The sequence below is a fragment of the Scytonema sp. PCC 10023 genome, from assembly GCF_963920835.1.
Taxonomy (GTDB): domain Bacteria; phylum Cyanobacteriota; class Cyanobacteriia; order Cyanobacteriales; family Nostocaceae; genus Kalymmatonema.
Genome location: NZ_CAWUDP010000062.1, coordinates 1 through 57,671 on the forward strand (window position 1 = coordinate 1; position 57,671 = coordinate 57,671).

At 43.1% G+C, this 57,671-nt stretch carries 44 protein-coding genes and 8 pseudogenes (1 of these 52 running past the window's edge); 18 read left to right on the plus strand and 34 right to left on the minus strand.

What is annotated here, in order from left to right; translation table 11 throughout:
* Nucleotides 1–259 precede the first annotated feature (259 nt).
* Entirely contained in the window at nt 260–514 is a 255-nt protein-coding gene (locus ACM0OZ_RS30680) for a hypothetical protein (protein ID WP_414586620.1), read from the plus strand.
* 106 nt (nt 515–620) lie between these two features.
* Here ACM0OZ_RS30680 and ilvD read toward each other — a convergent pair whose 3' ends face one another.
* The 5 genes from ilvD to ACM0OZ_RS30705 all read right to left on the minus strand — a co-directional run bounded on the left by ilvD (nt 621) and on the right by ACM0OZ_RS30705 (nt 6,202).
* Nucleotides 621–2,306: a dihydroxy-acid dehydratase gene (gene ilvD, locus ACM0OZ_RS30685; protein ID WP_414586621.1), complete on the minus strand. Its 1,686-nt coding sequence runs from the start codon at nt 2,304–2,306 to the stop codon at nt 621–623.
* 121 nt (nt 2,307–2,427) lie between these two features.
* Nucleotides 2,428–2,847, minus strand: a complete 420-nt coding sequence (locus ACM0OZ_RS30690) for a pentapeptide repeat-containing protein (protein ID WP_414586670.1) — start codon at nt 2,845–2,847, stop codon at nt 2,428–2,430.
* A gap of 812 nt (nt 2,848–3,659) precedes the next feature.
* The gene (locus ACM0OZ_RS30695) at nt 3,660–4,532 is read right to left on the minus strand and encodes a hypothetical protein (RefSeq protein WP_414586622.1); all 873 of its coding nucleotides are present in this window, start codon (nt 4,530–4,532) and stop codon (nt 3,660–3,662) included.
* Nucleotides 4,533–4,560: 28 nt separating this feature from the next.
* Complete coding sequence (locus tag ACM0OZ_RS30700) at nt 4,561–5,382, minus strand: PIG-L deacetylase family protein (RefSeq protein ID WP_414586623.1); 822 nt, start codon at nt 5,380–5,382, stop codon at nt 4,561–4,563.
* Between the two features lie 199 nt (nt 5,383–5,581).
* The gene (locus tag ACM0OZ_RS30705) at nt 5,582–6,202 is read right to left on the minus strand and encodes a TenA family protein (RefSeq protein WP_414586624.1); all 621 of its coding nucleotides are present in this window, start codon (nt 6,200–6,202) and stop codon (nt 5,582–5,584) included.
* 40 nt (nt 6,203–6,242) lie between these two features.
* On the opposite strand from ACM0OZ_RS30705, the pseudogene ACM0OZ_RS30710 reads away from it, so the two are divergent.
* Nucleotides 6,243–6,407 (plus strand): annotated as a pseudogene (locus tag ACM0OZ_RS30710) (tyrosine-type recombinase/integrase); the annotation flags it as partial.
* Between the two features lie 39 nt (nt 6,408–6,446).
* On the opposite strand, the gene ACM0OZ_RS30715 reads toward ACM0OZ_RS30710, so the two are convergent.
* From ACM0OZ_RS30715 to ACM0OZ_RS30735, 5 genes are all read right to left on the minus strand, one after another.
* Nucleotides 6,447–10,589, minus strand: coding sequence for an eIF2A-related protein (locus tag ACM0OZ_RS30715; RefSeq protein WP_414586625.1), 4,143 nt, complete (start codon nt 10,587–10,589; stop codon nt 6,447–6,449).
* Between the two features lie 317 nt (nt 10,590–10,906).
* Complete coding sequence (locus ACM0OZ_RS30720) at nt 10,907–11,677, minus strand: pentapeptide repeat-containing protein (RefSeq protein ID WP_414586626.1); 771 nt, start codon at nt 11,675–11,677, stop codon at nt 10,907–10,909.
* 110 nt (nt 11,678–11,787) lie between these two features.
* The gene (locus ACM0OZ_RS30725) at nt 11,788–11,934 is read right to left on the minus strand and encodes a hypothetical protein (RefSeq protein ID WP_414586627.1); all 147 of its coding nucleotides are present in this window, start codon (nt 11,932–11,934) and stop codon (nt 11,788–11,790) included.
* Nucleotides 11,935–12,100: 166 nt separating this feature from the next.
* Complete coding sequence (locus ACM0OZ_RS30730; protein ID WP_414586628.1) at nt 12,101–12,712, minus strand: pentapeptide repeat-containing protein; 612 nt, start codon at nt 12,710–12,712, stop codon at nt 12,101–12,103.
* Nucleotides 12,713–13,056: 344 nt separating this feature from the next.
* Nucleotides 13,057–16,194: an MFS transporter gene (locus ACM0OZ_RS30735; RefSeq protein WP_414586629.1), complete on the minus strand. Its 3,138-nt coding sequence runs from the start codon at nt 16,192–16,194 to the stop codon at nt 13,057–13,059.
* Nucleotides 16,195–17,005: 811 nt separating this feature from the next.
* On the opposite strand from ACM0OZ_RS30735, the pseudogene ACM0OZ_RS30740 reads away from it, so the two are divergent.
* From ACM0OZ_RS30740 to ACM0OZ_RS30755, 4 genes and pseudogenes are all read left to right on the plus strand, one after another.
* Nucleotides 17,006–18,562: pseudogene (locus tag ACM0OZ_RS30740) on the plus strand (general stress protein); the annotation flags it as partial.
* A 1,488-nt stretch (nt 18,563–20,050) separates the two neighbouring features.
* Nucleotides 20,051–20,545, plus strand: a complete 495-nt coding sequence (locus ACM0OZ_RS30745; RefSeq protein WP_414586630.1) for a BON domain-containing protein — start codon at nt 20,051–20,053, stop codon at nt 20,543–20,545.
* Between the two features lie 37 nt (nt 20,546–20,582).
* Entirely contained in the window at nt 20,583–21,017 is a 435-nt protein-coding gene (locus tag ACM0OZ_RS30750; RefSeq protein ID WP_414586631.1) for a CAAD domain-containing protein, read from the plus strand.
* A 461-nt stretch (nt 21,018–21,478) separates the two neighbouring features.
* Nucleotides 21,479–21,901, plus strand: coding sequence for a hypothetical protein (locus ACM0OZ_RS30755; RefSeq protein ID WP_414586632.1), 423 nt, complete (start codon nt 21,479–21,481; stop codon nt 21,899–21,901).
* Between the two features lie 77 nt (nt 21,902–21,978).
* Here the strand turns inward: ACM0OZ_RS30755 and ACM0OZ_RS30760 are convergent.
* Nucleotides 21,979–23,308: pseudogene (locus tag ACM0OZ_RS30760) on the minus strand (RNA-guided endonuclease InsQ/TnpB family protein).
* Nucleotides 23,309–23,369: 61 nt separating this feature from the next.
* On the opposite strand from ACM0OZ_RS30760, the gene ACM0OZ_RS30765 reads away from it, so the two are divergent.
* Nucleotides 23,370–23,588, plus strand: coding sequence for a hypothetical protein (locus tag ACM0OZ_RS30765; RefSeq protein ID WP_414586633.1), 219 nt, complete (start codon nt 23,370–23,372; stop codon nt 23,586–23,588).
* 220 nt (nt 23,589–23,808) lie between these two features.
* On the opposite strand, the gene ACM0OZ_RS30770 is transcribed toward ACM0OZ_RS30765, so the two are convergent.
* The 8 genes and pseudogenes from ACM0OZ_RS30770 to ACM0OZ_RS30805 all read right to left on the minus strand — a co-directional run bounded on the left by ACM0OZ_RS30770 (nt 23,809) and on the right by ACM0OZ_RS30805 (nt 32,207).
* The gene (locus tag ACM0OZ_RS30770; RefSeq protein ID WP_414586634.1) at nt 23,809–24,219 is read right to left on the minus strand and encodes a hypothetical protein; all 411 of its coding nucleotides are present in this window, start codon (nt 24,217–24,219) and stop codon (nt 23,809–23,811) included.
* 25 nt (nt 24,220–24,244) lie between these two features.
* On the minus strand, nt 24,245–25,111 hold the full coding sequence (locus ACM0OZ_RS30775) for a GUN4 domain-containing protein (RefSeq protein ID WP_414586635.1): 867 nt from the start codon (nt 25,109–25,111) through the stop codon (nt 24,245–24,247).
* 210 nt (nt 25,112–25,321) lie between these two features.
* Nucleotides 25,322–25,591: a hypothetical protein gene (locus ACM0OZ_RS30780; RefSeq protein WP_414586636.1), complete on the minus strand. Its 270-nt coding sequence runs from the start codon at nt 25,589–25,591 to the stop codon at nt 25,322–25,324.
* A gap of 224 nt (nt 25,592–25,815) precedes the next feature.
* A pseudogene (locus ACM0OZ_RS30785) lies at nt 25,816–26,928 on the minus strand (ATP-binding cassette domain-containing protein); the annotation flags it as partial.
* A 211-nt stretch (nt 26,929–27,139) separates the two neighbouring features.
* Nucleotides 27,140–28,213 (minus strand): annotated as a pseudogene (locus tag ACM0OZ_RS30790) (ABC transporter transmembrane domain-containing protein); the annotation flags it as partial.
* A gap of 487 nt (nt 28,214–28,700) precedes the next feature.
* Nucleotides 28,701–29,879 (minus strand): 2-isopropylmalate synthase, encoded by a 1,179-nt coding sequence (locus ACM0OZ_RS30795; RefSeq protein WP_414586637.1) that lies wholly within the window; start codon nt 29,877–29,879, stop codon nt 28,701–28,703.
* A 371-nt stretch (nt 29,880–30,250) separates the two neighbouring features.
* Nucleotides 30,251–31,402 (minus strand): annotated as a pseudogene (locus ACM0OZ_RS30800) (AMP-binding protein); the annotation flags it as partial.
* 658 nt (nt 31,403–32,060) lie between these two features.
* Nucleotides 32,061–32,207 (minus strand): hypothetical protein, encoded by a 147-nt coding sequence (locus ACM0OZ_RS30805; protein WP_414586638.1) that lies wholly within the window; start codon nt 32,205–32,207, stop codon nt 32,061–32,063.
* A gap of 569 nt (nt 32,208–32,776) precedes the next feature.
* Here ACM0OZ_RS30805 and ACM0OZ_RS30810 point away from each other — a divergent pair.
* Together ACM0OZ_RS30810 and ACM0OZ_RS30815 are read left to right on the plus strand one after the other, a co-directional pair.
* Nucleotides 32,777–33,142, plus strand: a complete 366-nt coding sequence (locus ACM0OZ_RS30810; RefSeq protein ID WP_414582669.1) for a hypothetical protein — start codon at nt 32,777–32,779, stop codon at nt 33,140–33,142.
* Between the two features lie 281 nt (nt 33,143–33,423).
* A complete protein-coding gene (locus ACM0OZ_RS30815) occupies nt 33,424–33,603 on the plus strand; it encodes a hypothetical protein (RefSeq protein ID WP_414586639.1) in 180 nt (59 codons plus the stop codon).
* A gap of 785 nt (nt 33,604–34,388) precedes the next feature.
* Here ACM0OZ_RS30815 and ACM0OZ_RS30820 read toward each other — a convergent pair.
* The 3 genes from ACM0OZ_RS30820 to ACM0OZ_RS30830 form a co-directional block, all read right to left on the minus strand.
* Complete coding sequence (locus tag ACM0OZ_RS30820) at nt 34,389–34,529, minus strand: hypothetical protein (protein WP_414586640.1); 141 nt, start codon at nt 34,527–34,529, stop codon at nt 34,389–34,391.
* A gap of 404 nt (nt 34,530–34,933) precedes the next feature.
* On the minus strand, nt 34,934–35,974 hold the full coding sequence (gene speB, locus ACM0OZ_RS30825; RefSeq protein ID WP_414586641.1) for an agmatinase SpeB: 1,041 nt from the start codon (nt 35,972–35,974) through the stop codon (nt 34,934–34,936).
* Between the two features lie 314 nt (nt 35,975–36,288).
* A complete protein-coding gene (locus ACM0OZ_RS30830) occupies nt 36,289–38,907 on the minus strand; it encodes an AAA family ATPase (protein WP_414586642.1) in 2,619 nt (872 codons plus the stop codon).
* Nucleotides 38,908–39,000: 93 nt separating this feature from the next.
* On the opposite strand from ACM0OZ_RS30830, the gene ACM0OZ_RS30835 reads away from it, so the two are divergent.
* From ACM0OZ_RS30835 to ACM0OZ_RS30845, 3 genes are all read left to right on the plus strand, one after another.
* The gene (locus ACM0OZ_RS30835; RefSeq protein WP_332987897.1) at nt 39,001–39,264 is read left to right on the plus strand and encodes a hypothetical protein; all 264 of its coding nucleotides are present in this window, start codon (nt 39,001–39,003) and stop codon (nt 39,262–39,264) included.
* The gene (locus tag ACM0OZ_RS30840) at nt 39,265–39,729 is read left to right on the plus strand and encodes a type II toxin-antitoxin system VapC family toxin (RefSeq protein ID WP_414586643.1); all 465 of its coding nucleotides are present in this window, start codon (nt 39,265–39,267) and stop codon (nt 39,727–39,729) included. It begins immediately after the preceding gene.
* A 230-nt stretch (nt 39,730–39,959) separates the two neighbouring features.
* On the plus strand, nt 39,960–40,139 hold the full coding sequence (locus ACM0OZ_RS30845; protein WP_414586644.1) for a hypothetical protein: 180 nt from the start codon (nt 39,960–39,962) through the stop codon (nt 40,137–40,139).
* A gap of 281 nt (nt 40,140–40,420) precedes the next feature.
* Here the strand turns inward: ACM0OZ_RS30845 and ACM0OZ_RS30850 are convergent, their stop codons facing one another.
* The 3 genes from ACM0OZ_RS30850 to ACM0OZ_RS30860 form a co-directional block, all read right to left on the minus strand.
* Nucleotides 40,421–42,133 (minus strand): pseudouridine synthase, encoded by a 1,713-nt coding sequence (locus ACM0OZ_RS30850; protein WP_414586645.1) that lies wholly within the window; start codon nt 42,131–42,133, stop codon nt 40,421–40,423.
* Between the two features lie 150 nt (nt 42,134–42,283).
* Entirely contained in the window at nt 42,284–43,627 is a 1,344-nt protein-coding gene (locus ACM0OZ_RS30855; RefSeq protein WP_414586646.1) for a TMEM143 family protein, read from the minus strand.
* Nucleotides 43,628–43,817: 190 nt separating this feature from the next.
* Nucleotides 43,818–43,979 (minus strand): hypothetical protein, encoded by a 162-nt coding sequence (locus ACM0OZ_RS30860; protein WP_414586647.1) that lies wholly within the window; start codon nt 43,977–43,979, stop codon nt 43,818–43,820.
* Here ACM0OZ_RS30860 and ACM0OZ_RS30865 point away from each other — a divergent pair.
* Nucleotides 43,974–45,137 (plus strand): tetratricopeptide repeat protein, encoded by a 1,164-nt coding sequence (locus ACM0OZ_RS30865; protein WP_414586648.1) that lies wholly within the window; start codon nt 43,974–43,976, stop codon nt 45,135–45,137. The genes ACM0OZ_RS30860 and ACM0OZ_RS30865 overlap by 6 nt on opposite strands.
* A 310-nt stretch (nt 45,138–45,447) precedes the next feature.
* Here the strand turns inward: ACM0OZ_RS30865 and ACM0OZ_RS30870 are convergent, their stop codons facing one another.
* The 4 genes from ACM0OZ_RS30870 to ACM0OZ_RS30885 form a co-directional block, all read right to left on the minus strand.
* The gene (locus tag ACM0OZ_RS30870; protein ID WP_414586649.1) at nt 45,448–46,287 is read right to left on the minus strand and encodes a nickel/cobalt transporter; all 840 of its coding nucleotides are present in this window, start codon (nt 46,285–46,287) and stop codon (nt 45,448–45,450) included.
* A complete protein-coding gene (locus tag ACM0OZ_RS30875) occupies nt 46,284–46,718 on the minus strand; it encodes a DUF6640 family protein (RefSeq protein WP_414586650.1) in 435 nt (144 codons plus the stop codon). Before ACM0OZ_RS30875 ends, ACM0OZ_RS30870 begins: the two co-directional genes overlap by 4 nt.
* 412 nt (nt 46,719–47,130) lie before the next feature.
* Nucleotides 47,131–47,976: a helix-turn-helix domain-containing protein gene (locus tag ACM0OZ_RS30880; protein ID WP_414586651.1), complete on the minus strand. Its 846-nt coding sequence runs from the start codon at nt 47,974–47,976 to the stop codon at nt 47,131–47,133.
* A gap of 12 nt (nt 47,977–47,988) precedes the next feature.
* Complete coding sequence (locus ACM0OZ_RS30885) at nt 47,989–48,426, minus strand: DUF29 domain-containing protein (protein WP_414586652.1); 438 nt, start codon at nt 48,424–48,426, stop codon at nt 47,989–47,991.
* 225 nt (nt 48,427–48,651) lie between these two features.
* On the opposite strand from ACM0OZ_RS30885, the gene ACM0OZ_RS30890 reads away from it, so the two are divergent.
* Entirely contained in the window at nt 48,652–49,455 is an 804-nt protein-coding gene (locus ACM0OZ_RS30890; protein WP_414586653.1) for a DUF4886 domain-containing protein, read from the plus strand.
* 18 nt (nt 49,456–49,473) lie between these two features.
* Here the strand turns inward: ACM0OZ_RS30890 and ACM0OZ_RS30895 are convergent, their stop codons facing one another.
* From ACM0OZ_RS30895 to ACM0OZ_RS30905, 3 genes are read right to left on the minus strand one after another with little or no spacing between them, the layout of a single operon-like run.
* Nucleotides 49,474–50,175, minus strand: coding sequence for a carbonic anhydrase (locus ACM0OZ_RS30895; protein WP_414586654.1), 702 nt, complete (start codon nt 50,173–50,175; stop codon nt 49,474–49,476).
* 28 nt (nt 50,176–50,203) lie between these two features.
* The gene (locus ACM0OZ_RS30900) at nt 50,204–50,515 is read right to left on the minus strand and encodes a P-II family nitrogen regulator (protein WP_414586655.1); all 312 of its coding nucleotides are present in this window, start codon (nt 50,513–50,515) and stop codon (nt 50,204–50,206) included.
* Between the two features lie 4 nt (nt 50,516–50,519).
* On the minus strand, nt 50,520–51,494 hold the full coding sequence (locus ACM0OZ_RS30905) for a sodium-dependent bicarbonate transport family permease (RefSeq protein WP_414586656.1): 975 nt from the start codon (nt 51,492–51,494) through the stop codon (nt 50,520–50,522).
* 94 nt (nt 51,495–51,588) lie between these two features.
* Here ACM0OZ_RS30905 and ACM0OZ_RS30910 point away from each other — a divergent pair.
* Both ACM0OZ_RS30910 and ACM0OZ_RS30915 read left to right on the plus strand, forming a co-directional pair.
* Nucleotides 51,589–51,875, plus strand: a pseudogene (locus ACM0OZ_RS30910) (hypothetical protein); the annotation flags it as partial.
* Nucleotides 51,876–52,326: 451 nt separating this feature from the next.
* Nucleotides 52,327–52,785 (plus strand): annotated as a pseudogene (locus ACM0OZ_RS30915) (tRNA-dihydrouridine synthase); the annotation flags it as partial.
* A 97-nt stretch (nt 52,786–52,882) separates the two neighbouring features.
* Here ACM0OZ_RS30915 and ACM0OZ_RS30920 read toward each other — a convergent pair.
* Nucleotides 52,883–54,139, minus strand: coding sequence for a glycoside hydrolase family 10 protein (locus ACM0OZ_RS30920; RefSeq protein ID WP_414586657.1), 1,257 nt, complete (start codon nt 54,137–54,139; stop codon nt 52,883–52,885).
* Between the two features lie 511 nt (nt 54,140–54,650).
* Between ACM0OZ_RS30920 and ACM0OZ_RS30925 the strand changes: the two genes are divergently transcribed.
* Entirely contained in the window at nt 54,651–55,766 is a 1,116-nt protein-coding gene (locus ACM0OZ_RS30925; RefSeq protein WP_414586658.1) for an RRXRR domain-containing protein, read from the plus strand.
* A gap of 108 nt (nt 55,767–55,874) precedes the next feature.
* Nucleotides 55,875–56,852, plus strand: coding sequence for an aldo/keto reductase (locus tag ACM0OZ_RS30930; RefSeq protein ID WP_414586659.1), 978 nt, complete (start codon nt 55,875–55,877; stop codon nt 56,850–56,852).
* 715 nt (nt 56,853–57,567) lie between these two features.
* Here the strand turns inward: ACM0OZ_RS30930 and ACM0OZ_RS30935 are convergent.
* A protein-coding gene (locus ACM0OZ_RS30935; RefSeq protein ID WP_414586660.1) for a cytochrome P450 crosses the window boundary here: on the minus strand, nt 57,568–57,671 show its 3' end. It continues 1,126 nt past the right edge of the window; 104 of the gene's 1,230 nt are visible here — the last part of the coding sequence; the start codon falls outside the window, past its right edge — the gene reads right to left on this strand; its stop codon occupies nt 57,568–57,570.

Here is a 57,671-nt window from a genome sequence, read left to right on the forward strand (position 1 = left end):
GGTGTGACTCCTCCTGGTGGTGTGACTCCTCCTGGTGGTGTGACTCCTCCTGGTGGTGTGCAGCCGATACCGGAGCCATCGACGTTAACGCCTCTTTTGTTGTTGGCAATGCTCATGCCTGTACTTGGCTACAAAAAGTGGCGCATGCAGACAAAAGGTTAAGTCAGCGACTTGCTGGAGTGCACTATTCAGCAACGAAGGAACAAAACGCTCACCCAGCATCGCATTTTCGTCCTTTTATAAATAGGGGATTTAGCAAGTGACTGAACAACGTAATGACTCATGTCCCAATAGCGTGACGGGAAATGATTACCTAGCTGGGATTGTACTGTCTGCATGCATAAATGCCATAGCGCCGCTAATTCGGAATGCCATAGCGCCGTTAATTGCGACCATAGCGCAGCTAGTTCAGAAAAAAATCAAACAGCTACTCCCTGGTTCTAGTCCGCCACCTAAAAATCCTACGCACTCAAGTCGAAACCAACAAGATTCTTCCAATGATAGAGAAAGCTAGGAGCTTTAATTAAGTGAGGTTGAGTGCCTTTTGTTTGCAAGCCGCTACAGTTAAAAGACGCTCAGGCGTACTTTGCGCCTTTGCGTCTTTGCGCGAGATTTATTAATTAAAATAAATCCAAATCCGTTACTGCACCAAGACTGCTAGAAGATACCAACTTGCTATATTTTGCTAGCACACCCGTAGTATAACGGGGTGGACGTGGTTGCCAATTGGCACGACGACTGGCTAACTCTTCATCAGATATATCTAAATGCAGTGAACGAGCATGGGCATCAATCGTGATCGTATCGCCTTCTTCGACTAGGGCGATCGCACCGCCAACTGCGGCTTCTGGTGCAACGTGACCCACTACCATGCCGTAAGTACCGCCTGAAAAGCGCCCATCGGTAATCAGTCCCACACAATCACCCAAACCAGCACCAATAATTGCCGAAGTGGGAGCTAGCATTTCTCGCATACCAGGACCACCTTTTGGTCCTTCGTACCGGATGACGATGACATCCCCTGGGTAAATTTTCTTTGCCAGAATTGCATCTAAGCAGGCTTCCTCAGCTTCAAAAACCCGTGCTGGACCAGTGATTTTGGGTATTTTTATCCCAGTAATTTTAGCGACAGCCCCCTCTGCCGCCAAGTTACCTCTAAGGATGGCTAAGTGTCCTTGTTGATACAGCGGGTTATTCCAAGGACGAATGACATCTTGATTTGCTGATGGTTCTTCTGGGACATCAGCTAACACTTCGGCTACTGTTTGCCCGGTGATGGTTAGGCAGTCGTCGTGTAATAAATTATGTACCAGTAGCATTTTCATGACTTGAGGAATGCCGCCAGCTTTGTGCAAGTCTGTGGCTACATACCGACCGCTGGGTTTTAAATCGCACAAAACGGGAACGCGGGCGCGGATGGTTTCAAAGTCGTTCAGGGTAAGTTCTATACCAGCGGTATGGGCGATCGCCAGTAGATGCAGCACTGCATTTGTCGAACCACCCACCGCCATGATCACAGAAATAGCATTTTCTAGGGATTTGCGAGTGATAATTTGGCTGGGCAAGATTTGTTGGCGAATGGCTTCCAGCAAGAAAAAGGCAGATTTTTCAGTACTTTCGGCTTTTTCTTCATCTTCTGCTGCCATTGTCGAGGAATAAGGTAAACTCATTCCCATTGCTTCAATAGCACTAGACATCGTGTTTGCTGTGTACATCCCACCGCAGGAACCAGCGCCTGGGCAAGCATGACGCTCGACTTCTAGAAGTTCATTTTCGTCTATTTTCCCAGCACTGTATTGACCGACAGCTTCAAAAGAACTGACAACAGTTAAGTCGCGTCCGTTGTAGTTTCCGGGTTTAATTGTACCGCCGTAAACAAAGATAGCGGGGATGTTCATCCGAGCAATGGCAATCAACGCCCCTGGCATATTCTTATCACAACCGCCAATAGCAAGAACACCGTCCATACTTTGCCCAGTGCAGGCGGTTTCTATTGAGTCAGCAATGACTTCGCGCGAGACCAAGGAATATTTCATCCCTTCGGTTCCCATGGAAATGCCGTCGCTAATAGTAATTGTGCCGAACATTTGCGGCATTCCCCCAGCATTTCTGATGCCAATTTCTGCTCTTTGCGCCAGTTTATTGATCCCCATATTGCAGGGGGTAATAGTACTGTAACCATTGGCAATACCAACAATTGCCTTAGTGAAATCCTCATCTCTAAAACCAACAGCACGCAGCATTGCCCGGTTAGGCGATCGCTGCACTCCTTGTGTTACAACTTGGCTTCTTAAATTCTCTGACATTTTGATAATTTCCTTGTGCCGTCATCTCTCTTTTGGCACATTTGCTCTGTGATTATCTCAAAATACCAGATACTCTACAGCTCATTTTCATGTATTGGCACAAACAGTGCAGCTACCGTAGCTAACCGTTGATTGTACCATCTGGCATAATTGCGCCCTGCAACAGAGTACCCATCATGTATGCCCCATACAGATTAGCTCCCTGTAGATTTGCAGCAGTAAAATCTGCGTCTATCAAGTCTGCCATTTTCAGTTCTGCCCCATCAAGTATGGCTCCTGTGAGCTTTGCTTCAAAAAGATTTGCCCCACTAAGATTGGCTCCTGTCAGGTTGGCTCCTGTCAGGTTAGCTCTCACTAAAGATGCTTCTGTCAAGTCCACCCCAACCAAGTTTGCTTTACTCAAATCAACTTCACTCAGGGAAGCTCCTTTTAAAGTTGCTCCACTGAGATTAACTCCATTTAGGTAACTACCTATAAGGTTTACGCCCTTGAAATTTCTTTGTCCTGCCTGATAGCGTTTCAAAAAATCATCCACGTTCATTGCACTAGTTAACAACACCTGTTGGTTCATTGCCCTATTTAATAACTCCTCTTGTAATGTCTCTCAGAGAACAGACTTTAATAAGTTGATAGTGTTACCATGCCACCTTATGACAAATTATGTCATTATCTTTAAACAAATTATCATTATGGCAATCCAAACTCAGTCATTAATGAACAAGTCATCAATGATAGTTTGTTAAGGCGTAAGCACTACCACAAACTTAAGTTGTATATAGTGCTGACTGTTACAACACTCAGCACTCATTGTTCAAAACTGTTTTGATGATAACAAAACTCATTTTCTTAACCCGTCATTGGCTTACCTTACTTTTCACGGTATCTGGAAAACCTGTCTCTAAATCTCTCTCCACCTCTCCCTAACCCTACCCTAAAAGGTTTGGGAAGAGGAGCAGCTTTTATTACTGAGAGAGACGCAAGAATTTTGGGTTGTAGAGACGCGCCATGGCGCGTCTGTACATTTGTGATTAGATTTTTTGTGGACTTTTCCACATGACGTGAAAAGTCAGATTGGCTTACGGGCAAGTAGAAAGATTTATAGCAATACGAACGCACATTTATGTGAAAGTGCCTGTGCGAAACGCATAAATTGAGTTTTTCAGATCCCCGACTTCTTAAAGAAGTAGGGGATCTTGTTTTTTTACAAATCATTTATGACTCAATACGGTTCAGTTAAGGTTAATGTGTAAAAAATAACGTGGTGTAGAGACGCGCCATGGCGCGTCTCTACATTGTGTTCTTGATAAGAGTTCTGATCTTATCTGAACCGTATTGATTTATGACTGCTAGATTTTACTCATAGGTCAATGAATTAGTCACAATCTTTAATCGTAATAACCTGTAAAAAAACTTGATATTTTCACCGATTTTAGAGACAACTTTTTCCAAAATAGAGCGTTTGGGATATGCAATTCTTGCGTGTTCTTCAAAATAGATCGACATTTCATCCATGCTTGACTGACCCTTTTGAATTTTAAATCTCTCGATTTTTTCATTGAAAAATGAAAGACTTGGCATTTGCCCCCATCTAATAGGAAAACCAGCTTGATACGCAGCTAAACCTATTGCGTTGCCTTCTCCGTCGTAAAGTCCATTTCGTTCAAAATAGTTGGCAAGCATCTCCCATAGGCGCAAGAATTGGATTTCTTTACCAGAGTCTTTAGTGATAGCAAATAAATACTCTTGCACAAATTGAATATTTTTCCATTCTGCATCCAGATTTAATTTTTGTATGGCTGATTTAACGATTTTAAATTCTCTACAATATTTTGCTTCAGCAGTCCCTGCAATAACTTTGGCAAATTTTATCGGCAGATTGAAACAAGCTCTTGCTGTTATTCCTGGTTCGTTAAGCCATTGTATATCTTCTGACACTGGTGCTAATATTCGCATATCTGCATCAAGGAAGATACATGAATCAAACAACGATAGAGCTTGAGCGATGACAAATCTTTTATCGTGGTAACACTTCACTCCATGCTGTTGATGCTTAAATGCTAAAACTTGCGAGAAGTTACTAAATTCGTTAGGATTATCAGTTAAAATCACAAAAGAAGTGTGAGGTGCATATTTATCTATATCTTTTGCTAGAAGTGAAGCAAGAGCGCGATATTTGTTACCTAACGCTAAAGTACAGAAACAGACTTTCTTTTCTTGGTTACTCATAGTTGTTTCTTCATTTACATTACAATCATCAATCTGTTTTGAAAAAAACCTCATGAGGTAAGAAAAACCGCCAAAGGAAATTCGCTGGAAGCACTGTGTCAGTGGATTCAGCATCTATAGGTAAATATTGGGAACGATAAGTTTTAATTGCTTGCTCCTTCTTGGATTGCACCTTGTGTATACCTAATTGATATGCTCCTGTCAATTCCTCCAGCTTGAGATCGCGAAACACTAAAGACTCCCAAAGCAACCAGATAGCATACTGCCACAAATCTACCTTAATTCCAGCGAGGGCGATCGCCTTCGTCACAAGTTGATAAGTCGTCTCATGATCTGGACTTCGATCCTTGCTGTGAGTGACGTACACCTCTTGCGGCTGGAAATCACCCAGCAATTGTGCCATTTCTTCAATAGTTTGCTGTTGTTCAGCTTCCGTCATTTTATGCAGTGCGCCATCGCATTTATTGAGAAAGTGAACATCTTTTGACTCAACGCCTAAAATGTTCAAAGCTGTCAGTGCTTCTTGTTTGCGAATTTGAACAATGTCCTCACGGGTTATCTTGCTATTACCTTTATGAGAACCCCCTCCATCCGTGACAAAAACAACGTTAACAGGTACAGCTTGTTCTCGCTTAAGGGCAATGATTCCACCACAGCCCAACGTTTCATCATCTTGATGAGGAGCAAACACAAGTGCCGATTTCTGGCTCAAATCTAACCTTTTACTACCTGCATACAAAAGCCAATAAAACTGTAGTTTAATCCCAAGCGATCGCAATTTGTAATTAAGCAACCACCATTTGTTGTGCAGACCGGTCTTTAAGCGACGAATAAGATAACTCGCGTTCATAATGCAATAATATCGTTGAAAAGTTTTTATGTATGAGCTACTGAAGAAAACACACACAGGTTGTGCTTATAAGTGCTTATACAGCGCTTTCCTGTAAGGTGGGCATTGCTCACCAATAATATCTCAAATGCTCATCACGCAAGCTTTTAAAGGCAATGCCCACCCAAAGATTTGTGGTCTAATCATTTGAAAGGCGCTGTTAATATTCCCATGCAGCCTGAAAAAAGTCTCGCTCACATAGCATGGGATAGCGATAAGTTGAGTGTACCAACGCCGTACTACTAGTGTAACCGTCAACCAAATCTTCTAATTGTTGCGTTAGTGGTTGAAAATCTGCGCCACTGTAAGTCCGAATCCAATCCGCATACTGATGATTGGGAATCCCATTTCGAGCCAACTGTTCACCCAAAAAGGCATACAGACGCATACAAGGGGACATAGCCGCAGCAGTTAAACCCACATCTCCACCCCAAGCAGTTGCCAACAAAAAGTCGGTATAACGACGGGTTGTGACTCCAGGTTCTACAGAATGCAAACTGACTCCCCACTTTGCTGCATAACCTTCATGTAGCTTCAGTTCTTGTAAAACTCCATCAGCCAACGAGTGAAAGGTTGTAAATACAGAGAAATCTGGTGCTTTCGCTGCAGCTATACTGTAAGCACGGGCAAAGGCTTCCAAGAAAAAAGCATCTTGCCCAACATAATAGGCAAATTTTTGCTGTTTGAGAGTACCGTCACCTATACCTTGGACAAAAGGATGCTCAAGACAAGCTTGTGCTATATCTTGATTTGCTTCCCATAATTCCTTCGAGATAGCCATGAGTTGTGAGTTGTGAGTTGTCAATAAAATACCACTATTCACTCACAGCTTCAGACGGACGGCATTAACTCAGATGTGTAGCGCTGGCATTCCGTTACGGCATATTCAGGAAATCAGCGGTCACAACGACTTGGGAACTTTGCAGCGGTATTTGGAAGTGACCCCGGAGCAAAGAAAAAGGGCTGTTTCAGTCATTGGGTTTTAGCCCTTCCTAATTCGCGTGGTATCTGCTAAATTAACGAATTTACCTGCGAGTGCTGATGCCATCGCAAAGGTGACGGTCATCGTTACTTAGGTTAACACTAGGGTTATTTAGATAGTCATGCAACCAAGTGCAACCTTGTACCAGTAGGTTATCTAAATTCAAATCCCACAAGCGTACTGTGTTGTCATAACTACCAGAAGCAATGGTCTTGCCATCCGGGCTGAATGCTACGCTACTGACTGTTTTGGTATGACCATTAAGGGTTTGGAGTGGTTGCCCATTGAGATTCCACAAGCGTACTGTATTGTCAGAACTACCAGAGGCAATGGTCTTGCCATCCCGGGTGAAAGCTACGCTCATGACAGGTTCGGTATGGCCATTGAGGGTTTGGAGTGGTTGCCCGTTGAGATTCCACAAGCGTACTGTATTGTCAGCACTAGCAGTGGCAATGGTCTTGCCATCCGGGCTGAAAGCTATGCTTGTGACAGGTCCGGTATGACCATTGTTCGCTTCGCGTTCCGAAGGAAGGGTTTGCAGTGGTTGTCCATTGAGATTCCACAAGCGTACCGTCTTGTCATGACTACCAGAGGCAATTGTCTTGCCATCCGGGCTGAAAGCTACTTCACTGACTTCTTCGGTATGACCTTTGAGGGTTTGGAGTGGTTGCCCGTTGAGATTCCACAACCATACTGTATAGTCATCACTACCAGAGGCAATGGTCTTGCCATCCGGGCTGAAAGCTATGCTTGTGACAGGTCCGGTATGACCATTGTTCGCTTCGCGTTCCGAAGGAAGGGTTTGCAGTGGTTGTCCATTGAGATTCCACAACCGTACTGTATAGTCATCACTACCAGAGGCAATTGTCTTGCCATCCGGGCTGAAAGCTACGCTTCTGACTGCTGAAGTATGACCATTAAGGGTTTGCAGCGGTTGTCCATTGAGATTCCACAAGCGTACCGTCTTGTCAGAACTACCAGAGGCAATCGTCTTGCCATCCGGGCTGAAAGCTACGCTTCTGACTGCTGAAGTATGACCATTAGGGGTTTGCAGCGGTTGTCCATTGAGATTCCACAAGCGTACCGTCTTGTCATAACTACCAGAGGCAATGGTCTTGCCATCCGGGCTAAATGCTACGCTTCTGACTGCTGAAGTATGACCTTTGAGGGTTTGCAGTGGTTGCCCGTTGACATTCCACAAGCGTACCGTCTTGTCTAAACTAGCAGAGGCAATAGTCTTGCCGTTCGGGCTAAATGCTACGCTTGTGACTGCTGAGGCAACCATCTTGCCATTCGGGCTAAATACTACGTTTGTAAGTCCTGAGGTATGACCATTAAGGGTGTGGAGTGGTTGCCCGTTGACATTCCACAAGCGTACTGTATTGTCAGAACTACCAGAGGCAATCGTCTTGCCATCCCGGCTGAAAGCTACGCTTGTGACTACAGAGGTATGACCATTGAGGGTGTGGAGTGGTTGCCCGTTGACATTCCACAAGCGTACCGTCTTGTCAGCACTAGCAGAGGCAATTGTCTTGCCATCCGGGCTGAAACCTACGCTCCAGACTATATCGGTATGACCTTTAAAGGTTTTGAGTGGTTGCCCATTGACATTCCACAAGCGTACCGTCTTGTCATAACTACCAGAAGCAATTGTCTTGCCATCCGGGCTGAAAGCTATGCTCATGACAGGTTCGGTATGGCTATTGAGGGTGTGGAGTGGTTGCCCGTTGAGATTCCACAAGCGTACCGTCTTGTCAGCACTAGCAGTGGCAATCGTCTTGCCATCCGGGCTGAAAGCTACGCTCATGACAGGTTCGGTATGGCCATTGAGGGTTTTGAGTGGTTGCCCGTTGAGATTCCACAAGCGTACCGTCTTGTCAACACTAGCAGTGGCAATCGTCTTGCCATCCGGGCTGAAAGCTATGCTAGTGACTACATCGGTATGACCTTCTAAGCGATTGTGCTCTGTTACCCTATAAACTGCTTGTCGCAATGCAGCTTCAACTATGGGTATATTAGCTTTTCGCTTGTGTAGCGCAACTCCTACTCGTAAACTTTCTATTAGGGCATCAAAATCTCGATTTTGATTAAAGAGTGCATCTGAATACCGACCGATAGCTTCACTCTGCGCTAACTGAGTTTTTTCTGCCTGCTGCCATTGCCAAAAAGCAAATCCAGATAGACTCAAAGCACCAACTAAACCAGCGATTAGCGCATTTCTGCTACGTCGCCGTCTGCGCTCCTGTTCCTCCTGCTCCCTATCTCGCTGTTGGACGCTAGCACCAATAAAATCTCGCTCCTGTTGAGTCATTTCCTCAGCACGCTTGTGCAACCAATCTTCTGCCACACCCAACGGCACACCTCGCAGCAATGCCCCTAAGTCATGGTTGCTATTCTTCCATTCAAGCATTGCCACCTTTAACCGTTCCTGCCAAACGCGAAACTGACGGTTGGCATTCATCCACTCTCGCAAAGTCAGCCATTCGCGGATCAGGGCTTCATGGACAACCTCCACCGTATCTTCCCCGGACTTATCATTGCGTCCGGTTACGACCAAACGGGCTGTGTATCCTGCTAAATAACTTACCAATCCCCAGTTCTCATCTCCAACTTCTGCACGGGTTGCGATCCGGCGAGTATCCTCTGTTCCTTCCCCTGGACGCACTAATTGCACAAAAATCCGCTGTGCTTGTTTTTGCTGTGTTGGGTTGAGTTGTTGATAAATTTGCTCGGCGTGATTGGCTAAAGCTTTTTTTACACCTCCAATCTCATCATAAGCTTGGTGAGTTAATAAGCGCCTTTGCTGCAATGACCACAGTCGGGTGAGGGCAAATTCTAGCAATGGTAAATTACCAGGTTCAGTGCCAACATCATCTAATATCCGTTGTGTCAATTGTGCTTCTAATTGCACTTCCAGCTTTTGGGCTGGTTGCTCAATTGCTCTTTGCAGTTCCTCCCGGTTCATTGAACTCAGTAGCTGAGGTGTAAACTGTTGCAATACATCCCGGACAGGACGATAGCCAAGGACAAAACCATAGAAATCAGCCCGTAAAGTGAAAACCAATGTTAAGTTGTTCTGATCAATTGCTTCTAACAAGAAGTCAGCAAAGCGCTTAATCTCTTCCTTATCCTGGCAGAGGGTGTAAAGCTCTTCAAACTGGTCTGCAAACAGCAACAAACGTTTCCCAGAGTGGCGTTCTACAAGCCGAGACATCACCGTAGGTAAAGTGATTTTCCCCTGCTGCATATCTGCTGCTAATCCCACTGCCTCTCGCAGTTGTGCTGTTTCCCCAGCCTCGGGTTCTAATTGACGCACTAAAGCAGAAGCTAGCTGATAAAATGGTTGGTTCCCAGGACGGAACGATTCAATCAGCCAGTTTCCTTTCATGCGTAACTGAGGAATCAGCCCCGCATACACTACAGAAGATTTCCCACTGCCACTAGGACCAATCACTGCGACTAAGGGCTGTTTGTTAACCGCTTCGACCAAACCATTAACAAACGTTTCTCGTCCAAAAAAGAATGCTGCATCAACTTCCGCAAATGCAGCTAATCCTTGATAGGGATTGGGAGGAAGAATGTCTACGGATGGCTGGATGGGAATTATACTAAGAAGGTCTTTTTTCAAAAGAACCGGAGTTTGCTGCTCTAAAAAACTGACCATTTGAGAGCAGCCTAATTCATAAGCAAACTCCATCTGCTCTCCAGCGGCTATTGCATCATAAAATGCCACTGAAAATGCTACAGCTGCTTTATCCCCTACCGCCCGATTCATGCCAATCACGTAATTGACGTATTGGCTAATCGCTTGTGCTTGCACCTCACTGTAGCAAGCATTGAGAAGTACGCACTCAACTCCCTTTGTGGCAAATAGCTTGAACATACTTGCCAATGCATCTGCTTTGACAAAAGCTAACTGCTCGGTTTCATCTTCCAAGACAATCCCATCTTCTCCCGCACCATGTCCGCTGAAGTGAACAATCTGCGGCTGATAATCTAAGATAGCTCGATAAAAATCACGCTTACGTACTGCCCACTTCTGCTCTAACTTGAACTGCTCACGCTTATTGGCTCGTCGCAATCCTTCATCAATTTCCCGCACCTCTTCGTCCAATCGCAACCTTGAGGTGCTTGTAGGATTGGCTGCCAGAATCAAAATAGTTTTGACACGTGGGCTGTTATTCATAAAAAACCACTGTGTGCTGATGCCAGCTTACACTTTGACTCGCGTTAATAAAATATAGTCGCAGAAAAATTTGAGCCGAAGCACAGCTTTTACTTCTTTATATAGATATAGATGAAATCAAAATTGACTTATGCACTTAAACAAACGCAATAAAGCGTAACAGGATTGCACCTCACTGGTTGACCATATCCTCATTTTGCCACCACACCCCCACAATCCTTCCCACTGCGTTAAATTTTGTCACCTTCTCTCTACTGATTTCAATTTCTTATCAATGAAAAACCCTGATTTCAGCGTAGAAATCAGGGTTTGAAACTCTAAAACGGTAAAAACTGAAGCAACAAAGAGCCAACACTACCGACAAAATCAATCAAATCAGGTTTGGCAGGTTTTACCGTCGTTTCGTAGGGTGTTTGCAGTTCTTTGATAAAAGCCTGTGCTGTTTGCATTCCACTGCTATTGCTTTGGGATGTAAACAGTTTTTCAGCAACTTGGGCGTCTTGGAATGCACCTTGTCGGTCAAATATTTGGTAACGAGCGACACCACGAGCTAAGTAAGCACCTGCATAATCAGGTTTGATGACAATAGCTTGATTGAAATAATCAATTGCTTGCTGTTGGTTGCCTTTTTGTGCTTCAGCAACACCCCAAGCATAAAATTCTTCATGTGTAGCAATTTGCGATGGTATACCTATTGCTCCTTGCAAGTTAACACCATTGAGAGTCGCACCATTCAATTGAGCGTTAACTAAATAGGTATTTCTCAAATCAGCACCCTCCAGATTTGCCTGATTGAGATTAGCACCGCTGAGGTTAGCACCAAATAAACCAGTACCGCTCAAGTTTGCACCCCTCAAATCTGCGCCACTTAAGTTGGCGCGGCTGAGGTTAGCACCTGCAAGATTGGCTCCGCTTAAATCGGCTCCTAATAAATCAGCCATCACCAAACCAGCCCCAGTTAAGTCACAATTTTGACATTGTTTGCTTGCCAGTAACTGTCTGATGTGTTGAGGATTTGCGGCTTGTGCAGTCTGGTTCAGGCTGATCAGAGTTAAAAATGCGGCTGTGGCGAAAATTTGGCTTTTCATAATTGGTGTCGCAATATCTTGCCCTGAAAACTCAACGTTTGAGTACACAAAAATATAAGTTTATATTTTTTTTATTTTTTAGCCGTATGCGTACCGTTATGAGGTATGATTCAGTTATGCTGTTGAGTTAATGTGAAAGTAGGCAAGGTTTGCGTGGTGTTTTCTCTAGCTGTATGGGCTGAGGAAAACCAGTTGAGTTCTGTAAATAAGCTTAAGGTAAATGTTAGAGTAGCAGCTAATAATAGTTTTTCCAGCATAGGTCATTCCCCCACAACCGCCTAGTCATTAATCAGTATTTATAATCTCGGTATAAATATGATTTATCTGTACTCCCAAGCTAAGAGATAAACGAATTTGGGGAAAGTGACTTTCATCTAGCTTTTTGGTGACGCTCATCACATATACAGCTTCCGTGCGCTTTAGCTACCTAAAATCAACTCCCTTGGGCATAATTGCGCCATTGAGGTTTGCACCTTCTAGAACAGTACTTCTCAAAATCGCTCCCTCAAGGTTAGCATCATCAAGATTGGCACCCCTTAAGTCGGCACTAGTTAGATTAGCATTGTTGATATTAGCATTTTTCAGATTTGCACCACCCAGATTAGCATTGCTCAAATTAACACCACTCAAATTAGCATTTTTCAGATTTGCACCACTGAGGATAGCGCCGCTTAAATCAACACCGCTCAAGTCAGTATTGGCAAGATTCGCACCGCCTAAATTGGCGTTACGCAGCTTCATTCCCCGTAAGTCCTTTCCTTTCCAATTAACGCCACCGAGGTTTTTTCCAGGTTCTTGCTGTTCTTGAATTGGTACGACTGCTGTGTCTTCTGGTGGCGCAACTAATGTATCTACAGGGACTTCTGTAATGTCTGGCGCGTTTACTGTTTGGTTTGGTGCTTGCTGGTTTGGTGCTGCAACTGGTGTTTGTACAGTTTTGAGCGCCATGTAAATTCCAACTCCAGCCAAAAGCGTTGCTCCAGTTAGTACAGCAGAGAGCGTGAAAAGTAAAGTTTGGCGCTTGGACTGATACATTTGTGCTGCCTCAGTAGTTGGGATTTCGAGTTTTGCTTATTACAACACTTATTCTATGATTAGACCACAAATCTTTGGGTAGCATTGCTCATAAAAGCCTATGTAATGGACATTTGAGATATTGGTGAGCAATGCCCACCTTACAGGAAACCACTGTAAATAAACTTCTTGTAAAAGTCAATTTTATAAAAATAAACCACAGATGGACACAGATAAACACAGATGATTTATCTGTGTCCATCTGTGTTTATCGGTGGTTCTAAATACTAAATCTGGATTTTTGCCAGATTCCTATAAATTGCGGCAGAGGTTGGTGTCCACCTTTGAAAAAACGGGGTTTCTTATCACCCCAGGAAATTGATCCCCGCGACAGCTACTGCTCCCCCGATCGCACTTGCAGCAAGCGAAGTCAACGCAGTCCCAAATAGCCACCAAGCAGCACCTGCAACGGCTTTTTTGGCTTCAATACCTTGCTTTTTCGCTTGTTCCTGGACAGCAGAGAGGCGTTTTTGAACTTCTTGCTGGATGCGTTCAGCACGATGCAGCACGCTATCCCGCGCTGCTTCGATTTGGTTGACGATGCGGTTTGCATCTTCCTCAGAAATATCCTCACGCGAACTCAAGAGAGCAACTAGAGTACCACGATCGAATTGACTGAGGCGATCGCGCAACGCTTCAAATCCTGCTTGTGGATCGTCAAACACTTTAGCAAAGTCTTGCTGAATGGCTTCATAGTTGAGTTCTGGACGATTCAGCGAGTTGAGATAATTGCGAATTCTGGCAAAAACCCCATCGATGACTGATGTCACTCTTTGCTGAATCTGCTGGAATTGTTCAACTATCGAGTGGCGAGCAGATTCAATTTGGTCTACAATCCGATTTGCCTCTTCTTCTGAGATATCCTCACGTTGAGATAGCAAAGCGACAAGTGTAGAACGGTCGAATTTCGAGATGCGATCGCCTAAACTTCCAATTCCGGCGCGTGGATCTTGGAGCAGCAATTGCAAATCGCGCTTGATACTTTCTGGATTGAGTTCTTCTTTATTGGTGTTACGCAGGTAATCTTCCAGATTTGCTTCAAAGTCCAGAACTTGTTTTGTAGCGCGGTTTGCCAAGCGTCTTGGCGCTCCTACTATACTACGAATTGCTTCTTGTACCTGATCAATGATTTTGTTAACTTGCTCTTCGCTCAAATCTCCTCGTTGACTCAACAGTTTAACCAAAGTTTCGCGATCTACACCCGAGAGGCGATCGCGTAGTGCTAAAGCACCCTCCTTGGGGTTATCGAGTAATTTTGCCAAATCTTGCTGGATACCTTCTGGGTTGAGTTCTTCCAGGTTGGTATTACGCAGATATTCAGCGATCGCACTGATAGTTTGCTCGTATTGCTCTTTTGCTGTATCCGCTACTTTTCGCGGTGCTTGCAAGACGTTATCGCGTACCGCTTCCAACTGGTCGATAATTTGGTTGACTTGCTCCTCGCTCAAATCTTGACGCCCAGAGAGTAATTTGACTAACGTATCGCGGTCAAATTGCGATAGGCGAGTACGCAACAGGCGAATTCCTACTTCCGGTTCTTCTAGCAGAAGTCTAAAATCACGCTTGATACCTTCAGGATTGAGTTCTTCTTTATTGGTATTGCGCAGATATTCTTCTACTCTTTGGCGCAGTTCATCAGCTTTTGCTGTTGCTTGTTCTTGCAGTTCTCTGGCTCGATTTAAAACATTGTCGCGAGCGTGTTCGACTTGACTAACAATATTATTAGCTTCCTCTTCGCTGATATCTTCACGCTGCTGCAGCAACTGTACAAAGGTATCGCGGTCAAATACCTTAAAGCGCTGCGTTAAATCTTCAAAACCAGCCTCTGGATCATCTACCAGCTTAGCAAACTCTTGCTCAATAGCTTCAGGGTTGAGTTCTTCTTTCCCAGTTGAACGCAGATAATTTTCAACGCGACTGCGGAGGTTTTGTGATTTTTCTCGTGCTTCCGCTTGCTGCACAGTTTCTAAAACTTCGGTACGCACACTCTCAAGTTGAGAAGCAATTTCTTTGACCCTCGCTTCACTGATGTCACCCCGTTGCGTTAGCAATTGACCAAAATACTCTTGGTTGAGTTCTTCCAATTCCCGTCTAACGGTGGCGGGGTTTGCATTTGGATCGTAGATGACATCTTTGAATTCATCTTTGAGCGTGATGCGGTTCAAATGCCAAGGGAAAGAATTCTGGATGTAATCTTCTACATCTGCCTTGATAGTATTATCATCGCCTTGCGCCGGAATTGTTTGGGCTACTGTGTCAATTGTTTGCTCTCTGAGATTTTGCAGTTGTTCTGTAATTTTATCGATGTCTACTTGCTGAACTTTACCTTGTAGCTTTTGCAGTTGACCTGTCAGTTTTTCAAAATCGACATCCGACAAATTTACCCTGTTTAGCACTGCTGGCGCAACGGCGCTCAAGCCATATCTAATTGCTTGCTTCATCACGCCATTGCTTTCTTTGCCATTACCTCCTCCGACTGTCACCAATTCTTGCAGTCGTTCACCTAATTGATCTGAATTTAGTTCTTCAGGAGTTGCAGACTTGAGCAAATTAATGACTTGTTCCGTGGGATTTTCGCGACTCAACGATTGTTGCCAAGCGGCTTCAAGTTGGTCAGCAATGCGATTGACATCTTCTTTGGAAAAATCTGTGCGACTGCTGATAATATCAACAAACGTCTGGCGATTAATATTTTTCAGCAAGTCACTATCGGCGATCGAACTCAAATCTGCATCTTTGAGAAGGTTATCAAATTGACCACGAATTTCTTTTAAATCCAGTTTTGGTAATGGTAGAGAAGCCAAAGAACTTTGTAGCGTATTTCTAAGACTATCAGCATCCAAACCTGAGGTCAGTTCTCGACGGACTGCGGCTGTAATTTCCTCAGCGGTAGAAACGACTTGTTTTCTCGCAGCACTAGCACCAATGGCACCTGTTGCAGTACCCATCAGTCCTTGAAAGCCAGAAGTAGCAGTGCTGACGACAGTACCAATTAAGGAACCTACCGCAGATGAACCCAGCCACACTAGCAACGAGAAGTAGGTAGACCAAATGACGACACCAATAATCGCCCCTAGAAATGCACTCTCAATTAAGCTCAGTTTCACCGCTAGAAAACAAGCGATAAATAATGCAATACTAGCTGTTACTAGCGCCCACAAACCAACTGTGCCTTCAACTTTACGAATCGTACCACCCAAGGTTTCTGAGTCATTATCCGGATATGAATCAGTTCCCAAAGATGAAATTCCTACGGCAACTGAGAAATTTGTAAATAGTAATTGGAAGGCAAATGCCATTAAGACACCTGCAAGTAATGCCACAAAAATTTTTGGACCAGAAAAGAGAACGGATGCTTCTTCTGGAGTGACAATTGCCTGAGCCAATGTCAATGGTGCTAATTCAATTTGTGACCAACACTGATTTAAAATATTTGGAATCATCAGCTTTTCCTCGCTCTAGCTTAAGTCAATAGACTGGCACAAATAACGTTAACTAGTGGGGGTATAAAAATGTAGATGAACCTTTGAATTAATTTTTCTTACACCTGTACAAGCGCAATGCATAACACTCCTACACCCTTGAACCTAGTCAAAACAGTTATGTCTATTTGCACCTAGTTACATATCACCTTAGCTAGCAGCGGCTTTGGTTTCCACTTTCTTAAGTGATATACTCCTTTACCAAAAGTATGAAATTAACATATTAAATTTTCTATATTTTTATTAAAGTTCTCCAAAATACATTTTATTTTATTCCTGAGCAAATATTGAAATATTGTTAACACTTCAAGGTAGCAAGGTTTAATAACGACAACAATTCCTTATCGTGAAAAATAGAAGTATTTTTTAATAAGTATTTTTACTTAATAAAAATTTATAATTAACATCTATAGCAATCGTCCGCACATTCGTAAAAAATCATCTTATTCAGATACCCGACTTCTTAAAGAAGTCGGGTATCTTGTTTTTTCACAAATCATTTAGAACTGCTATATATTGCCTCAATAAATTGTTGATAATTCAATTAATAACGATGCATAAAAAAAGTCAAATATCAAGTTATAACATGACAGTTTCATTTTTGAAAATTAAAAAGCACTAAAATTAACATTCAATTTTTCTAATCCTAACGGTAGATGCCAAAGTTACCCCAGTAGATTGATGTAAAGTCTCATCAAAATATGTATATATAAGATTAATGGCTTCCCTAAAAATTACTGAATAACTAATTTTACTATTGAGGTAACAAAGCATGGTTATAGGTGTACATAATAAGCGTGCTGTCGGTGTCTTTTCTCATCGTCGAGATGCAGAAAACGCGCTGTATGAGTTGAGAAATTCCGGCTTTCCAATAGATAGAGTATCTGTCATTAAGCGGGATGCAGACCGCAATGATGATATTGCAGGTGCTGAGGTACGGGAAAATGTTGGTAATAAAGCTGATGAGGGTGCTACAGTCGGGGCAGTTTCCGGCGGTGTTTTGGGCGGATTGACAGGCTTGTTGGTCGGTCTTGGCACTTTAGCGATTCCAGGAATTGGTCCAATTATGCTAGCTGGAGCAACTGCGACTGCTTTGGCGACAACTGTTGCTGGAGCCGGTATTGGTGCTGCTGCTGGGAGTTTACTTGGTGCATTGATTGGTTTGGGAATTCCTGAAGAAAGAGCCAGAGTTTACAACGAACGAGTCGAGCGCGGAGACTATTTAGTCATCATAGATGGTACAGACGCGGAAATTGCCAGAGCAGAAGAGATTTTAAGACGGCAAGGAATTGAAGAGTTTGAAGTTTTTAACCGACCTGGTGTTACAACTGGAACAGCGGATTACCTCCCCCCAACAGCTTTAGGTACTGGCGTTCCTAAGACAGGTTTTGGAGCAAGCAAACATGCAGTTGGTTACTTTCCTCATCTGCGTGATGCTGAATCTGCAGTTAACAGTTTGCGAACTGCGGGCTTTCCTTTGAGCCAAATTTCCTTATTTCACAGGGAGCGCCCCCACCGGGAACCCTTTGCAGGAGTTACTGTAAGCGATCGCTTTGACCCCATCAGATTGGGACTCCCAGATGCTCGTGCTCGCTTCTACAATGACCGACTCAATCATGGGGACTATGTAGTTGTTGTCAGCGGTACAGACGATGATATCCACCGCGCTGCTGGAATTCTCAGTAGACATGGAATTCAAGATTGGGAGATTTATGACCCAACTGTAGTAAGTTCTACCCATACGGGAGTTGGTACACCTGTGCAAATGAAACGAGCGATCGGTGTGTTTCCTCACCGCCGAGATGCAGAAGCAGCGCTGACGGATCTGCGAAATGCAGGTTTCCCATTAAGCCAAGTATCCTTGATAGCCAAAGACGCAGGCGGTACTCACAACATCGCCGGAGGTGGAGTGAATATCAATCCGGATGCAGCTAAGGGCAATAAAGCCGATGACGGTGCAAAAGCAGGCGCTGCAACAGGTGGTGCATTAGGCGGTTTAGGAGGCTTGTTAGTTGGGCTTGGTGCTTTAGCAATTCCTGGAGTGGGTCCTGTGATTGCGGGTGGCGCAGCAGCCACTGCTTTGGCTACAACTCTTGCTGGTGGTGCGATTGGTGCAGCAGCTGGTGGTTTGGCTGGCGGACTTGTTGGTTTGGGAATTCCAGAAAACCGGGCAAAAGTTTATAGCGATCGCATCAACAGAGGCGACTACTTGGTGATCGTTGATGGTACCGAAGATGAAGTTCGCCGTGCGGAAGCAATTCTCAAACGTCATGGAATTCAAGAGTTTGATATCTTTGACGCCGCCGATACACATGGTGTTCATCACTCAGGTGTTCATTCTGGAGTTGGTACACCTGTGCAAACAAGGAAACGAGCGATCGGTGTGTTTCCTCACCGCCGAGATGCAGAAGCAGCACTGATTGATCTGCGAGATGCAGGTTTCCCATTAAGCCAAGTATCGTTGATAGCCAAAGACACAAACGGTACTCACAACATCGCTGGTACTGGAGTGAATATCAATCCGGATGCAGCTAAAGGCAATAAAGCCGATGATGGTGCAAAAGCTGGCGCAGCGACAGGTGGTGCATTAGGCGGTTTAGGAGGCTTGTTAGTTGGGCTGGGCGCTTTAGCCATTCCTGGAGTTGGTCCTGTGATTGCGGGTGGTGCAGCAGCTACCGCTTTGGCTACAGCGCTTGCTGGTGGTGCGATTGGTGCAGCAGCTGGTGGTTTGGCTGGGGGACTTGTTGGTTTGGGAATACCAGAAAACCGAGCAAAAGTTTATAGCGATCGCATCAACAGAGGCGACTACTTGGTGATCGTTGATGGTACCGAAGATGAAGTTCGCCGTGCGGAAGCAATTCTCAAACGTCATGGAATTCAAGAGTTTGATATCTTTGACGCCGCCGATACACATGGTGTTCATCACTCAGGTGTTCATTCTGGAGTTGGTACACCTGTGCAAACAAGGAAACGAGCGATCGGTGTGTTTCCTCACCGCCGAGATGCAGAAGCAGCACTGATTGATCTGCGAGATGCAGGTTTCCCATTAAGCCAAGTATCGTTGATAGCCAAAGACACAAACGGTACTCACAACATCGCTGGTACTGGAGTGAATATCAATCCGGATGCAGCTAAGGGTAACAAAGCCGACGAAGGTGCAAAAGCTGGCGCTGCGACAGGTGGTGCATTAGGCGGTTTAGGAGGCTTGTTAGTTGGGCTGGGCGCATTAGCGATTCCTGGAGTTGGTCCGATACTTGCAGGTGGCGCAGTCGCAACCGCTTTGACTACAGCCCTTGCCGGTGGTGCGATTGGTGCGGCGGCTGGTGGTTTGGCTGGCGGACTTGTTGGTTTGGGAATACCAGAAAACCGGGCAAAAGTTTATAGCGATCGCATCAACAGAGGCGACTACTTGGTGATCGTTGATGGTACCGAAGATGAAGTTCGCCGTGCGGAACCGATTCTCAAACGCCACGGAATTCAAGAGTTTGACATCTTTGACGCCGCCGACACACATGGTGTTCATCACCCAGATCATGACCGAGGTGTTCGTCATCAAACACCAGTTGTGAATACGACTCCCAACGAAATACCAGTTGTGCATACCACTTCCAACGAAACACCAGTTGTGCATACCACTTCCACGAATTACTCGTCAGGGTATGACGAAAACGATCCAGCGGTGATCATTGTTGACCGTCGCGACGAAACTATTTAGTAGTTAGTAGTGAGTCGCTGATAGTGGATACATTAACGGCTCACTACTAAAAAACTAACAATGAATTCATGACTAATAACTATTGACAAAGGACTGATAAAAATGAAAAAGCTAACTCCCTTCTTAATGACTTGCGTTTTGCTTTTTGGTGCTACTGCTTGTCAAGAACCTGCAAAAACTAGTGCGGATGCACCCGAAACGGTAGCAACTCCAGTGTCACAAGCACCATCTCCAGAGGCTACGCAAGCTGCTCTCAAAGATGGTCAGAGCGAACTTCGCAGAAGACAACTAAATGAAGACATTCGTGCTCGCGAACAGCGGAATAATGCATTTAATGATGGTAAGGCTACTAACAGAAACCCAGACAACTTAGCAAGTGAAGTTCGCTCCAAGTTAGAGGCTAACATCCCCAACGGTCATTTAGCAGTTGAGGCTTCAGAGAATGGCGCAGTAACCGTATCGGGAACTGTGACTAACAAGGATCAGCTAGCTAAGATTGAACCTTTAGCTAAGCAAATCAAAGGCGTTAAAACTGTAGTTAATAAAGCAACAGTTGCCCAGTCAAAAACTCAAGGAACTGGCAATCAAGCCCAGTAGTCAAACTGTTGTTATTGTAAAAAAAAACAGGAAAACTATGGAAGCCAACGTACAGCAATCGGAAGTCGCCGATACCACCTCTAACAATGCTATAGCAGCACTAGAAGGTTCAGCAATTGGAACTCAACCACTTCTACCCCCTGCTACTAAACCTAATACAAAATTGCAGCAAATTGGTACACAAACCTCAGAATTTTTAGCCAATTTACCTGATAGCATACTTAGGTTTTTCATTAGATATAATCAGCAGATTATTACTGTAGCCTTAATTTTTGCCGCAATTCTTGCACTCAAGATACTTGTGGCAGTTCTGGATGCAATCAATGATATTCCGCTGGTATATCCAACCTTTGAGTTGATTGGAATTGCTTACACAACCTGGTTTGTTTTTCGTTATCTCATTAAAGCTTCAACTCGGCAAGAATTAGTCGCCCAAATTCAGTCTATTACAAACGACATCGCTGGTAGTTAAATGCGGCAAGTTTCTAAATATCCGAAGAGCGCTTATTGTATAATGAGACCAGAAATCGTAAGGTGTTCCTCGCTTGTAAAATCCTACGTGATGGATATTTGAGATATTGGTGAATTCCCCGTTATAGGAACTACTTACCCGGAGGGTGAGCAAGGAACACCCGAAAAAGACAGCTTTAAGTCAAATAAGTGAACCAAAAAGCTTGTTGTTTTGCCATGAATGCTTAGTTGGGTATTTGCGGTCAAGTAGAAGTTAATTTTTCTATTTGACCGTTTTAATAATTGTGTAAATACCCTTAAGAATTAGAAAAATATAAAAAATTCTTATAAATATATCTCAAGATAGAGAAAATAGTTTGTCTATTAAGTTAAATCACTTCTTAAGGTAGTTTATTCTTCATTCTTAAAAGCATAATCTGAATCTTGAAGAAGTTTGAGAGATTTTTTAAAAGGACATAAATTATGACAAATGCAAATGAGCAATTTAAGAAAAACCAAGGAGTAGATTCATCTGATCGCGTTGCAGATGATAATTACGATAGAGGAATTGTACCTGCCGAAACTGCTGCTCGTCGAGAAAGAGAAGGAGACCTTTTCAAAACAACGCCTACAGAACAGAGAGAGGCAAACGCAATTACTGATGACCAGACCCATCCAGGTGACAGTATCCGTACAACAGACGGCTACACAGTTGACAAAGAAGGTTTGTTAAATAACTACGCTGTTGAACCGGAAATGTACTACGAAACACCGGGTGATGCGCGACAAGAAGCAGCAGAAGACAAAGCACAGCGTACTGAAGAACTCATAGAAGTGAATGAGGATCAAGAAGGTCAACTGACAATGGACGATGACAAACGGGGTAGAGGACCAGGAATTGTTTAATTTTGCTGCTTCAACTAATTGAGGCAGGAGTTCCCCACTTTGACACTCCCACGGCTATAAGCCGTGGGATTCTAGGCTCAACGTCGGAACTTGCTCAAGCAGGTTTGCACCCTTCGGGTTCGCCAGTTCCCTAGGTCGGGAGACCCTCCTTCAGGACTGGTCTCACCAACATGAGTAGCGGTTCCAACTCCCAAGCGCGTTTCTTGGTTTCCGTTTAGAAACCAAGATCCCCCATGCCCTGAGGTAGCAATTTTTTCTTTGCCTTTACGAAGTATGTTGATTGCGGCGGCGTAGTCACGTTGTAGAACACAACCACATTTGCAGGTGTGCGTCCTGGTTGACAAAGACTTTTTGACCATCGTGCCGCAATCTGGACACTGCTGTGAGGTGTAGTGAGGTTCCACAGCAAGTGCCACTTTCCCATACTTAGTCGCAAAGTATTCTAGATAGCACCGAAATTGTCTCCATCCAGCATCATTAATGCTCTTTGCCAAATGGTGATTACGCACCATATTTTTGACCTGCAAGTTTAGCCTGCGGCACGCCGCTGAGTCCCAAGGGGACACGCTGCGCGAACGCGTCTACGTAAACCACTAAGTCGTTAGACCGGATGACGTGACGCGCTCTCAATTTGGCGTGTTCGGTACGTTGTCTACTTATCTTCAGGTGTTTGCGTGCGTATCGGTTTCGAGCCTTCTTTTTACCGTTCTTGCCTTTCTGCTTTTTGTAGATTCTGCGTTGAGCGTGCTTGATTTGTTTCTCAGCTTTACGCAAGAAACGAGGATTTGGCTCATGATGTCCGTTTGAATCGGTGTAGAAATGTTCTAAGCCAAAATCCAAGCCAATTTGTTGACCCGTTGGCTGAACATCTTCTTTGCACTCAACATCAATGCAAAATTGCACATAAAACCCATCCGCGCGGCGGACAATCCGAACTCGTTTAATGGACTTAACAGGATAGGTATGGATATCCCACTTACCCATTAACTTAAGTTCTCCAATCCCCTTTTTATCAGTGAAAGTGATTCTACGCTTAGTGGAATGCAGTGACCATCCACTAGTTTTGTACTCAACAGAACGGTTGTCATGTTGAAAACGTGGATATCCCTTCCTCCCAGGCTTATTCTTTTTGCAGTTGTCGTAAAACCGAGAAATAGCAAACCATGCTCTTTCAGCAGCAGCCTGTACTGCCATTGAGTTTAAAGCAGCAACAGCAACAAAGGGGAAATCAGCGCGTAGTACTGTAGAGTATCGGCTAAGGGCTGCATTATTGATATTGTCTTCTCTAGAAGAGTCCATCCAATATCTAATACACTTATTTCTAACAAACTGAGTAGTTTTGATAGCCTCCTCAATTGCTTGATATTGTGTCTTGCTCCCTTTAGCTTTGTACTCTAGAACCAACACGCTTGACTCACCTCCTTGTTATTTGCTAAGTTACTAAGAGTATACATATTGGTTCTATGTAATGTCAACAGGAAAAGGCAAGAAAAGAATAAAGAATGTACCAGTTCTTCATGAAGAACCTAAAAAGCAGCGCGGTATCCTCTTAACAGATACCGCATGGTATTCAGTATTAGAACTAGCTGCAATAAATAAAATTAGTGCTAGCGAATATGTGGAGGAATTAATTAGAAAACATTGTGTCACTGCACCTAAAGGTGCAGCGCATTCATCCCACACCTGAAGGACGTGTATGGGTTCCTGAGTCACCCATACACTTGTGGGCTTTCTGCTTTCAATGCTGTAAAATATTTGATACTTCTCAAACATCCTCTTAATGAACACTAATCAACCGGACTTGATATGACAAGGATTTGAGCAGATGCCCCTAATGACAGCTTCCGTTTCATTACCCCGTATTGGATGAGAGAAGCGATTTTACAAGCTCTACTAGTTTGCAATTATTATTTTATTTTTGTGCCAATAATTGATTGATCTTTATCCATTATTCTAAATTTAGAGCTATTAATGTCAATGACTTGATACTTTTCTGTTAGAAATATAGAACCTAAAGTAGCTATCATATCTGCAATAGAAATATTAAAAGCTAGCGGTATCCTCAAATTTAAAAAGGATTTTGGAACAGTTTTAAGATTTAAATACAGTGTTCTTTCAGTTATGTACCATACACCAGTAAATTTATTACCTGTTATAAGTTCCTTAGGTTTAGAGAAAATAAATGTTTGAATTCTGGTTTGCTCATAAGTCATATCATCTTTAAATTGAATAGTTATTTTTTCTGAAGACGTATCATAACGCCATTTTCCAAAAAGTAAAATTTCTATTTCTATGTCAGAAAGATTACTATTACTCATGTCTATCCTCAAGTTAGCTTTGACTTTACTTTTCGTTATTATTAAGAAATGTGCGATTAACGCATAGGAAAGTTTCGTTACAAATTTTTACACGAGAAAAGAATAAGTGCATCTGCCAAACTAACCAAGATCCCACCCGCCAGGCTCCCATTGAAAGGTGTTCTGCAGATGATGGGGATAAGTCAAAGGTATCTTGATCATAGTGCAACCATTGCGCCGGTAGATGTCCTATCGGTGTTGTAGGGGATAATTCAAAAGTGAGTTGATCATAATGTAACCAGTTTCCCTGTTTTCGCCAACCAAGGCGATCGCCCAGTCTCTTTTCTGTTTCATAGTCTACTTGACTACCCATTTCACTCCAAATACTTTGCTGAACACTGAAGCCGAAATAACCATGACTGTATTCTTCCCACAGTTGATTAATGGTCTGGAGGTCTTTACAAGAAAAGTTATCAATATCTTCCTTATAAACTTCATTCCAATAGCTCTTACCTATGACTTTTAGCATTAATTTAGTGGTTTCGATGTCAGCTTCTTTCCACTTATGCTGGGCGAGGAGTTCCCGCAGTTTGGTATAATCTATCTTATTTTTATTTTTAACTTCTTTTGTTAAAGTAGCATCGTCAGTAGCATCGTCATGAGTCAGTCTGATTAATCCGGTTTCTTGAACAGCAGGGAGAGGCGTTATAGAGACAAAATTTGTTTCTGCTATCCCTATCTCTTTTCTTTGCTCGGCAAGTTGCTTGGAGATATAGTTAGATATTGAGTCAATCTCTTTGTTTAAAGAAAAGGGATTATTGGCTAAGTCAAAATTATGGATTTGCCAATCTAATAATTTACATTGAATCAAAGCATCTTTTAATCTTTCTTTCTTTTCATAACTTGATACCATAAAATCTAGAAAAGTTTCAGAAACCCCGTCAGTTTCTTTGGGAATTAATAAATTTGACTGAAATTTAAAAATATTATCCGCTAAATTTTTAATTTCTCCGACAGTTGAGTAAAAATCCTCATCTACTTTTACTACTTCATCTATTAACGATTGAAACGGATTAAAGTAATCGTGTAAATATTTTTCAAAATTGATTGCAGTTTCTGCTATTTATACTATTTCTTGACGAACTTTATGGGCTTTTCTTTGATATTCGTAAATTTCTTGAAAAACTTTCTCCTGACTAATTTCTTCTTTTCGCTTAATTATTCCCCAAAGCTGATGATACCGAACGCCTTCTTTAATTAATCTTCGACGTTCTTTAATTTTTTTTTGAACAGCTTTTAATCTGGTATTTTTTAGAACAGGTAATTTGTAGGTTCGTTCATAAATCGTAATCTTTTTGTAAGTAACTAGTTGTCTGTGCTGTTTAGTAAGCATGACCTGATTCTAAAAAAGGTTCTGTTGCAAAAATTTGGAATTCATTTCTAAGCTTGAAATTCAACATGATTATCATCAATTTTACTTCTAATACCATTTCACGTTAATCGCGATACATTTAAATTCTGTAAAGACGCGCCATGGCGCGTCTCTACATTACCGATTTGTATCATCCTTTTCGTAAAATTGTATAACAGATTGCTAAGAGTTTTTGCAACACAACCTTAAACTCTCACCCATTTCAACACCTTGGAATTTTTATTATAGCGGTAGGTCACGCCATCCTTAGTTGTGATGGACTTGCCAAGGCTTGCCTTGCTTCTGATGGTGTTAATGGGAACGCCTGTTAATCTCTGCATTTCCTTATGAGAAAGCCCTGCACCTGCACTTGTTTCTGGTTGACTTAGAGATTGGTTCTGTGGTGAAACATCTATTGTAATTTGGGGGTTTTCGGGAGGATTAGTTTCTGTTACTTCTATAATTTGAGGGTTTTGCGGAGGATTAGTGGCTTGGACTTCTGTAATTTGGGGGTTTTGCGGAGGATTATTGGCTTGGATTTCTGTAATTTGGGAATTTTCCGGAGGATTAGTGGTTTGGATTTCTGTAATTTGAGAGTTTTCGGAAGGATTAGTCGTAATTTCTTCTACTTTTTGAAGGCGATAATCCTCCACAGTCAGAAGTTGCCAAGCGGAATATTGTGATAGTTCCAGAACCCATTGATGATAATTAAACAAACTTTCTCGATGTCCAACACTGATAAAAGTTGTTTGAGTTGATTGCAATTGTTCATATAAATTGCCTTCATTTGTCAAATCTAAAGCACTGGTTGCTTCATCTAAAATAGTAAAGCTGGGATGAGTAATCAACAATCGTGCAAAAGCCAAGCGTTGTTGTTCTCCCAGCGATAATATATTCTCCCAAGGGACTTCTGTATCAAAGCCATCCACGCGGGTAAGCAAGTTTTGTAGGTTAACTTGTTGCAAAACTTCTTCGAGTTCTGCATCACTCATTTGACGAGTTGTATGAGGATAGAGTAACTGTTCGCGCAATGTTCCCAAGATGATGTAAGGACGTTGGGGCAAAAACAACATGGATTCTAGGGGAGGACGCACCAGACGACCAGTTCCTGCATTCCATAAACCAGCGATCGCTCTCAACAGAGAACTTTTTCCTCGTCCACTTGGTCCAACAATCAATAAACCTTCTCCTGGTTGAACAACGAGTGATAAGTCTTCGACGATGACCTGTTCATAGTTTGGCGTTTGTAAGGTGACATTCTCAAAAGCCAGACGGTTTTCTTCTATTGTTTTGATGATACTTACGTTCTCTGGCTGTTGCTTAAAACAGTGAACAGTGAACAGTGAACAAGTACCAGCCGCACCCATCAATCTTCTTGAGGGGATTTGTATAAGTCCGCCGTATTTCTCGTACTACGTATCTCGTTTGGACATCTTTCTATGTACTTCCATGTTTAAAAACAGGGGCTTGTACCAATTAATAGTGAACAGTAACTGGTAACTGATAACTGATAACTGATAACTGATAACTGGTCACAGCTTTCAACGCACCCGACAACTCAGCTAAACGCTCAACATAACTGGAAAATCGTCCTGAAGTTGCAAATTCTCTAATTAATTCTGCCATAGCAGTGGCAAACAGATTACAAGCTAAACTGGCTTGGGCAATTTCTCCAAAATCAATTTCACCTCTAATCTGTAAAGGTCCGAATACTATAAATGGAAATATTTGGATAACAGCCTGATATCCTCTGTTAAAAATATCCTGAGTTATCTCCCAATTAATCTTGCGTTTAGCACTTTTGATAATATTATTAAATCTTCGTTGAATTATATTTCATTCTTGTTTTTCTCCCTGAAAAAAAGCTATTGATTCAGCATGATTCCGAACGTGAGTTAGGCTGTAAGTATAGTCGGCTTCAAATTCGAGTTCTTCTTGCTTAATCTTATTCAATTATTGAGCCAAGTAAACAGCAATTAAATTGCCTATTATGGTATAACCAACCAATGCAATTGCAATCCATTGGGAAAGAGACCAGAGAATTATTAAAAAAGTGGTTATTTCCAGCACTTTTTCTAGAAAAGTAGCCGAAAAAGTGAGAGCATTTCTGGTAAGGGGTTCGATTTCTTGAGATATCCGTTGATCTGGGTTATCAACATCGGATTTAAAGTTGATTTTATAATAAGCACGATTGCTCAAATATTTTTCTAAAATAGAATTATTTAGCCATTGGTACCAATCAAGAGCAATTTGCTTTCTAACAAATTTAGAAAATCCTACTAAAAGCGTTACGAAGACAAGGGCAACACCGTAAACCAATAACGTATCAACAAATTTGGTCAAATCCTTTTCTTCAGTGATAATATCGAGCAAATAGCGGTTAACGAAGCTATTAAACGCTGTTACTGCTACGAGCGCGACGATTAATAATATCAGGAGAATGAGCATTGCCCATGAACGAATCACATCTGAAAATGCTCTTCCTTGTGCCTCTGTTGGATACCAGTAAGACCCTGTGAGCGCTCTGACATTCTCCCAAAATTGATTAAAACCCGGAGAAGAATCATTCGTTGAATTTTTATCAAGAAAAGTTGTAGATTGCATATCTTAAATATTCGTTTAGCTTCTTAAGGCTGACTGATGGATTGTAAGAATTCAGTACGCAGGAATCAGAAGTCATCCTTTAGAAAAAATTCAGTATGATTGGTATACTTATATCTTGCAAGAGTTGCAACAGTGAGGAGGCGAAGCCTCTAAACCCTCGTTACCAGGTTGAACCTGGTAACGAGATATTAGAGCCTCTGGCTCTTGTTGAGAATGGTGCAAGATCTGAGCCTTTAACTAGCGGCGTACCGCAAGTGAAATATGAAAGAAACACATTTTACTTCAATCTTTAAAAGCCTTACTGTACAAGCATTCTAGAATGTGTTTCTTAGGAGTATATTGATTTATCACATGTTCTCCTGATTCTTTAACTATCCTGAATCCTGTAAGCGTAAGCGCACGCGGAGGCGTTAAGGTAGCGTCTGCGGAGGAGATACAAAACAGCGTGTCGTAGGGCATATTCTGAGTTCTCAATTTTTACGATGGATTATTCAAAGACACCATTTTCCCATAGCTCTAACACCTCGTTGGCTGTAAAATAGCGTTCTTGTTCAGCAGCAAGAGATTTGATAATGAAGCGCATTTTCTCGTATTGCTCTTTGGGTTGAGGATTTTGCAGTTGCTTTTCAAATAGATATTGGAAATTACTGACTCCACTCCATTTGCCAAATATAACGTCTACCGTATTATAAGGAAATACTGCATAGCTTTTGGGATCACAAAATAAAGAATTGACATGGATACCTGATTCATGGCGTTGAGCAGTTTGAGAGTAAGGGGGAGCGGGACGAATACCCAGTTGCTCAATGTAATTAGTCACGGCGGCGATCGCATCATAGTTAATCCCCTTGACTTCAATTCCGAAGCGGACTCGCAACCCATTTAACACCTGCTCAACGGCAACATTTCCGGCTCGTTCACCAATTCCGCTAAAAGTACCCGATACTAAAGTCGCTCCGGCTATGACGGATTGGAGAGTATTTTCCAGAGCCAAGCCCATGTCATTGTGGTAGTGTACCCCGAAAGCAACCCCTGTTGTACATTGGAGCAGGTCGTTAATCCAGATATAGCTCTTTTCTGGACTGAGAACTCCGACTGTATCACAGAGCATAAAGTGTTCGACATAAGGGCTGCATGAGCGGATACATTCCACTAAAAAGCCAAAATCAGCTCTTGAGGCATCCTCGGCGGCGAAGTCTACGATGAGTCCAGCAACCGTAGTGGCATAGCGCAAATTTTCGACAATCACATCAATAGCGTTTTGGCGAATTCTCTCGATTACTTTTGTTGGAATATCGTCATCAATGGTTTTTCCTTTAAACTCGTTCAACAAACGGATCTGAGGATCTCTGAGAAACAGCAGGCGAGCAGAAAGACCGTAGAAAAGTATGATGCGCTTAACTCCGTACATTTTGGCTTGATCGATGTACTGCTTTCCCATCAAAGTAGAAGCAGTGATCAGACTATCCAATCCCTCTGATACTAATGATTTGACTAGCTCTTCTTCTTGCTCACACACACGGGGCATGATGGCTAGTCTATCTACTCCCGTTTGGGCAATTAGATGGGCTAGTTTTTGTTTAGTTGGGTAAGAGAAGAAAATGCCTGCTTGTTGTTCTCCATCCCGCAGGGTTTCATCAGAAATTTTGATAGGAAGAGTTTCCATTGTTTTACACCAATTCAAAATTCACGCATTCATCTCTGTACAGCATTAAGACAGTTAGAATGATGCACCTTTGATGATATGGTCAATGATTGTGGGCGATGCTGTAAAGCAGCGCTATGCGATGGGCAAAGCCCCGCCAAGGGCGATCGCCTTTTTAATGCTTTTTAATAATTGATAAGTAGATAGGTAGAAATAAACCGAGCTATGTTAAGGAATGTAAAACCCTCTAAAACCCTGGCTGCTACTGAGTCAGGGAGTGCGCTCAGTCCGTCTCTTCCTGGAGTTTCCAGTCCATACACTGGTCGCTCAGTTCCTAAATTTCTGGCTAAATCTCGAAAATAGAAGCCGTGTCCGTTTGCGCCAGGAAGACAAAGAAGATTTGCTTGAGGGAATTTCTTAAGACATACCCTTAAGTCAAATGGATATCCGACTTGCTTAAAGATTTCTTTGGTGTAATATGCGGGAAGTTCAGCAAATTTAGGATTGCATAATATTTCATCTGGGAGAGTAACAGCAGCCATCTTAGTCACACTTCTTTCAGGAATCATCAAACCATCAGGCTTGAGAAGTCTTCTAGCGTTATTAATAATTACTGCTGCTCCTTCAGAGCCACCAATTGCTCCCACAATTTCTGAAACGCAGACATCAGCAAGTTCATGGATATCAACTAAAGTTGCATCGCCATGAATAACTGTGATTTTGTCTGCTAAACCTAATTTTTCAATACAAGCTATTGCTTTGCGGCAGGTTTCTTTGTCTCTTTCAATTGCATAAATTTTCTTAGCACCCCCTTGGGCACAAAATCTAGACAAAATAGCATCTTTACCTGTGCCAATTTCAACGACTATTTTATCTTTGACCAATTGATTAATGGCGGCTTTATAGCTATCGTTGCGCCGATGGTCATTGGTCATAGCATAATACAGTAATTCGTCATAGACATAGTATTCAGCTACAGATGGCCATAGTTCTACTTTGTCTGTTGATAAATTTTCTGCTACTTGGGATGATTCGAGGTTTTTCTGTTCTGGTACAACATAAGCTACTAAACGTTTATTATCCGGTTGGTCTTCTCGTGCGACTACTACTGCTTTCTGCACTCCAGGTTGCTGGGACAACACATTTTCAACTTCTCCGAGTTCTATGCGATAGCCGCGAATTTTGACCTGATGATCGATACGACCGAGAAACTCGATGCTACCGTCATTCAAGTAGCGTGCTAAATCTCCTGTTTTGTAAAGCCGGGAATGTGACTCATTGCTAAAGGGATTGGGAATAAATTTCTGTTGTGTCAATTCTGGGCGGTTGAGATAGCCTCTTGCCAATCCAACACCACCGATGTGCAACTCTCCTGGCACACCAATCGGAACTGGTTGCAAATTTTCGTCTAAGATGTAAACTTGCGTATTGGCGATCGCCTTACCAATAGATATTTTCTCGTCTTCAAGGGTGCATTTTGCAATCGTGGCACAGACACTAGCTTCTGTCGGTCCGTAAGCGTTGAAGAAGTTTCTGCCAATAGACCTTGTTGTTGACTGAAGGTTTTAACAGCAGTGCTTAATTCCGGGGTGAGAGAGTAGAAATAGCGATCGCCAGTGAAACAGTACCAATGTACGCGCTTATACCATCTGTCGCATTCTTTTTTCAAATTCAGTAGACCGAAAACTTCTGCGATCGCTCTATGATTGATACCTGTGAATCTGATTATTGCCTAAAAAACTGTATTTTTTAATACGCTTTGTGAAAAACTCGTTGAGAGCTATTACATAAGTAAAATTAATCAATTAGCCAAAAAGGTAAGGGTTGCTTTCGCACCAGAACATAGTTCTAGTGATGTGTCCTGTAATTTTTGTAAAGTATTGGGGTGAAGAAGCAAATTTTTGATTGAGAGGATTATTTAGTTTGGTTATGAATGTAACGGAGCCAGTTCTAACTGATAGTAAAACGTTAAACGAAGTAGTTAACTGTTTAACAGAACATATTCCAATTCAGACTCAAGGTCAGTGTGACGGGGTCTTACACGAAAAAATTTGGGCAGCCTTTGTAAGATTTATTTGTGTTCCAAGACGAGTACCCGTAGTAATAAGGCTGCCCAAATTTTTAGGGGACAAATGCGTGAACAACAGAATATTTTTGAAATTTTAATTCGGGCAGCCACACAAAGGGATAGCATTGAAAACACTACCAAAGTCCTAAAAAATGTTCCGACAAGCAACGATATTCGTTACCATTTATAGAAATATACAGACATAAATTCTCTAGAATCCGACTTAAATGCTGCACTTCAAAGCCGCTTACCAGACGGAATTCGACAAGGTAAACATTCATATTGCTATCGATTTTAACTTAATTCCTTATTATGGTGAACCATCAGCATTAGAATCACCATTTATTTATAGAAGTCAAGCTAAAAGTGGTGACGCATTGTCCCCGAAAAATCAGCCAGCCTTAATAAACCCTTCGTTATGCGTTCTCGTTAGTCTAGTCAACCAAAAAGGCTGGCTGATTTTTTACGTGTAAGACCTCGTACTTTTTCTTTTTACGCCTACGCACTTTCATTGTAATTAAGAAAAATAAACGAGTCACTTTAGCTATCAAAGCTGTTCAACAAAAAAATACCTTAGTTGCAATTCTTACCTATCTTTTAGCACTAATTGAGCCTTTGAATCTGAGAATTGAGCGATTGTATTTAGATCGAGAATTTTTTTGTGTGCCAGTAATCAGATGGTTGCAATGTCTCGATATCCCCTTTGAAATGCCAGCTATTATTCGAGGTAAATCGGGAGGTACTAGACAATTAATTAGAGGTCGGCGTAGTTACAAAACTACTTACACTTTAAACAGCGATAAATATGGTTCAGTAACTTTTCAAGTATGGATAGTTTGTACATATAAAAATGGTAAAATACGCGCGCCGGGAATTTTTTGTTTATGCTGTTTATAAAGTTAAGTTAACTTTGCAGCTTATACATGATGACTATCGCCTCCGTTTTGGGATTGAAAGCAGCTATCGAATGAAAAACCAGTGCCGGATAAAAACTACTATTAAAAATCCCACTATTAGGCTTCTCTTTGTAGCTTTAGCTTTTTTACTTATTAATATATGGATTGATCTAGTGTGGCATTATCTGAGCCGATTAAAAAGAAGCACTAGACAGGTTTTTTCTCATCTATTTACTCTTAAACAGATGCTTGAGTTTTTACGTCAAGCAGTAGACCGCAACTATGGCGTAGCCTGCGAAGTTTGTTTACCATCTGGCTGATTTTGGTTGATTTTCGGGGCTTATTTATAAGTGAATCTTATTATTCATGCCTCACAATCACCTTTTGTACATTTCTCAAAAAACGGTATCATACACTACTATTTTTTAGCGATTGCGCTCTGCGCAGTGCCAAAGGCAATCGCAGAAGTTTTCGGTCTACTGACAGGAATTACCTGAGTGTAGGTATATACGGTTTTCCGTTGTTTGTTGTTTCTTGTCACTTGACTTCCGTTTTTAACATTGGTAAGTATTGTTATATCAATATATATAGACTAAGGTCAATGCCTTTTCAGAAAAATCACAAAAAAGGTTTCGTATCTGACGAGCCATTAGAACGTAGAGCGTTACAAATCAACCTCAAACCAGGGTTGAGAGAAAGAATTATGAATATACCCGACTGGAAACAGAAGCTAAGGGAAAAGCTAGAATCTTGGCTAACCGAGTGGGAGAATCAGGAATAATTAGATTTACATAAGCTTAACGTGAATAGTTAAATCGCGATCGCGATTCGGGGCAGTGGCTTGGGTCAATCGCTATCAGGTCGATTGCTACTCACGCGCCTCCCATCACCCTCGCATCGCTTTCTGTGCAGTAAGCTTTCCGGAATGCTAAGCCAATGGCTCTGGCACAAATACTGTTTGCTGAAAGCTTAACTCTATATTTACCAACCGTTTACTAACACGGTGTATTTTACTTTTATGGAGGGGAAAAGCTTTGCCATCGCACCTGCTGCGATAGCAAGCGCGGTTTTCTATAAGAAAGCACCCGCAAAACCAAGGAGTATCTACCCCCTTCATTACCAGGTCGTCAGGGTTTCGTCTACCTTTCTTCATCCAGAATATCCTAGTACTTGTCATTCTTCATGTGAAGAATTTATTTAAAATGACTAAAAGAATATTGATACACCGAATATGTTTGCCCACATATGCCGCTATATCCAATGTTTGCAACCGTTGAAGGTGATATCTAAGAATTAACCCCAGTTCACCCGGGGTTAACTTTTACTCAATTTTTTGGCGAGATTCCCTATTCCCCAACGGTCAGTAGGGTGGTTATATGACAAGAGAAAACGTTCAATAAGCCCCAGATTGACTGGGGTTTTCTTATGAAAGGATAAATAATAGCAGTCGTCTGTCACTTTGTCTACGAAACGCTGCTACAAAGAAACCACTAAAATACCCAGGCTTCGCCAGACTCAGTCGCCTCAACTGCACGGAAAAATTTAACAGTTACCAGTTACCAGTTATCAAGTACCCGCAGTATCAGTTTTATCGTTGGGGGAAACACCACACCAATTGGACCGTTCGTCGTCAGACGTGCCGTAGGCATAAGCGTTGGTGGCGGGTTTAAATCCCCTACCATACGCACTGCGTAGGTAGCTGTTCACTGTTCACTGTTTTAATGCTTTTGCATGAAATCGTCACCCCTTCTCAAGAGCCCAGACGCTGCGCGCGTGCCTTCACCCGGTGGGATCTTACGCGCTTGACGGAGCCTGCGCTTTGCGCTTACGCTTAATTCATAAGGTACGGCATTCGCTCGTTCAAAATTAGGAAGGAGAGGCTTGGGGTGAGGTAAAGCAGGAATTATAAGTAATTAAGCGGACATGATATCATTTCGTGAACGCACATCAAGCAGAAGACGCAACTTATATTTATAAATGGATTAGACATCTCCAGAAATGAATTGTGCGTTGTCTACAACCCTTGTACCAGACGTGCCATGGCACGTCTGGTACATTGTTTTTTGGAGAGGTCTATTGTATTTACTTGTATCATGCTCTTGAATCAAGAATTATCCTTGCTGAGATAAATCCATGAAATTTGCCAGTTTATAAACAATCCGCGCACCGACATTGCCATCCCACTCGGCATCACCAACTTCGCAGACATCAAAGCCAATAATTTTTCTACCACTATTCACCAACTCACGGAACAGACAAAAAGCTTGCTCTAATTCCAGCCCACCAGGAACAGGAGTCCCTGTACTTTGACAGAATTTTGGATCAAGACCATCAACATCAAAGCTAATATAAACGTACTCAGGCAAATGAGCGATAATTTCTCGGCATAAATCAATCCAAGTTGTTCCCGAGTACAGCTTTTGTTTAATTGCTGGGTCGTAATAAGCAACAATTCGACCGTTTGATTGGTCAATCATTTGCACTTCATCATGAGAAATATCACGCAACGCTACCTGCACTAACTTGGAAATTTGCGGTAGCTTCATCGCATTAAACATAATGGACGCATGGGAAAATTCAAATCCCTCATAGGCATCGCGCAAATCTGCGTGTGCATCAATATGCAAAATGCCGTAGCTTGCGTATTTAGCTGCTAATGCTTGATAGTAACCTAAAGGTGAACTGTGATCCCCACCAATAACTGCGACTCGCTTACCATTGTTAATTGCTTGCTGACACTGTTCAAACAGCCATTGATTCACCTGTTGACAAGCTTGATTAATTTCTATCAGGACAGGTGTTAAATCTGGTGTTTCTGTGAGTGCTTGACCTTGTTCTAGTCGTTTGATAATTTTTGCCGCTAGAGCGCGATAGTATTTGTTCTTCTCTAAAATATCCTGGGGAATTTCCACCATGAAAATTCCTTGTTTCCATCCGTCAGGATGATCGAAATCGAACAAATCCAGTTGCGGCGAAGCATCCAAAACCCGCTGTGGTCCGTTGGCGGTTCCTGCGCCATAGGAAACAGTAACTTCCCACGGTACACCAAAGACAATTAGGTTTGCAGACTCGTAATCGAACGGCAAACCCAAGAGGTTGCCATTAATTTGACCTACGCCGCTGGGATTATAGTCTTGGAGTTGATTACTCATAGATCATCTTCTGGATTTACGTGGGTAGACAGCACGCCGCCTGGTGGATACCAGCATTGTAGTCGCGCAGGTTATGCTGTGGCTGCAAATTGCGCTGCTTTATTTTAATCAAAATTTCTTCACTTATGCATAGGTGGCAATTACGCCTTGTGGTAATTTATTTTGTGGTAGTTGCGCCATTTTTTTGTTGCATTCCCATTTCGCGGACACTATTGACCATCGCTTTGCTAATCCGGAGTTCCAATCGTTATTTATAAATCAAATAGGATTACTATAGCTCTTAGATGTTCTTGCAGAATAAGAATTTCTTAACGCTAACTAGTCTTTTTTTTCTTGGAACTTATAGGATTATTAATAATTTCGGTGGCTTTTTTTTCCGAAGTAGGAGGTGCTTTCTCATCAACCTCATATGATTGTTCATCTACAGCAGGTTCATTTACTACATCTTCCTCAAGAGTCTCCTCTTGAGTGGCTAAAAGCCCTGCATACTTAATTCTCTCCAATCCCATCTGAAATCCGGTATAGTCAGAAATTGTTTTCGTCATGTCAATGTCCAATTTATAGTCACGGCGCAAATTTTGAAGTGAACTCTTAATTGCCTCAATTTCTAAAAGTGACTCGTTTTCCAGATTGTCATCCAGAATACTCTCAATCTCATCAAGAAGAATAACAGCATCTTCGCGTTTTGCTGAAATAGTATGAAGTGAAATAAAAGTCTTCTTTAAGCGCTCTATTTTCTGTGAAAGTCTTTCTTGCGTTAGTTTCTGTTGTGCGCGACGCTGCATACTATTCAGCTTTATGAATAAAGTTTTAAAGTTTGATTCAAATGTTTTAAGCGCCTTATTTTGGCTATTATCAAGTATTTGCAGTTGATACGACCACTCATTTACTGTTCTAATAATATTTCGAGCAAAGCCAACTTTTGCAATACGAAAATCTTTATCAGGAAATTCTTTCAGGCTTGCTTCTATCGCATTAAAAATAGTGTTATTCATAATTTTACTTAAAACCATTTCTTCTGTTAAAAATTCAATTTTATTCTCGGCTATCTTGAAGATTTCCTGTAAATAAAACTTTGCTGCTTGTATACAAATAGGCAAAGGAATTAGATCTTCTATCTCAAGTTTTTCAGTTACATTCTCAGATATTAAACTAAGCTCTTCTCTCAAATCACCAATTTGGAAAATAAACTGCTTCTTCAGCAAAGGTCTTCTATGCTGACCACCTTTACCCAGCAGTTGCTTCTTAGCGTCATTTCCACTATCATCGCTGTCTAATAAGACAATTACTGCTGGTTGTTCAATATCACGTCCACGGGCTAGATAAACTAAGTAAGGAATGTGAGAAGCTGAACCTGAAGGCACGATAGTAATTTGATTTAGATCCAAAGTTTCTATATTGGCTGCACCGCTTGCTCGAAGATATGTTGCTGCTCCTGCAATAAGTATCTGATCAGCCATACCTTCAACCATTAAATTACAATTACCTATAAAAGCTGTTTCACCAGCATAGACACCAATCGAAGATCTTAGAGGTTCATAGTGATTTTTAGCAACATCCTTAACTACGCGGGTTCCTTCATCCTCATTTCCCTTCTGCAAAACACGAATACGTTCCGCATGATTCTTGTCAATTAAGAAGGGAGAATGCGTCACATAAACTACCTGAATTGGACGAGTTAAATGTGAACCTAATTCAGGACTAGCAAACAAATCGAAGACTTTGAGTAAATCCTGTTGAGCTTGACTTGAGAGATAGGCATCTGGCTCATCCATTAGAAGAATCTCAGATTTATATTTGTGTGGCTCATGTGAACGATACTGAATGTAGTAGCTAAGAAAATACTTCAATCCAACGCTTCTTTCATCAAATGAATATTCTGTTCCTGTTCTATCAGTTATAGTGAAGACTAAATCATAATCCCTTGCCATAATCTTTAAGGAGAAGTTACGATCTTGAACCCAGTAACTAGGAAAGTTTAAACTAGTAGATAACTGACGATTAATTTTCTCAATAATGCCGTTTGCATATCCTTGCATCCCATTCTTCACTGCTTCAGCTAGATCAATGAGAGCATCAACATCGACTTGAGCAATTTTACAAATTAATTTATAAGCCAACTCAAATTCTTTCTCTCGTTTCTTCTTTTCTTTGTCGCTGAAACTAGCCTCCTCAAGGGCTGAAATAATAGACTTAATTGTCTGAGCAGCATCGGTATCCATTTCACCCCAAGGCTGACGCACTTTAGTAAATAACTCTGGCTTATCACTAAAATCATCAAGTGCGTCTATGATCTTGCCTCTTTGTTCTCGATCAAGAAGTTCAAACCTTCTACTGTCTGGATGATTTTTCTGACCTAGTTGAACTAATTTTTTAATTGGTACACTAGCTGGGAGAGCAACATCAGACTCTATTTTAAGTGTTGTGGGTAAAAGATTCTCTAACTTCTCACGTTGTCTTTCTTCAATTTTATAAGGTCTATAATCTCCCTTCTCAGGTAAATATACTGTTAGCTTATCTACATTGTTCCGAAATACTAAGAATCTATCAAAAACAACATGATTTGGAATTCCAGCAATTATTTTCAAATTTTCCTCTTCATCTTTAGACAGATTAGACCACTCTGAACCAAAATCAGGATACTTCAACTCATTCTGTTTAACAGTAAAAAAGTGCGAATAGCGACAAAAATCACTGCGCTCGATACTTTTACCAGATATGGCTTTTTCAATAGCACTTAACAAATGAGACTTGCCAGACTCATTTGCACCGACAATAGTCGTAATTTTTTGATCAATAGGAACTTCAATATAAGGGTAAAAAGCATTACCTACCTTTTCCCAAGGCTTTGGTTTAACCCTATCATCATTCTTTCTCAGAAAGTCATCGTTGAATGACTTATAAAAACGGGTGAAGACTGTTTTGAGATGCATAAGCTATGATTTTAATAATACGGTTGTATTTTTTATTAAAGTAGCATATTTTACAAAGACTGACTTTCTAGCCCTAGTTAAATCTAAAAGCTGATGACACAGGCAATTCTTAACCAAATCCTAGATCAACTTGAAGCGCTTGAACCACAAGAATTACAGCAGCTTAACCAAGTCATCCAGAAGCATCTTGCAGCTATTGAAGAAGCTGTTCAACGGACGACATTTCATCAAGCACTGTTAACATCTGGCTTAGTCAAACAACTGAAGCAACCCTCCTACAATCGGCAAACTGAACGGCGACTCATTCAGATTCAGGGAAAGCCTGTTTCTGAAACAATTATTGAGGAACGCCGCTAGATGGCAGTTTACTTTCTTGATAGCAGCGCTTTGGTGAAACGCTACATTAGTGAGATAGGTTCAGCATGGGTTGTGAATTTGTTTGATCCTGCATTAAACAACGAAGTATTAATTGCTGCAATTACATTTGTTGAAATTATTGCCGCGATTACAAGACGGGCGCGTGGTGGCAGTATCAGTCTTACAGATGCTACAGCAACGTGCAATCTGTTCAGGAGTGACTTATTATCTGAGTACCAAGTTGTAGAAATCACGGAAAATATTATCAACTCTGCAATGGCATTAGCTGAAGTACGGGGATTACGAGGTTACGACGCAGTTCAGCTAGCAGCAGGTTGTGCGGTAAATGCCCTCTGCATAACTAACGGCTTGCCCCCTGTGAACTTTGTCTCTGCTGACGATGAGTTGAATAAAGCAGCCGCAAGTGAAGGGCTGATGGTTGAAAATCCCAATAACTACCCGTAGGGCGATCGCCTCCTTACCACAACTAGAATTGACACATCAAAACGGCGTCTTTGCCTGTAAATGAAGGGTTTCTCCTAACTGTGGATGCTCAAAAGAAAGCTCTCTTGCATGCAGATGTAACCGACTTACCCCTGCACGACATCCATAAAGGCGATCGCCCAAAATAAATCTACTTGGAACCGTAAACTAAACTAGCTATAGAAGTACTTTCAAAAAACGTATTTTTTTCTATGTCCACCCTGACAGAAATAGAAGCAGCCATCAAACAACTTCCAGAAGGCGATATTCGCAAACTTGCTGCTTGGCTTCAGGCATACTTAGATGAAACATGGGATCGGCAAATAGAAGCAGATTTTGAATCCGGCAAATTGAATAACCTAATTGCGAAAGCAGAGGCTGACAGCAAATAAGGTGAGGGATCTTGATGAAATCCTTCACGACACCTGATCTTTGGCAAGCGTATGCAGTTTTGTCTCCGGAGATGAAACAGGCTCAAAAAGCCTACCAGCTTTGGAAGGAAAACCCTTCTCATCCATCTCTCCATTTTAAGAAAGTTGGCAAGAATCTTTGATCGGCTCACGTTACCGGAGGTTACAGAGCATTAGCATTAAAGAAGGGTGATGACTATTACTGGTTCTGGATTGGCTCTCACGATGACTATAATGCTTTGCTGGATTAATTGAGTCATTTACTAGAACGGCGTCTTTGCCTGTAAATGAAGGGTTTCCCCCAAGTGTGGATGCTCAAAGCGAAGTTCCCTTGCATGCAGATGTAACCGACTTGAAAGCGCACGACATCCATAAAGGCGATCGCCTAAAATAGGTATACCAAGTCCTCTCGCATCAGCAGCATGAACTCTCAGTTGATGGGTGCGTCCTGTTAGCGGTATAAACTCTACACGAGTGCAGTCTCCTGTTGCTATCACCTGAAACTCAGTCACGCTAAATTTCCCATATTGCAAATTGACTTGTTGATAAGGGCGATTGAGAGGATCTCCCCACAGTGGCAGTTCAATTATACCTTTGTCAGTGGTTAGAGAACCCGAAAGCACCGCTTCATAAACTTTGTGAACCTGCCGTTTTTCAAACTGCTCACTGAGTTGACGATAGGTTTGCCCGTCACGAGCTAGTAAAAGAATACCAGATGTTTCCTGATCTAACCGATGCACCGCAATAATCTTCATCCCATCTGGTGACAGTTGACGCAAACGACTGAGAACGCTGTCTTGAGTGTCGCGATAACGCCCTGGAACTGATAATAGTCCTGCGGGTTTGTTCACGACAATCAACCATTCGTCTTCATAAAGAATGGGTAAAGTTACCTCTCCCCAAACCCCTCCCCTGGTAGGGGAGGGGCTTAAAACTCCCCCTTCCCTTTTAGGGAAGGGGGCTGGGGGGTTCGGTTTCCACGGAGGCAATCCTGACAGCAGAAACCCCATCAATGGCTGACAGCGTTCTGCACAAGCTCCATAGAATTCTCCCTGGATTTTGTCGTGATTCATTAAGGACGAACCCCACCAAAACTCTGCCATTGCCAATGGTTTTAAACCATACGTCGCCGCATAATGCAGCAGCTTTGGAGCACAACAGTCTCCTGTTCCTGTGGGCATACCTTCTGGTATCAACTGCTGCAACGATAGGGATTGCCCTAAAAAATTCATTAGGGTGTAAGTAGCGTGCATCTGTGCCTGGAGTTGGCGGGACAGTTCTTTACGCCGCTGTTTCAGTTCACCCATCCGCGCATCTGCTGCTGCAATGAGGTGCTGAAGCGGCTGCAAGACTTCATCCCGTTGGCGTTTAAGTTGCCGTCGCTCAATTCCATGCTGACGACTTTCTTCGTCGAGTTGTTCCAACGCAACTATGAGCGCTTCTCCAATTAGCTTTTCGTAGCATATCTGACGTTTTTCGTGTCGTTGGTTTTTGCAATCTCGATGGCGATCGCTCATCTGTTGCAGGCGTAACTCAAACTCACTCCTCAGCGTTTCGTATTGCTGCCTTTGTGGAAGTTGCTTGAGGGTAATAAGTTCCTGCTTGATAGCGTCCAATTGCGCCAAAGTGCGGGCTTCCTCTAAGGCAACTTCGTCTCGTCCTGGAATGGGCGGTACCCAGCCCTCAACCACGCTGTCACCATTTAGTAGCCCGGAGAAAGCTTTGAGTACCCGTTGTTCACCAGTAGGCAGTTCAACCAGCAATATCCCATACATCTTACCTTCAGAAGAATAACGCTCATCCGTGGCAAGATGTTGCATTAAAGCATGGGCGATCGCCTCGGACATTGGGGTGCGGGGTAGTCTCAGGAGTTCACCAGTGTGAGGACAACGCCCTTCATACCAATAGCTAACGGATAAGTCGCTGACAGCAGAATTGCAGTTTATGAAATCACAAAGCGAGTGCAGAACTACCATATATAAAGCTTCTAATCTGGCTTACTTGGACTTATAGCGGTTTGCAACCCTTGTAAGGTATGGAAAGAAATAATGAACCACAGATGGACACAGATGGACACAGATAAAGAATTACTTCATTCAATTGAGTTGCGCTATATCAGGAATTTTTCATAAGGCTATCCCATTAAAGAGGAAGGCATTATCCCAAACATAATCGATCACTGCTCTGGCATCCTCCAAAGGGAGAACATGGCAAAATCCCTGGTTATCATAGCTTAATAAAGGCATTTCCGGGGCAATATCTGCTTCTTCAGCATTTGTGATCACTTTGCCGCGAATATCCTGCAGATTATTCAAGGGACCTTGGATATCAAAGTTAATCGTAATACCCAGCTTCCTTTCCATCCAAGTTTCAATGCGAGAGTCTAACTGTTTAGGAGTCAGCGGAGTCGGACTGGTCAGGAGATGGTAATATACTAGAATAATTTCCTTACACTCCTCTTCTTCTGCAATATCAATGAGCATTTGAAAGACGCTGGCATTGTTAGCTAAATTCTTGAAGAAAAGCGTGTCGGTAACATCTTTTTGGAATTTGATTTTTTTGTTTTTGTAATTGGTGTATTGCTTGAAGGCAAATCCACCCAGTGCTATCCCTAAAGATAGCGTTGCCACTAGAATCGGCATCACATCTCGCACCTTATGCTCTTCTAGATCTAGCGATTCGACTAGCAATGGTGCATTGAACACTAACGAAATTGCAGCTATGAGCAATAACAGATTTGGCAATGCTTTTAAGACCAGGGGAATTGCAGCCCCAATGGCAGGAATTCCAAATAACAGTCGATCTTTCCAAGTCATACTCGTGACAACATTCGGAAAGAGCAAGTCAATATCTAGTTTTGGAATATTCTTGTAGAAGTAAACATACATTTTACCAGGAGTAAAGTTCAGTTCGTCTATCTTGACTTTTTTGGCACGAAAGTAAGCCGCTTCTTTGAACTTAATGAGTAAAACAATTCGTTCCAAAATATTAATCGTCTTTTCCTCCTGCCAAAAGAAGAACTTTTTCAGCGAAATTTTCTTGTTAATATCGCCTTGGTAATAGCAACAGAAACGCTCAAAATCATCGAAATCAACCTGAGTTTTCAAATCAATCAGAGATTTCTTTCCCAATGCTCGTTGTACAATCGATTCAGGCAAAAGAATGTAATTAGCTCTTTCTAAAATATGCTGAAATGCATCAACCACTTTTGACTCCATCTCGTCATATTGGTCGAAGGTTGGTTGAGTGAGTGGTTGAACATCTGCATTAGGATTGAAGGGTACGTAGTTGTCTTTGATAATTTCCAGCGTCTTGTGAAAGCGAAAGTGGTAATACGCAGATAGGATTTGACAGAAATCTTGAAACTTTTCAGCATCGGCGGCACTTAGCTGACCATCTTGCAGGCAAAGTTTGATAATATCGGTGCGACGGTAGGGAATGAACGCTTCTCGATTTTCATAAACTGCCATGATCAGAAATTAGTCGGAGTCCAACTTATAGGTTTGCGATCGCCTTTGCCACTGCCCCGTTCGGACTTCGGCGTGAGCTCAGTCGAGCCGCGAAGCCTTGGGCGATTGGGCACGAGGGCACTGCGCTCCGCGCGATCGCCTTTGCCAGACAAAAATCGCGATGGTTAAACATCATCCACCGATTTGGATCTCAATGACTACTATCTTGAGTAGGAACTTTAGCAACAATTGTTGATTCAATACGGTGATTATTGGCAACATATTGCATTAAAACAGTGAACAGTGAATAACTGGTAACTGGTAACTGGTAACTGGTAAATAGGCGATCGCCTCTTACCAAAAAGCGTTGCAAATCGACCCAAATTATGCAAATGCTCACTTTACCCTGGGGAATGCGCTGTCCGAGCAAGGCAAATTAGATGAAGCGATCGCCTCTTACCAAAAAGCGTTGCAAATCGACCCAAATTATGCAGACGCTCACAATAACCTGGGGGTTGCGCTGTCCGAGCAAGGCAAACTCGAAGAAGCGATCGCCTCTTACCAAAAAGCGTTGCAAATCGACCCAAATTATGCAAATGCTCACTTTACCCTGGGGAATGCGCTGTCCGAGCAAGGCAAATTAGATGAAGCGATCGCCTCTTACCAAAAAGCGTTGCAAATCGACCCAAATAATGCAGGTACTCACAATAACCTGGGGAATGCGCTGTTGGATCAACGCAAGCTAGAGGAAGCGATCGCCTCTTACCAAAAAGCGTTGCAAATCGACCCAAATTGTGCACCTGCTCACCATAACCTGGGGAATGCGCTGTCCGCTCAAGGCAAACTCGATCAGGCGATCGCCTGTAACCAAAAAGCCTTGCAAATCGACCCAAACTTTGCAAATGCTTACAATAGCCTGGGGTGGGCGCTGTACATGCAAGGCAAACTAGATGAAGCGATCGCCTCTTACCAAAAAGCGTTGCAAATAGACCCAAATTATACGAAGTTGCCAAAGATAGAATTGTTTGGAATCAAGCTCCCTACTGGACTGGCTTTCGAGCAAATAATAGGATTGTTTGGAATCAAGCTCCCTACTGGACTGGCTTTCGAGCAAATAATACGATCTAAGACAACTTCGTGTTATGCATGTGTTCACAATAACCTGGGGTTAGCGCTGTCCGCTCAAGGCAAACTCGATCAGGCGATCGCCTCTTACCGTAAAGCGTTGCAAATCGACCCAAATTTTGCATATGCTTACAATAACCTGGGGAATGCGCTGTCCGCTCAAGGCAAACTCGATCAGGCGATCGCCTCTTACCAAAAAGCATTACAAATCGACCCAAATTATGCATATGCTCACTTTAACCTGGGGTTAGCGCTGTCTAATCCCAATCAAGGCAAACTAGATGAAGCGATCGCAGAACTGGAAATAGCTGTTCACCTCGAACCTACTAACGCTCTGTTTCGTAAAAACTTAGAGATTATTAGGAATAAAAAGAAGGGTTTTTGGGGGCATTTCTTTGGTGGGTAGAATATTCTCAGTTTTTTTATGTAAACGGTGTGCGATTGGCTTTGCCACTGCCCCGTTCGGCAGACGCCTATGCCAGACAAAAATCACGATGGTTGAATATCATCCACTCATTTGGAGATCAATAACTATGGCAGTTCTCACTTTAGTGCACTACAGTCGTTACCTCACCCCGCATTTGCTGACGCAAACGCTCCCCTCTCCTTAGCAAGGAGAGGGGTTGGGGGTGAGGTAAAAAAATCTACTTTATGCAAACGAGAAACGCTATAGTATCTTCATAAAGAAATTTAACAAGTATTGTTCATACTTAACCTTAAATAACAGCACAAGCCATGAGTACACTTCCTACAACAATCACCGCGATCGCACTGATCTTGGGAGTGTAGTGCTGCAAGGGTTGAACCCATGAAAAACGCTTCAGCCAGTGCTGAGCATAGATAACCGCTAAACCAACGCTCACTAATACGACTGCTAATCCAAAACTAAACGCACACACTAATAGCAAGCCGTATACTGTTTGATGAAGAGCGATCGCGCTCAACAACAATACCAGAGCTGACGGGCACGGAACTAAACCACCTGCGATTCCCAAAGTTAAAAGAGATTGTAACGTAATTTGAGAATCAGAGGGATAGTGCATATGATTAGAACAATCATTGTGAGTATGGTGATGATCGTGAGTATGGTGATGATGGTGAGCATGGTGATGATGTTTGGGTGCAGGATTGAGATGTCGATCAAGTAACCAAAAACCAACACCACAAACCATCAATCCGCTCAAGAAACTTAATATTGGATATAGTTGTTCTGGTAAAATATACTGAGATAACAACAAAGCTACAATGCCTAGTGCGAAAACGCTGATCGTGTGAGTAAGCGTTGTCACCAAACCCAGCACGACTGCCTGTTGAGGAGTCCCCCGCGAACCGACGAGATACGCGGCTACCATCGTTTTCCCATGTCCGGGTGAGAGGGCGTGTCCGGCTCCAGCAATCAGGGCGACACCGATCCCACTTAACATTAATGTTGGGGATAGAGTCATGCGAGCCAGATTTTGGGTGAGGAAGCTACCATGTCCGATATGAGCAAGAACTGGCTGACTAGGCAGGAAAGTGATGAGTAATGCAAAGTTGGCAATCGAAATCAGTTTCATAGACGGTTCGCTTCCGACGAGGCGCGGTACAAGCCATAACCAACTAATGCCAAAATGACGCTGATTGTTGCAATCACGACGTTGGGGTAGATCGGAATGCCTGCTATTATTGGGGGAGCTTCTTTAAGATCGGCTTGCAAACTGGTTCCAGGAATCACTAGCGTTACAAAGAAAAAGGCTGACCAAAAGATAACAGGCACTAACATTGCAACGGTATAACCGATATCCGGTTCTAGCGATCGCCGCCATAGCAACCACAGTGCCATAATACTCATTCCACTAAGCAACCACAGCATCACGGCATCATGGAATTTAGCATGAGGATGCCATTCGGGATTGAAAAGGTGAGTCACATTCCAATCTACCGCTACGGAAACTACAGCAGTGCTGACGAGAACAACAGAAAGCAAGATACGACTGATTCTTCTCATAAATTCGTTGGTAGAACCTTAACCCTGTGAAGTATTACGTTTACGGATAAGGGAATTATTAGGCGTAGAACCCACAGATGAAGATACAATGCGCTACTGGATAAACGATAGACTTTTCTTGCTGGATCGAATCATGATTTAGACCATTCTTGCTATCGGGATTCGTATCTTATCTGTAAGGTGGGCATTGCCAAAAAATTTTGGTGTCTGTTGGGTGAAGATAAGAGCAATGCCCACCCTACCTTGAGCTATTCTTGCTATCGGGATTCGTATCGCACAGTGCTACTAAGGTGGGCATTGCCAAAAAATTTTGGTGTCTGTTGGGTGAAGATAAGAGCAATGCCCACCCTACCTTGAGCTTGTTGTTCTAATTCAGTTACAGGAAAGTGTGAAATTAATTTTGCCCAGGTACCTACCTTCCTCTTAAAAACATCCTGGGTGTAACTCCGACATATTTTCTAAAGTGCCTTGTGAAGCGACTTTGATCCGCAAAACCAACGAGTAGAGCGATTTCTGCGATCGCATATTTCCTTTGTTGCAATAGTTCTTTAGCTTTTTCCATTCGTTGCTGAAGCACGTATTGATAAGGTGCTACACCCATTGATTGCTTAAATAATCGGCAAAAATGATATTGACTGATGCCTGAAATTTCTGCTAGTTCATTTAAATGAAGCGGTCGGTCTAAATAGGTGTGGATGTAGTCTAGCACTTGCTCGAGTCGATTGTTAGACAACCCTCCTACATCGTGTAGCTTTTTCGGCTGAAACGCACAGTATTGTCGCAGTAAGTGAATGATAAACACCTGTGTCAGCGATTCGATATAAAGTTGTCCACCGATGCTATCCGAATCAAATTCTGTTAGAAACAGACGAGCGATCGCTTGAATCTGTGGATCATAGGCACTGACTGTACTAAGTAACTCAACCTTGTTTTCATTCAAAAGAGCAACTTCTTGTGCCGTTTGATTCAAAAAGAGTGGATCAATCACAAACATCAGCGATTCATCGGTACTATCCCATGCCCAAACCCCCGACACCTCGGCAGGGCAAATCCAGAAATCTCCTTTGGTTTGAGGTTTTTCAGATTCTTGTTCACCGATGCGAGTCAGTTTTTGTTGATTACCATCACTTAACAGAAGACAAAGCAGATGATGATTGCATCCGGGAAAGTCAAGTTCGTTCGGTGCTGAGATATGTCGATCAATAGTTAACCCGCGTAGTTGAATAGTGCGGCGTTCAGAAATCCATGTTTCCTTCATACAAAGGTATTCCTAAGATGCCATAAATTCAGGGTTCATGGTTTGTTCTGGAGTGTAGGGGCATATTTCTGGAAAAAGCTGTTCACCGAATTGAGTCTCTCGAATCGCCAAAGCTAAGCCCAACTCATAAGCAGCAAGAAAAACTTCATCTAGATAGAGTTTCAAACTGGGACTATCTTGTAAAAGCAGCTTAATCTGAACACGTTGCTCTCGAATCGTACTCAACCAACTATTATTGCGTTTCTCAGGTTGAAATTGCCATTTCAATAGGTGTCCTAACAATACTCCTAATCGATTTCGCAACTCTTGCCGCTCTTTTCTTCCCAAAGTTTCGATTTCTTCAATCAGGTTGACTGTATCTAGTCGATCCCACTGCTGAGCTTTGAGCAGAGTAACCTGCTGTTGAGTCCAAGCATAGAAATCTGTTTCGTAGAGGGGAGAGGTGTACATCCTTGATTATCATGTTTAAGATTATGACTCTAAAATATCAAGTGAATTAACGTTTAGCTAACCGGGCAATGGAAGGGTGGTTGCCTACAGTGCTACAGCGAACCCCAGACTTCTAAGAAAATCGCTACAACCTTGCTCGTTAGATTCTCTGCCTCAATTGCTAAAAGTTTAGTGTTTGCAGTGTCAATCTAAGTAAGCCAGTATGTTACAAAAATTAAAGCAGTCATGAAAAAAAGAAGGATAGGATGTCGGATTGGGTTAATTCTATTTTCGCTGGTTGCTTGCATGGGGATCATGGGAAAACAGGTTGATGCAGATGCTGTGAGAGTATTGGATCAGCAGCCACTCAGGGTTTTATTTATTGGTAACAGTTATACCTATGTCAATGACCTTCCGTGGTTGACGCAACAGTTGTCCGTCTCGGCGGGAGAAACCAGAACGCTGGAAAGTGATATGGTTACAGTTGCTGGAGCTACGCTGAAAAGTCATTGGGAGCGCGGTGACGCACTTAAGCAAATTCAGAATGAGCGATGGGACTACGTAGTGCTGCAAGAACAGAGTACTTTACCCATTACCGATCGGTCGGTGATGTATGAGTATGTGCGTTTGTTTGATGCCGAGATCAAGCGAGTTAACGCCCGAACAATTTTCTACCTAAGTTGGGCAAGGCAAAATCGACCCCAAACGCAACAGATACTTACTGATTCCTACATGAGGATTGCCAGAGAACTGAAAGCTGAGGTTGCACCTGTCGGGCTCGCTTGGCAAAAAGTTCAGGAGGAGAATCCAAAATTAAACCTTTACTATTCAGATCAAAGCCATCCGAGTCCGATTGGCTCATATGTAGCAGCGTGTGTATTCTATGCAAAATTTTACCAAAAGAGTCCTGTAGGCTTGAGCGATCGCATCTACAGCACTCAATTTGGTACTCCGCAAGAAGGAAACAGAATTAGGTTAGAGAGTTTGAGGAAAACAGATGCTGCAAGAATTCAACGTTTGGCTTGGGATGTTGTCAATCAAGCTCACTAAGATGTTGTTACCTCCAAATTAGGTAATAATAGTCACCCTTCCTGTATCCAAGTCATAACGACCTCCCACGATTTTCAATTTGCCAGACTGCAACCGCTCAGTTAAGAGTGGCGATCGCTTCAATCGTTCAATTTGATACTGCACATTTGCTACCACAGCGTTTTCAACTGCGTCCCCCGACTGATCCTTGACTCGTTCCACAGCTGGTTTAATTGCCTTAACAAAGCTACTAATATCACCGAGTAGGGCTTCGTTTTGTACAGCGGCGGTAACTGCCCCGCATCGTTCATGACCAAGCACCATGACCACAGGAGTACCCAACAAGACAACCGCATATTCAATACTACCCAATGCTTCAGGGATGACAATATTTCCGGCAATCCGAACATCAAAGATATCTCCGATGCCCTGATCAAAAATAATTTCTGCGGGCACTCGTGAATCTGCACAACTCAGGATGGTTACAAATGGATGTTGAGCTTGAGCAACTTCCTGCAACCGAGCCTGAGATTGATCAGGATATTCAGGGTGATGCTCAGCAAACCGCTGATTTCCCTCCATCAGCTTTTGCAATGCGGCATCGGGACTGAGGGATTGAGGAGGGAGCGGGGACAATTCGGCGGCTTTAACCTGTTCAACCTGCCACAGCAGATCACTCGCAGCGACCACCAAACCAAATGCCCCCGTGACTCCCAACTTCAAGAAGTTACGACGTTCCATGAAATACTTCATTGCGTTCATGATTCTCTTACATCGACGCGACACATCTTACAGAACGAACTTCCATAACATCCGAAATGTAACAGGTACCTCCAAACTTATTAAGCAAAGGTTTGATCTTTTCCACAACAGGCTTGATTTGCTCAGGCATACAGAATGCAATCACATAAACATTATCAAGCATCGTCATGTCTAAATCTTCCCTCGTGCCAGATAATCCTTTACCAGCAACATTTCGGATCACAATATGACCGTTTACACCTGACTTATCCAAACCATCTAAAATTTTGCCAAGCTCAAAGGAGTTGGCAATAATTTCTATCTTTTTAACTAAGTGCATATTATTATCTCCACAACAGGTTAATCCCGTACAGATAAAGCGGAATTCCCACAATAATATTGAATGGGAATGTCACTGCCAGAGCAGTAGAAACATACAGGCTGGGATTCGCTTCCGGAACAGTCATCCGGATAGCTGCTGGGACAGCGATGTAAGAGGCACTAGCACACAGCACAGCGAACAACAGGGCATTTCCCTGAGACATACCAATAAATCTGGCAATCAATAACCCAATGGTTGCATTGAGTATTGGAATTAGTATCGCAAATGAAATCAGGAAAAATCCGGTTTTTTGCAAGTCTTTAATTCTTTGGGCAGCAACCAGTCCCATGTCGAGTAAAAAGAAGGTGAGAACGCCATAAAACATCCCCTGAGTAAAGGGTTCCAAAACCTTCCAACCGCGTTCTCCCGTCAAGACGCCAATCACGAGGCTACCAACCAGGAGAAAGACTGAACTGTTTAGAAACGCCTCTTGCAAAACTTCAGACCAGGCAGTTTCCCGTGGTTTGCCTTGGTCAACAGTAAACAAATTTACCAGGATCAGACCAACAATGATAGCTGGAGATTCCATCAGGGCAAGGGCTGCGACCATGTAGCCATCAAAAGCAATGCCAAGCTGAGTTAAAAAAGCACTAGCTGTGATGAACGTGACAGCACTGATAGAACCATAGGTTGCGGCGATCGCAGCAGCATCATAAGTATCCAGCCTTAGTTTGAGGATAAAAAAGGTGTAAATTGGGACAAAACACGCCATCAACATAGCTGCCAAGAGCGTCAGAACCACTTCCTGAGTGATTCCACTTTTGATTAGTTCAACTCCTCCCTTAAACCCAATCGCCAACAGCAGATAAAGCGACAGGAGTTTGGGTACAGGTGCAGGAATTTCCAAATCAGACTTGACAAAAACGGCTGTCATCCCCAAAAAGAAAAACAGGATTGGTGGGTTGAGAATATTGGATATGATCAAGCTGGCATCCATGTCTATCGCTCCTTGTGCTAATGAAAACGAAAATTAAAAAAACTTTGCATTGTAAGAAACTTAACCATAGCCATTGAATTCATGAGTATCGTGTAGGGTGACCTCATGTCAATTGGGTGATGATGTATCTATAAAACACTACATAAAACACTACGAATTACGAGAACGTCAATTAACCCCAATTGGTCGTGCCAAACTCCTTTGAACGTGTTTGTGTTGAGCATTCTTTATCTGATATTGGTCATTGGCAAGGGGAGCAGGTCCGTTGTCGGTTCTCGTAAAAACTTATTTGACCTTCGTCGCACACCCGTTGTTCATAATCTTCATGTCCTTGCAAAAAATTTGACTAACACTACTGAATTTGCCTCTACTTCTATTTGATTACTCAATCGGTTAGGACTTACGCATTTTGACGAAAAACTGTCATTCTGTTCGCGTAGCGTGCCGAAGGCATACGGAGCGCAAGCGTAGTGAAGAATCTCGCTCGATACTGAGTCCCTTCGGGACACGCTGAGCGCAAAGCGCACGCACTCGCGTTCGGCGAACGCTACACTTCGTTTCGCTCAGTATGACAAAAATATTTTGCGTAAGTCCTGTCGGTGTTGTAGTTGCAATTTTAGGTACCACGGGGCAGTGAAATATGATTCGATTGCTGAAGCGGTCAGCCCCTTCGGGGAAGTCAAAAGTCAAAAGTCAAAAGTCAAAAGTAAGAACCCCATACCATAAGTTGGGGGCTTGAGTCAGCGGACGCCGTATTTCTTGCGCCTACTCGATGAAATACATTTTTTCTTTTTCCATAACGAAGTTGGGGGCTTGTACCTTTTTCTTTCTGGTCAAACGGGTGCATTGTCCAGTGCTTGCCAATGGCAATATCCACTCTGCGACAACAGCACTTGAAGTGCTTTCTCAAACGGGTGCGGCGGGTGTGATGGTGGGACGCTGGGCGATCGCCAATCCTTGGCTTTTTAATCAAATTCGGCAGGCTTTGCGCTCCGAGCCGATCACGCCCGTTCCTTTAGTAGAGGTACGCAGCTATATTGATCGTTTATGGCAAACCCCCACAGCGGCAACTATGCCAATGCGTTCACGAAGTGTCTCCTACGGAGAATCGCGCTTCGGCTACCTCAAAATGTTCCTCAACTACATTGCCCTCAGTGTTGACGCTGAAGGTCATTTCCTGCGCCTGATGCGACAGGCGCAGACCGAGGTAGAACTGTTTAACCTCTGCGATCGCGTTCTCCTTGCTGATAGTACGAGAACTTTAGCTCTAACACCCTCCTTGAGCGTTTAACGCCTGGCAACTATCAGCAAATACCTGGCTACGCACTAACTACTAATACAATTTCAGTGTTGTATGGTGTTGGGCAACAATCGCTAACGACAAGCCGCTATTCTTGTACACGCGCGTCCAAAGGTGATTCAATTCTCGGTCTAGCGCGAGCCACGAAAGCGGGAAACAAACTTTGAAATCCAGCTTGCCGCTGTGCAACTGGCTCTGGAGCAGAGTTCCAGAGGCTTTCGTAGTAAAAGAAGGCTACGCCCAAGCCTCGTTGTTGGGCAGCCCGCACCTGGGACTGAATTTGTTGCATTGAAACTCGGTTAGTTCGTAACCCTGCCATAACACCAACTCCAGTGGGAATCATTTGTTGCGCTTCTTGAATTTCTGCACGGGAAATATTGGCGATAAAACTTTGCAGATTGGGACGATAAATTTGCACAATGAGTTCATCCACAATATTCAGCCGCATCCAAGTGAGCCAGTCTTGGAGTTGAAACTTGTAAGCAAAGTCATAGTAATTGGGAGAAATGGAGAAAATCGCATTGGGTTTTCTCGCTTTCACTGCTTGATTGAGTTGTACCATGAACGCCGTGATTTTATCTGCCCGCCAGCGCATCCATGCGGGATCTTGGGGATCAGTCGGGGGATTATTCTTGGTTTCCTGAGTATACAAGGCAACCGTATATTTATCGTAGCCAAATTCGTGAGGCAAACTCATGTGATCGTCAAACTGAATGCCATCGACATCATATTGCGTGACAATTTCCAGCACGAGATTGCTGATAAACTGCTGCACTTTTGGATCGAAGGGATTGAGCCATACAACCTCACCAGCAGCGCTAATCGAAGTTTCGCCGCCATCGCGCTTTTGTGTAAGCCACTCTGGATGATTCAAGGCAAGTTCTGATGTCGGGGGAGCCATGAAGCCAAATTCAAACCAGGGAATCACAAGCAAGCCTTGGCGATGTGCTTGGGTAATCAGGTCTGCAAGAATATCACGTCCATCAGAGCCTCGCAAGACAAACGGTTGGATACCAGCATTCTTTGCCACGGCGCTGGGATACATCACATATCCAGAATTCCACACCACAGGGTAGATTGTGTTGAAGTTCAGCCGCCTCAATTGAGTCACAGCATCCTGCACTTTAGCTCGATCCTTGAGGATGTCAAAATCATTATTTGTCATCCAAACCCCGCGAATTTCTTGACGGGGTAGCTGTGCGATGGCGCTGAAGCGCCCGTCTTCGACGAACGCGGGGGTGAGGCTATCGACTAACAGTACTGTAACGAACGATATCAGAACCAGGAGTGGAAAAAGACTCTTGAGCGATCGCCGCCAACCTTGAGGAATGAAACGTAATTTCATAGCCTTAAATGATGTATCAGCTACCCACGCGCGCCATCGTATGCTTTTGTGATGGAATCTAGTCATCATATAGTCTAAAAGTATTTATGCTTATTAGAGACTTGGTTTGTTGGTAGTTGTTTATTCAATGCGGCGCATCAAATCCTTGCATCCTTTGAAAGTGAAGCAGACTTAGTACACTAGGAATAGTTGACGCAGCTTCTAGGTTAGTAGTGCCAAGTACACTTTTTTTGCTAAATAGCGATCGCTAATAAGTCATATTATGAAACCTGATATTCTTGTACTGAATTGCCTGATAGTCAATAACCCCACCCTGAAGAGGGATGGGGCTTGCAAGAAATAAGTCTTGCGTGTTTGACTAGCCCGTTGAGCCTAATTCTGATACACACACCCGCATACTTCCCCAGTGCGGATTCTCTGTAAGCCTTCTTATTAAGGCGTTGCGAAAGGCAAGTCATTCTGGATTAGGTGGGCGAGGGGACATCAACTCTGACGCATAGGATTATCTTAAATGCGTGTACCAGTAGTTTCACAAAATGGTAAGCCATTAATGCCCACGACTCCTAGTCGTTCTAGGCGTTGGCTTAAAGAAGGAAAAGCAATTCCCGGCTGGTCAAAATTAGGTGTGTTCTACGTGCAGTTAACCGTTGAGCCGAGCGATACAAAAACTCAACCTATCGTCATCGGATTAGATCCCGGTAAGCTCTACTCTGGCGTTGGCGTTCAGTCTTCCAAGTTCACGCTACTCATGTTGCACGTTGTTTTGCCATTCAAAACGGTTAAAGACCGGATGGAGCAAAGAGCAATAATGCGACGTGGGCGTAGAGGACGACGTATTAATCGCAAATTACCTTACAGTCAGCGTGCTCATCGCAGAGCTCGGTTTGATAATCGCAAACAGAAGAAAGTTCCTCCTAGCATCCGTGCTAACAAGAGTCTTGAGCTACGAATACTGGCTGAGTTAACCAAGCTTTATCCGGTTCAAGGCATCATTGTTGAACGTGTTATGGCACGGGGTGACAAGGGGTTTAGTCCTGTTATGGTTGGTCAGTTATGGTTACTCGAACAAATTGAAAACCAATTGGATATCAAGCCATCAACAGTGCAAGGGTGGGAAACCTCTAATTTACGCAAGCATCTGAAATTACCCAAAGACAAGCAAGACAAATCACGGCAAACTCCACAGACTCATGCTGTGGATGGTGTCACAATTGCTGCCAGTTACTGGGTAAAGTATGGGGTAACTTCAGCTAACAGCATGGGTTGGAAAGGTCAATCAGCTATAACCCCATCTCAGTTTGTGATTGTCAAACGTCCTCCTGTTTCGCGTCGTCAACTCCATCTTATGGTTCCTGCCAAGGGTGGAGTGCGCCGTAAATATGGTGGTAGTGTTACCCGTCACGGTTTTAGAAAGGGCGACTACGTTGAGGCAACCCAAGGTACGAAGACTTACCGTGGTTGGGTAAGCGGTGACACCGAAAAACAAGTTTCGGTAAGTGATACATCTTGGAAACGTTTAGGACAATTCACAGCTAAAAAAGTCCGGTTGATACAGCGAAGCACGGGATTAGTCGTGCTGTCAACACAGAGATTGCTAAATTTAACCCCATTGAGGGGTCAAATTTAGCCCACTATCCCTCCCCGTGTTGCTTCGCTGAACACGGGGTATCTCGTGGAAAGAGATGAACTTTTAAAAAGTATCTGTAAAGATTGTGGGAATCTACAAAGAGTAAATATGCAAATGAGCCAAAAACTCTACCTCCCAACTATGGGCTGCGGAACTTGGGCATGGGGAAACCGACTGCTTTGGGGATACGATGAAAGCATGGATGACCAGTTGCAAGGCGTTTTTAACCTTTGTGTGAGCAACGGTGTGACTTTATTTGACACGGGTGATTCTTACGGAACTGGGAGATTGAATGGGCAAAGTGAGCGACTCTTGGGGCGGTTCTCTAGGGAATATCTTGGTTCGGGTAAAGAAAATATTTGCATTGCCACCAAGCTTGCTGCTTATCCGTGGAGATTGACACGCTCCTCAATGGTGTCTGCTTGCAAGGCGTCTGCTAAGCGCTTGGGAAGAAACGTGGATTTGGTACAGATGCATTGGTCTACAGCAAACTATGCTCCTTGGCAAGAGGGAGCGCTTTTGGATGGTCTTGCAGATTTATACCAGCAAGGACTCGTTAAGGGAGTGGGCTTATCCAATTACGGACCGAAACGACTCAAACAGGTGCATCAAAAATTTGTTGAGCGAGGAGTTCCAATCGCTACTTTGCAAGTTCAGTACTCTCTGCTGTCCACCTATCCTGTTACGACATTAGGACTAAAAGACGTTTGTGATCAGCTTGGGATAAAACTTATTGCTTACAGCCCTTTGGCATTGGGGCTATTGACAGGAAAGTACTCAGATGGTCGTTTTCCAAAAGGCATGCGAGGTTTGCTGTTTAGGCAGATATTACCAGGAGTGCGATCGCTGTTGTCATGTTTACAAGAAGTTGCCCAATCAAGAAACAAGACGATGTCCCAAGTAGCAATCAACTGGTGTATCTGTAAAGAAACGATCCCCATCCCTGGAGCAAAAAGCGTGGAACAGGCAAAGGAGAATATTGGCGCTTTGGGTTGGCACTTAGATTCTAGCGAGATTAGCGAGTTGGATAAAGCGGCTATGAGTGTGGATAAAAAAATGGTACAAAATATTTTTCAGACTAAGTAAAATCTCGGTTATGAAACTCGCCCCTCCTGACAAAACTCTGCAATCACCTGTGCCTTCACTGCATCGAGCGGAAAGTTTTCTGGATAGGTCGAGAACATCAGCATGATACCTTGAAAATGAATTCGCCCCTTCACCAATAGGCGATCGCCCTGTTGGAAAAAGTTTGTGATCTACTGACATTTAATTTGCACTTAGTACTGCATTTCATAAATTCGTGGCGTTATTTGTCATGCTGTAGACGCTTTGCGGTGAGTCAGCGCGGTCTTGGGGGTTTCCCCCATGAGCGACTGACGAACCCGAAGGGCTTCCCGCAGGGTGCGGAACTAAGCGTGAAGCGTAAGCGCAAAGCGCAGGCTCCTTCATGTGCTCCGCGTGTCCCAAAGGGACTCAGCATCTAAGATTCTTCACTCCGCTGAGTCCCTCGCGGTGCGGCACGGCTGAGCGCAGAGCGCACGCTACGCGAACGCCGAACGGACACGCGGAGCGTAAGCCTGCGGCACGCTTTGCGCTTACGCTCCGTGCCTTCACCCGGTGGGAGCTAAGGCAACTCCTCATCGACCCCACTCCCGCGTTGACCGACGGTCAACATAGGTCGGGGGTCAATTCGTCATTGCCCCAAAATTCATCCCACACTCCACTTCGTGTGAGGTGTGGGATGAATTTCGTTCATACAGCTAAAACCTCTTAGGGCGATCGCCTCTCACTTAAGCCTTTGCTAGAACTTTACGGGAAGCGAATCGAACCCCTTGAAGACTAGGCTGGTATGTCTGGGAATAGCTTGCTTACTCGGATCAAACCTAAGATTCGGCAATTTTCTAA

Bases quoted from the DNA above. Each gene is read 5' to 3' on its own strand.
- ACM0OZ_RS30930 (WP_414586659.1), top strand. From the start codon at position 55,875: ATGCAAATGAGCCAAAAACTCTACCTCCCAACTATGGGCTGCGGAACT.
- ACM0OZ_RS30845 (WP_414586644.1), top strand. From the start codon at position 39,960: ATGTCCACCCTGACAGAAATAGAAGCAGCCATCAAACAACTTCCAGAA.
- ACM0OZ_RS30895 (WP_414586654.1), bottom strand. From the start codon at position 50,175: ATGGAACGTCGTAACTTCTTGAAGTTGGGAGTCACGGGGGCATTTGGT.
- ACM0OZ_RS30890 (WP_414586653.1), top strand. From the start codon at position 48,652: ATGAAAAAAAGAAGGATAGGATGTCGGATTGGGTTAATTCTATTTTCG.
- ACM0OZ_RS30730 (WP_414586628.1), bottom strand. From the start codon at position 12,712: ATGTATCAGTCCAAGCGCCAAACTTTACTTTTCACGCTCTCTGCTGTA.
- ACM0OZ_RS30720 (WP_414586626.1), bottom strand. From the start codon at position 11,677: ATGAAAAGCCAAATTTTCGCCACAGCCGCATTTTTAACTCTGATCAGC.
- ACM0OZ_RS30835 (WP_332987897.1), top strand. From the start codon at position 39,001: ATGACACAGGCAATTCTTAACCAAATCCTAGATCAACTTGAAGCGCTT.
- ACM0OZ_RS30780 (WP_414586636.1), bottom strand. From the start codon at position 25,591: ATGCTTACTAAACAGCACAGACAACTAGTTACTTACAAAAAGATTACG.
- ACM0OZ_RS30770 (WP_414586634.1), bottom strand. From the start codon at position 24,219: ATGAGTAATAGTAATCTTTCTGACATAGAAATAGAAATTTTACTTTTT.
- ACM0OZ_RS30805 (WP_414586638.1), bottom strand. From the start codon at position 32,207: ATGAATGTTTACCTTGTCGAATTCCGTCTGGTAAGCGGCTTTGAAGTG.
- ACM0OZ_RS30725 (WP_414586627.1), bottom strand. From the start codon at position 11,934: ATGCTGGAAAAACTATTATTAGCTGCTACTCTAACATTTACCTTAAGC.
- ACM0OZ_RS30750 (WP_414586631.1), top strand. From the start codon at position 20,583: ATGGAAGCCAACGTACAGCAATCGGAAGTCGCCGATACCACCTCTAAC.
- ACM0OZ_RS30830 (WP_414586642.1), bottom strand. From the start codon at position 38,907: ATGCATCTCAAAACAGTCTTCACCCGTTTTTATAAGTCATTCAACGAT.
- ACM0OZ_RS30745 (WP_414586630.1), top strand. From the start codon at position 20,051: ATGAAAAAGCTAACTCCCTTCTTAATGACTTGCGTTTTGCTTTTTGGT.
- ACM0OZ_RS30900 (WP_414586655.1), bottom strand. From the start codon at position 50,515: ATGCACTTAGTTAAAAAGATAGAAATTATTGCCAACTCCTTTGAGCTT.
- ACM0OZ_RS30850 (WP_414586645.1), bottom strand. From the start codon at position 42,133: ATGGTAGTTCTGCACTCGCTTTGTGATTTCATAAACTGCAATTCTGCT.
- ACM0OZ_RS30795 (WP_414586637.1), bottom strand. From the start codon at position 29,879: ATGGAAACTCTTCCTATCAAAATTTCTGATGAAACCCTGCGGGATGGA.
- speB (WP_414586641.1), bottom strand. From the start codon at position 35,974: ATGAGTAATCAACTCCAAGACTATAATCCCAGCGGCGTAGGTCAAATT.
- ACM0OZ_RS30855 (WP_414586646.1), bottom strand. From the start codon at position 43,627: ATGGCAGTTTATGAAAATCGAGAAGCGTTCATTCCCTACCGTCGCACC.
- ACM0OZ_RS30880 (WP_414586651.1), bottom strand. From the start codon at position 47,976: ATGAAGGAAACATGGATTTCTGAACGCCGCACTATTCAACTACGCGGG.
- ACM0OZ_RS30775 (WP_414586635.1), bottom strand. From the start codon at position 25,111: ATGGTATCAAGTTATGAAAAGAAAGAAAGATTAAAAGATGCTTTGATT.
- ACM0OZ_RS30765 (WP_414586633.1), top strand. From the start codon at position 23,370: ATGTCAACAGGAAAAGGCAAGAAAAGAATAAAGAATGTACCAGTTCTT.
- ACM0OZ_RS30925 (WP_414586658.1), top strand. From the start codon at position 54,651: ATGCGTGTACCAGTAGTTTCACAAAATGGTAAGCCATTAATGCCCACG.
- ACM0OZ_RS30700 (WP_414586623.1), bottom strand. From the start codon at position 5,382: ATGAACGCGAGTTATCTTATTCGTCGCTTAAAGACCGGTCTGCACAAC.
- ACM0OZ_RS30905 (WP_414586656.1), bottom strand. From the start codon at position 51,494: ATGGATGCCAGCTTGATCATATCCAATATTCTCAACCCACCAATCCTG.
- ACM0OZ_RS30755 (WP_414586632.1), top strand. From the start codon at position 21,479: ATGACAAATGCAAATGAGCAATTTAAGAAAAACCAAGGAGTAGATTCA.
- ACM0OZ_RS30690 (WP_414586670.1), bottom strand. From the start codon at position 2,847: ATGAACGTGGATGATTTTTTGAAACGCTATCAGGCAGGACAAAGAAAT.
- ACM0OZ_RS30715 (WP_414586625.1), bottom strand. From the start codon at position 10,589: ATGAATAACAGCCCACGTGTCAAAACTATTTTGATTCTGGCAGCCAAT.
- ACM0OZ_RS30705 (WP_414586624.1), bottom strand. From the start codon at position 6,202: ATGGCTATCTCGAAGGAATTATGGGAAGCAAATCAAGATATAGCACAA.
- ACM0OZ_RS30695 (WP_414586622.1), bottom strand. From the start codon at position 4,532: ATGAGTAACCAAGAAAAGAAAGTCTGTTTCTGTACTTTAGCGTTAGGT.
- ilvD (WP_414586621.1), bottom strand. From the start codon at position 2,306: ATGTCAGAGAATTTAAGAAGCCAAGTTGTAACACAAGGAGTGCAGCGA.
- ACM0OZ_RS30735 (WP_414586629.1), bottom strand. From the start codon at position 16,194: ATGATTCCAAATATTTTAAATCAGTGTTGGTCACAAATTGAATTAGCA.
- ACM0OZ_RS30840 (WP_414586643.1), top strand. From the start codon at position 39,265: ATGGCAGTTTACTTTCTTGATAGCAGCGCTTTGGTGAAACGCTACATT.
- ACM0OZ_RS30875 (WP_414586650.1), bottom strand. From the start codon at position 46,718: ATGAGAAGAATCAGTCGTATCTTGCTTTCTGTTGTTCTCGTCAGCACT.
- ACM0OZ_RS30870 (WP_414586649.1), bottom strand. From the start codon at position 46,287: ATGAAACTGATTTCGATTGCCAACTTTGCATTACTCATCACTTTCCTG.
- ACM0OZ_RS30885 (WP_414586652.1), bottom strand. From the start codon at position 48,426: ATGTACACCTCTCCCCTCTACGAAACAGATTTCTATGCTTGGACTCAA.
- ACM0OZ_RS30920 (WP_414586657.1), bottom strand. From the start codon at position 54,139: ATGAAATTACGTTTCATTCCTCAAGGTTGGCGGCGATCGCTCAAGAGT.
- ACM0OZ_RS30815 (WP_414586639.1), top strand. From the start codon at position 33,424: ATGCCTTTTCAGAAAAATCACAAAAAAGGTTTCGTATCTGACGAGCCA.
- ACM0OZ_RS30810 (WP_414582669.1), top strand. From the start codon at position 32,777: ATGGTAAAATACGCGCGCCGGGAATTTTTTGTTTATGCTGTTTATAAA.